The sequence below is a fragment of the Terriglobus albidus genome, assembly GCF_008000815.1.
Classification (GTDB): domain Bacteria; phylum Acidobacteriota; class Terriglobia; order Terriglobales; family Acidobacteriaceae; genus Terriglobus; species Terriglobus albidus_A.
Genome location: NZ_CP042806.1, coordinates 5642489 through 5700159 on the forward strand (window position 1 = coordinate 5642489; position 57671 = coordinate 5700159).

Consider the following 57671-nt stretch of genomic DNA (forward strand, 5'->3'; position numbering starts at 1 on the left):
TCCCGAAGTTGCCGGACGTCGAATTCGAGAAGGACAGCCACAACATCCCCACCGGTGTGGTCCACGGCTACACCTGGTTGTTTCTTGCCCTCGAGACCATGGTGCCTCAGCCCACCTTCGACGAACAAGTGAGTTCGGTCATCGATAGCGTCCACGGACTGAACCGGTTCGGCGTGACCTCAATCATCGATAACGGCGGCAGGTGGGCATACCCTAAGGGCCAAGCGGTGGTCGACGTGCTTGCACGAGACAACCGTCTCAACGTGCGCATGCCCTTCGTGGATTTACAGCTTGGCAACGGCGGGCAAGTGAACATGGTGGATCTGGAACTCGAGGCGATCACAAAGACAGCACCACTAAGTCCGGGACAAAACCTGTACCCCGCCCTGTTACATGGCCTCGAATATCGAGGGGCTGGCGAGGTCCTGAACGGTGATGTGCACGATCATGAGAACTTCGACCGCCCGGCGGTCATCATCGCCCCGGAGAAGATGCGGCGATTCGTCGAAGAGGATGTGAGGAAGCTGATCCAGCGGCGCATCCCATTCCGCATGCACATCAGCTATAACGAGAACATCTCCCCCTTTCTCGACGCTCTGGAGAAGGTGAACGAAACGGTTCCGCTCGATGGCTTGCGATGGGGTCTCGAACACGCTGAGACCATCACTCCGGAGAACATCGCTCGGGTGAAGAAGCTTGGCGGCGGTATCGCCTTGGACGGCAAGATGGCACTGCACGCCGATGGTTTCATCAAGACATATGGTCGCGAGAAGGCATTGGAGACACCGCGCCTGCGCATGCTGGTGGATAGCGGCATTCCCTTGGCCTTGACCACTGACGCCTTCCGAGCAGCGACGTACAATCCGTGGGTCGCCATAAGTTGGACGGTATCTGGAAGGTCCGTGTCCGGATCCGAGGTGCTCGCCAAGGACAACCGGCTTACCCGAGCCGAGGCGCTGAAACTGTTCACCAAGGGCGCGGCGTGGTTCACAAATGCGGAATCCGAAATGGGCGCTATCGCCCCAGGGAACCTGGCGGATTTCGCAGTGCTCGACAGGGACTATTTCACCGTACCTGAGGATCAGATCAAGTCCATTTCATCTGTGCTGACGATCATGGACGGCAAGGTAGTGTTCGGTTCGCAGGACTACAGCGATCTTTCGCCGAAGTTGCCCGCGCCCCTTCCTGTCTGGTCGCCCGTTCAATACTTCGGCACCTACTACGGAGAGAAGTGACCGAGCGTCGGCAGCTAATCACGGATTAGCTGCCGACCGGTTCGCGTCTCACAACGGTCGCTTTCAGGATCGCCCGCTGGTCAGTTGAATGAATTAGGGACCAAAGCGAGACGACATCGCATCCGACCGACGATCATTTCTACCTCGAAGTCCTGGCGGCGGCGAGCCCACACCGCGCGACCTGCGACTTGCACCGAGAACCAGCCACCCTCTTCCTCTCCCTTGCAGAAGAGGAAGAAGGACGTTCTTTGGTTCTGAAAGCAGGCGTTCCCATGAGAAAGGTCAGTTCGAAATGCTTCGTGTCGTTTATGTCGTACTGCCCTTACTGTTGTCTTCGGCTGTCAGCTTCGCTCAGATCGTGTGCCCCACCACCCCTCCGCCTTACTCCCTCCTTCGAGAAGACGACGACAATCGCTATCTCGAAAATCGAACATGTCGCAGAGACTTCTGGGACAAGCTGGAGTACGTACCGCTCGGATTAAGCAGATATCGATATCTCTCGTTCGGCGGGGAGGCGCGCGAATGGTACGAAGGCATGCGCAATCCCAATTGGGGCCGCGGAGCGCAGGACGGAAACGGCTATCTCCTGCAGCGATTGACCGTTCACGCCGACGTACATGCAACGCGTCGCGTTCGTTTTTTTGTGCAACTCACTAGCGATTTTGTGTTCGGAAGGAACGGTGGCCCCAGGCCAATTGATGAATCCAGGCTTTTCTTCGAGAACGGCTTTGCGGACATCGCAATGTCAAAACGGCGAGAACAATCCACAGTCCTAAGACTCGGCAGGCAGGAATTCAGGTTCGGTTCCGGACGCTTGGTCGATGTCCGCGAGGGACCGAATGTCCGTCAAGCCTTCGATGGTGTGTCACTGAAATGGACCAGCCCTTCATGGACTGTCACTGGATTTACTGTAAAGCCGGTCCTGAACCGCATCGGCGTTATGGACGCTCCACCCGATCATGCCACTACGTTCTGGGGGACGTACGCCGTTCATCCCTTGCGGAAGATCAGGGACGGCAATACCGACCTCTACTATTTTGGGTTGGCCAGGAAGAATGCCGCATTCGAAAAGGGTACGCAGAGCGAATTGCGACATACCGTCGGCGCAAGGTTGTGGGGCGCAAAGGGCGGCTTCACCTACAACAGTGAAGCGAACTTCCAATGGGGAACCTTCGGCACCAATGACCTTCTCGCATGGTCAACCGGTCATGACTTCAACTACACCTTTCGATCGGCCCCCCTTCAACCGCAGTTCGGCGTTGACGGAGGGATTGCGAGTGGCAACCACGGAGATTCCAGGTCAGCACTCGGAACGTTCAACCCTCTCTTCCCAACAGGCTTCTACTGGGGGCAGGGTGCGCTTGGGCTCAACGGCCCGGCGAATGTCATTGCTATTGGCCCGCACGTCGGCTTGCACTTCACCAAATCGCTCTCGCTGGTGATGGACAATCACTCGTTCTGGCGAGAGAGCCTCGAGGATGGAGTCTATGGCCTCGGTGTGAATTTGATCGTCCCGGGCGGTGGTAATTCGCAGCGGTTCCTCGGCAACAAGCCAACGGTCGGCCTCTACTGGCACCCCGAGCGCCACCTTGAAGTGTCCGCTGCATACGCCTACTTCATCGCAGGCCCGTTCCTGACGCAAGCATCCCCGACTGGAAAAAATGCCGGCTATGCGGGGGTCTGGACAACATACAAGTTCTGAAACAGTTGCATTCCGAAGGAGAAATTATGGAAGTTGGCATCGACAGTTTCGCGGCAAGCCTTCCTGACCCGAAGACCGGCAAACCTCCATCCGGTGTGGATCGCATGGCCGATCTCCTGGAAGAGATTGCGTTAGCCGATGAGGTTGGGCTTGACGTATTCGGTGTGGGCGAACATCATCGCGCAGAATTTTTGGACTCTGCACCCGCAGTCATTCTCGCGGCTGCTGCCGCTCGAACGAAGACAATCCGCCTGACGAGCGCGGTCACGGTATTGAGCGCGGCCGACCCTGTGCGTGTATTTCAGGAGTTTGCGACTCTGGATCTCATATCGAAGGGCCGCGCCGAGATCGTTGTTGGCAGAGGGTCTTTCGGTGAAGCTTTTCCTCTCTTCGGACTGGAGGCGCGTGACTATGACGCTCTCTTTGCCGAAAAGTTGGATCTCCTTCTAAGGCTTCGCGAGACGAGCCATCTGAGTTGGCGGGGAAAGTTCCGTCCTTCTTTGACGGGGCAGGGAGTGTTCCCACGGCCGTTGCAAGAACATCTTCCGATCTGGCTGGGAGTGGGTGGCACGCCGGAGTCTTTCTTCCGGGCTGGTGCGCTCGGACTGCCGTTGATGGTCGCTATCATCGGGGGCGACTTTCATCGGTTCCGACCTCTGATCGATCTCTATCGCAGGGGTGGACAGGAGGCTGGTTATACGTCGGATCAGCTAAAAGTTGGCATCCACGCAATGGGCTTCGTTGCTGAGACCTCACAAGAGGCGAGAGATGCCTTCTATCCTGGCTGGTCGCACATGGTCGCCACGATTGGACGTGAGAGGGGATGGTCCTCACTTTCGCGACAACAGTTCGACGCAACCGCCGGTCCGGGGGGAGCTTACCTGATCGGGGATCCAGCGTACGTCGCCAACAAGATGCTCGAGGTAAGTGATGTGCTTGGCGGAGTCAGCCGCATCACGTTTCAGATGAGTTCGGCATCGTTGGAAACCGCTGCGATGAAGCAGTCGATCGAATTGCTGGGAACCGAAGTTGCACCTAGAGTGCGAGCCTCCGTGAATGGTTGACCGGCGTCGGTATCAGTTCAACAAGGGAAGTTCAGGATCACTCGTAGATACGAATTTCTGGAAAGGTGGAAATATGTCTCACTCAGAAGATGCATCCGTGAATCCGTTGCTCAGCGAGGACGCGATCGCAAAGCTTCGAACTTTGGGGCAAGCCCGCGAAGCGTCCGCGGGAGAGACAGTCATCTCTCAAGGGGAGCCAATGGCGAGCCTGATTGTTGTCGAATCGGGGAATATGACTGTGGAGATTCGCAACCACGCGGGTACATCTCGTCTTGGGGATCATGGTCCCAATCACTTTTTTGGAGATGTCGATCTCCTGTCAGGACGACCAAGTGTGATCAGCGCACGCATGACTGAGCCTGGCACGCTGCTTTTCGTGCCGCGGACGGAGTTGAAGCAACTGATGGCGTCTGACACGCAGCTTGGAGAACTACTGTTGCGAACCTTCATTCTGCGACGTGTCGAGCTGCTTGCCAAAGGTCACGCGAACGGGGTTTTAGTCGGTTCCCGTAACTCCGTAGGAACACTGCGTATTCGCGAGTTTCTTACTCGAAACGGCTACCCCTATTCCTTCCTCGATCTAGATCGCGATAAGGAAGTTCAGTCCGCCATGGACGCGTTCGATCTGACTCTAGAGGACATTCCGGTACTGATCCTGCATGGCAAGGAAGTTCTCCGAAATCCGAACGACGCCGAGATTGCTACATGTCTTGGCTTGAACGCCAGCGTAAACCCAGACGAAATCCGAGATGTGGCCATCGTTGGCGCCGGGCCGGCAGGGCTCTCGGCTGCGGTCTACGCCGCGTCGGAAGGCCTCAGCGCGATCTTGTTAGAGACCAAGGCTCCTGGCGGCCAAGCGGGCTCAAGCTCCAAGATCGAGAACTATCTGGGTTTCCCGACGGGCATTTCCGGCCTGGAACTCGCAGCCCGTGCCTACACGCAGTCGCAAAAGTTTGGCGCTGAGTTGCTCATTGCACGATCAGCCGTGCAGCTTTCCTGCGCCGGACAGCCCTACGAGCTGAGGACCAGTGATGATACGTCGATCAGGTGCGCAGCCGTTGTAATCGCAACGGGCGCGCAGTATCGGAAGCTCCCGCTTCCGAACCTTGAAGCGTATGAGGGGGTTGGGATCTACTATGGCGCGACCAGCATAGAAGCCCAGTCCTGCGGTGGTGAGGAGGTCATTGTGGTTGGAGGAGGCAACTCGGCTGGGCAAGCCGCGGTGTTCCTTTCACAAACCGCTCGCCACGTTCACATTCTGATACGACGCAGTGATCTGTCTGACACCATGTCTCGCTATCTGATTCAGAGGATAGAACAGAGCCCCAAGATAACGCTCCACTCCTACACCGAGATCGTTGAGCTTCACGGAGATGGACATCTGGAGAGTGTCGTCCTAAGAGACACGCGCAGGGGCAGCAGAGAGCTCCGCAATATTCGCCACGTCTATCTCATGACCGGAGCGACGCCAAACACCGAGTGGTTACGCGGATGTGTCGTTCTGGATGATAGGGGGTTCGTAAAGACGGGCACAGATCTGACCTGGGATGAACTGAACGGAGCTAACTGGCCACTGCAGCGCCGGCCGCACCTGTTAGAAACAAGCCTTCCAGGTGTCTTCGCAGTAGGGGATGTTCGATCTGGCAGCGTGAAACGAGTAGCTTCTGGAGTTGGCGAGGGGGCACTCTCCGTGCACTTCCTCCACCTGGCATTGGCAGAGCGATAGTATCGCGGACCGCAGATCCGCGCGCACTAGATGGCTACTTCAGCCAAACAACAATAGAAAGGACAAGCAAATGATTGATCTGAAGGGAAAGCGTGCATTGGTAACAGGAGGATCACGGGGTATCGGTGCCGCAATTGCGCTGGCTTTGGCAGAGAACGGAGCCGACGTTGCAATTACTTATCAGTATTCTGCCGAGAAGGCTTTGGCGGTGGCTAAATCGGTAGAGAAGACGGGGCGCCGCGCAGTTGCCATCCAAGCTGATAGTGCCGACCCCGAGGCCATCACCCGCGCGGTAAGCGAAGCCGTCTCAGCACTTGGTGGCCTTGATGTTCTTGTCAACAGTGCAGCTATCGGCCACGTGGGAACGATCGCGGACCTCGATGTGAAGCAATATCAGGCGGTGATGGACATCAACGTGCGAGGGCCGGTGCTGTTTGCGAAGGCAGTTATTCCGCATCTAGCCGAAGGCGGCCGCATCATCACTGTCGGCTCTGCGCTGGGAGAGCGAGTTCCGTTCCCAGGCATTACGACCTATGCGATGTCCAAAGCGGCGCTTACATCTTTCACCCGAGGTCTTTCGCGGGAACTCGGCCCGAGAGGCATCACCGTGAATCTCGTGCAGCCAGGGGCCACTGATACAGATTCGAATCCGGCGAATAGCGCAGGTTCCGACTTCCAGCGAAGTCTGACTTCCTTGGGACGCTACGGCGAACCGCGCGAAGTCGCGAACGCTGTGGTGTTTCTCGCAAGTCCTGCCTCGAGCGTTATAACAGGCGCTATCCTAACCGCTGACGCGGGCGCTATCGCATGACCAGAATTGATCTCTGACAGTAGACCCGAGGTAAGTCGAAAGAGCAGTTCATTGAAAGTCCGGTTACCGGCAACTACGATTCTCAGTTGGCGAAATCCCGTTACCAATTCCGATCTGAATGAGTGACTCGGCGATTTGTCACTCGTTGACGGTGCCTCTTTGCTAGGCAGTAACTTCCGGATGGCCCACTCACCGCTCGCACGCCGAATCATCCGGAGAATTCTACGTGGCAACAGGGATTTGATAGACTCTGGTCAAGACGCAAACCGAAGACAGTCGAACATGAAATGATCGCTTTTGAAGTGACCGCTGCGAATGCCCTGGGGCTCGCCAGCCTTCCTGAGGAGCCTTTGGATGAGTTCAGCGACGAAGAGATCTCCTGTTTCAACGAAGCCCGCAGCTTCCGCCAAAGTCAATCGGGAAGAGACTCCTTTCGAGGCGCTGGCCAGCATCTGCTCAGTTCTGGTTGTGGGCCTGTTCATTATGACCTTCTTGGCTCAGAACTACGTCATTCCGTCAGGCTCGATGGAGAACACGCTGCTTGTGGGCGATCACCTGGTCGTCGACCAGATCACGCTAAAGCCGCCTGCTTCGTGGATGCCACTCATCAGGTATCGCGAGCCGAGGCGCGGCGATATCGTGGTCTTCCACAAGCCCGTCAATCAGCCTGGTATTGATGCCACTGACGCCGACGGAACACCACAATACACTCCCCTCGTGAAGAGGTTGATTGGCGTACCGGGAGATCATATTCATCTACGCAACGGCATTGTGATTGTTAATGGTGTTGCACAGCCGGTGGGATTTGCGCAGCCGACGACGACGGATAACTTCAACGAGTTCCTCGATGATTTTCCCGCAATACCCCCGGCAGCAGCATCTGGGGCGACAGAGTCGTGGGCCGTGAACTTCTCAAGCTATATCCAGGATGGCGACCTGGTGGTTCCACCCGGCATGTACTTCATGATGGGCGATAACCGGCACAACAGCCTGGACTCGCGCTACTGGGGCTTCGTGCCACGCGCCAACATAATTGGCCGGCCTCTCTTCAACTATTGGTCGTTCAAGGCCGCAGATGGACAACTTGAACAAACAGGATTCGGTCACAAGCTCGCGTGGATCGGCCACGTTCTGGTGCATTTCTTCCCAGACACGCGCTGGAAACGCACTTTCCACGTTGTTCATTGAACCGAAATTGTAAGATCCTGGTTTGATCTCGGTGCGCTCCGGTCACATGACCGCCTATCCTTCAATTCTTGCTTGGTCAACATCCCCGGCGGGTCGGTTGCTTCGGCGGAAACCGAGCGCCAAGAGGGTCACGCGCCAGGAGCTCATCATCGCGCGTTCCTCGGTTGACGCATTCAGGGCAATGTACTCATCAACATATCCGCGAGTGCTTTGGCGATTTGGCAACAAGTGTTTGTGCAAGCACCCTCCAGGGTCACGCCGGTAGCCACTTAGCCGAGACGCATCAGTCGTCTAATGTCATTTTCGCGGGTTTGTTCATACCGATTAACTGATCACGAGTCCGTTCGAGAATCTCTCGTGAAAGGCTTGGGTCTGACACGGCCCGAGAGAGGTTGATCGCTCCTAGCATTGCACTAATCGTGAGAATCGCACGACCACGCCGATCAGAGGTTCCATTTGACGGAATAAGGCCCGTTGAGTGTGCGAAGCTGCGTTTGAGTCGTGCGGTATACACGGCTTTCGCCGACCGACTCGCCCGAGACATGTCACCCAGCAATGCGCCCAGCGCGCAACCTGTTCCTGGAGCATCCCGGTGCTCTTCCGACAAATAGCTCTCTAAGAGTTTCGTCAGCGTGTCAGTATGCTCCTCCCAACGGTCGAGGTCCTGGAATGCGGTAGCCAGCGCCTCGACCACCAGTTCATCGCGCGAATCGAAATGTTTGTAGAAACCGCCGACAGTAACGCCGGCCTCCTTCATCACATCGGCAACGCCGATGCCTTCGAGACCGAGTTCGCGAAATCTCTTGGCCGCAACCCTCACGATCCGAGTGTGCGTTTCCGCTTTATCACTCTTCGAATAACCCATCTTCCATCACCATCCCTTCCTGAGCCTGCATGGATCGCTCCAGACAAAAGGAACTTCTAGAGTATCAGCGTGCTCTACATCATGTTGATGCGAACCGTCTCGTCTGGGTCCAGAAAACCTCTTGCATCAATGATAAATATCGATTTCTTTTCTAACAAACCATGCACGGTGGAGTCTTCCAAAAGTTTTCATAAAATACCTTGCAACTTCTGGATTACGATCATACTCTATTTTAGTAAAGCGACCAAGCCCTCACAAGGATAGGAGAAGCAATGAGCAACTCGTCCCCAGAACGGAATAAGGCAATCGTGCTCGAAGCATTCGAGACACTGTTCAACAAGCGTGACTACGCGGCGGCGGAACGCTTCTGGTCACCAAACTACATCCAGCACAGCGCACACATAGCACCAGGTCGCGATGGGCTGTTCAATCTCGTCCGTTCAGCGCCGGAAACGATGCGCTATGAGAATCAGCTCATCGTCGCAGAAGGTGACTATGTCATAGCGCATGGCCGCTTTACCGGGATGGGAAGGCCCGCCGCCTGGATCGCCGCCGACGTTGTCCGGTTCGAAGACGGCCTTCTGAAAGAGCATTGGGACGTTTTGCAGGAAGAGGCGACCAAGGCCGAATCTGTCAGCGGCCTTCCCATGTTCGGCGAGACATTCCCCAGGTGACAAACCCAAAACACGCGATAGTCCTGAAGGCGTACGACACCTTTTTTACCCGACCAAGGAGGTACTAGCTATGACTTTACCCGTTGTTGCGGATGCAACGTATGTGATCTTAGGGGCGAGTGGGAACACCGGCTCGATCGTCGCCAATTTCCTGCTCTCAAAGGGCGAGAAGGTGCGCGTCGTAGGGCGCGACGCGGGTCGGCTACAGCGCTTTGTGGACAAAGGCGCGGAAGCGTTCACGGCTGATTTGAGCGATGCGGCTGCGCTCAGCAAAGCCTTCAGCGGTGCGCGCGCCGCATACCTGCTATTGCCACCGGTGAAAACCCGGGAGGCCCAGGAGCGAGAGAGCGACGCGATTGCGAAAGCGGTCAACCAGTCCGGCCTGCGCTACGCGGTGAACCTGAGCAGCTACGGTGCGCAGGTCCCGGAAGGCACCGGGCCAGTCGCGGGGCTGCATTCTGCGGAAGAAAAACTGAACGCGATTGGCGGGTTGAACGTTCTGCACCTGCGCGCCGCGTATTTCATGGAGAACAATCTGGCGGCGATCGGCATGATCCATGGGATGGGAATTTTCGGAAATGCGCTGCTACCTGACGTGAAGCTGCCCATGATCGCGACCCGCGACGTTGGCGACTACGCTGCGCAACGCCTCCTGCACCTGGATTTTTCCGGCGAACAAACCCGCGAGCTGCTCGGCGAGCGCGACCTGTCGATGACGGAAGCTACCGCGGTGATTGGGCGCGGCATTGGCAAACCCGATCTGGAGTACAAACAGTTTTCCTATGACCAAGTGGAGCAAGCGTTGACGCAAATGGGTGTCCCGCCGAAGGGGGCCGCTTTGTACATCGAGATGTACAAAGCCATCAACGCAGGAGTCCTCGCTCCGTTAGAGCCGCGTTCGTCGGAGAACACCACACCTACGTCCTTCGAAAGATTTGTACAGGATGTCTTTGCGGTTGCGTATCCAGGGAAGGTTCCCAACGCTTAGGCTCAGCCCCCACGGTGGTAGCGGGTGCGCCTGTTTGCAGGCGAGAGTTCCGGGGACCCACTAAACCATGCGGACCAACTGATGGTCAGGAACAGGAGAATATCCATGAAAAGCGCCAAAGAACTCATGCTTGAATACACTGCCTTCTCGTTGAGAGATCCGAAGAAGGCGGCGGAGATGTTTGCTGAAGATGGCGCCTTTGAGGTGCCGTATCTTGCGACGCTCGGATTTCCTCCGCAGTACAGAGGTCGAGACGAGATCGCCGGCTTTTTCCAATCCGTGCTCGAGATCTATCCCGATTTCCAATTCGAGAATACCAAGGTGCTGATCGATACTCCCGACCAAGCCTTTGCGGAATTCGAGGCCGATGCGGTGTCCAGCAAAACGGGACGATCCGTTCACCAACTCTTCTTTGCGCGGCTGGTTGCCGAGAATGGAAAGATCAAGCTGTTTAGAGAAGCTCTGAATATTTTCGAGGTGGCCCGGGCTAATTTGCAGGATAGCGCGGGTTTGTTTTGAAAGAGGGTTCCTCTCGTAGCGATTCAAGTTCGCCGCAACATCAGCGGATGAAAGCTCGGAAAGGAAACCGACGAAGGTCGTGATCCTAAACGACACAAACGACACACAAAATGTGGTTGTGAGAAATGGAGAAAGTCCATGAATTCATCAGTCGTTAGGAGATCAAACATGCGCAAGAGAAATTCGATGCGTTTCGCCGCCGGTCTGCTGGCGGTGTTAGCCAGCTTTGTCGCCATTCCGAACGCAGCACTGGCTGCCTCCCCCCAGCATCATGATCAAGTGCCGGGCTTCTACCGCCTAAAAGTCGGCGATCTCGAAGTGACGGCCCTACTCGATGGGTCGGCCGTAGCCGATCCCCATTGGTTGCAAGGAGAGAAGACCGCAGATGGTGTCCTAAAAGCATTACAAAACGATCCGCACATGATAGATGGCAACGATACAGGCTATCTGGTCAACACCGGCAAGCAGCTGATCCTCGTCGATGCGGGCTCCGGCACCTGGTATGGTGGCGCGGCATTCGGGCACTTGGTGGCCAACCTCCGCAATACAGGCTACACGCCGGAGGAAGTCGACATCGTCTTGATCACGCACCTCCACGTCGATCACATTGGCGGCCTGACTACTCAGGACGGACGGATCGTCTTTCCAAATGCCGAGGTCTACGTTGCCAAGCCGGACAACGACTTCTGGCTGTCGCCGGAAATCGCTGCGAAGGCACCGAAAGATGTGCAGCCGTTTTTTCAGGCTGCGCAAGGCGTCGCAGCGCCATATATTAAGGCCGGCAAGTGGCACACGTTTAGTGACTCTGAACACATCGTCGACGGCATGCGAATCGTCCCGCTGCATGGTCACACCCCCGGACATACCGGCTATGAATTTTCGGCCCAAGGGAAAAATATCTTGTTTTGGGGCGACATCATCCATGCACAGCGCGTCCAGTTGCAGCATCCCGAAGTCACGGTGGTTCTCGATGCAGACCAGGCTGCGGCTGCGGTGACACGGAATCAATTGCTGCCCAAGCTCGCGAGCGAGGGAATCTTGATCGCAGGGCCACATATGTTGTTTCCGGGCCTGGGACGGCTGCACAAGGAGGGGACTGGCTATAGCTGGGCGCCAGTGGCATTTACCGATAAGTGGGAAGACAAATAGCGATACGGCGGAGCAACCCAACAGCGCTCGGGCCAGCTTGCCCCCAATGTGGAGAGTCATCGAGTGTGAACCATTGGAGCTTGCAAGTTCCAATTCAACAATAACGGAGACAGACCATGGCCAAAAAGCTCGAAGGCAAGACCGCCGTCATCACCGGAGGGACAGAAGGGATTGGATTGGCTACTGCAAAGCTTTTCGTCGAGGAGGGTGCCTACGTCTTCATAACGGGCCGCCGCCAGAAAGAACTCGACGAGGCCGTGAAGGCAATCGGCATCGACGTCTATGGCGTTCAGGGAGACGTTGCCCAATTGGCTGACCTTGATCGTCTTTACGAGACCGTCTCTAAGACGAAGGGACGAATCGATATTGTTTTCGCCAATGCCGGCGTTGGCGAATTTGTTCCCTTGGGGGCCGTCACCGAAGAGCATTTCGACAAACTATTCAACATCAATGTGAGGGGAGCGCTGTTCACAGTGCAAAAGGCCCTACCGCTACTCAATGATGGTGGTTCCATCATTCTCAACGGCTCTGTTGCAAGCGTTAAGGGCACCGCCGCCTTCGGCGTCTACGCCGCAAGTAAGGCTGCCATTCGTTCTTTCGTGCGAACCTGGACGACAGATCTGAAGGACCGTCATATTCGATCAAACGTTGTTAGTCCGGGTCCGATTGATACGCCGCTGGCGAGTCGCCAATCTGCCGATGTGATTGCGCGGATTGTGTCCACTATCCCCATGGGACGCATGGGTAAGCCCGAGGAAGTTGCCAAGGTGGCATTGTTTCTAGCGTCGGATGATTCAAGTTTCGTTACGGGTATCGAACTGTTTGTTGACGGCGGCAGAGCCCAAGTCTAACCAAAAGGGAGAGAGACCTTTTGACGATCATCGCGAGCCCACTGTCTTGATTGAGAGTGGCGAGAGCGGAGGGATACTGACTATTACGCTAGGACATGACTTCGATTGCATCGACCCGCGTGGGATAAAACGCGAGGTACTCCTTAACGTCGGCGACTGCTTCATACGGTTTTTCATACGTCCAAACGGCATATTCCGATTTCGCTCCGCCGATGGGAATGCTGTAGTACGTGCAATCGCCCTTGTACGGACAATAGGTGTAGTGCGCTGTCCGAACGAGCAGCGACATATCCGCATCGGTGCGCGGCAAGTAGTAAACCGGCGGGTATCCTTTTTCCTCCAACCGAAGTGCTCGCATCGATTCAGCAACAATCTTCCCGGCAACCGTTACACGGATTTTGCCCTCCGAGGGGGAAATCGTAATGGGATGGTCAGGTCCAGGAATTTTAATCTCCTTGGCTTCGCTCGACTTTATTTGCATTTTGCGCTCCTTATGTTGCCGGGTTAGAGCTTAGAACCGCCGTCGACGGGAATAGTGGCTCCTGTGATCCAGCGCGACCGGTCGGAAGCCATGAAGGCGACTACGTCGGCCACATCCTCGGGCCTACCGAGTCTCTTCAGGGCTTGCATTCCCAGCGCGACCTCGCGCCCCGCCTCTGTCTTCGTGAAGTTTGACATATCCGTATCGATGACACCCGGAGCGACAGCGTTTACACGTATGCCGCTGGGACCGAGAATAGCTGCCCAGTTCTTGACCAGAGTCTCAAGTGCACCTTTGGTAGAGGCGTAAGCAAGAATCGAGGGATTTTCCAAACCGGGCTTGCCCACCACCGTATGGGCTACAGCAGAGGAGATAGCAACAATGCTTGAGCCCTCACTTAGAATGGGCAGGAGCTGCTGTACCAGGAAGAATGGGCCTCGGACGTTTGTCGCAAAGAGGCTGTCAAAATCCTCTACGGTGTAGTCCGCCATACGTGCCGACTTGCTGATTCCAGCGTTGAGCACAAGCACATCCAACTGGCTGCCGACGACGGTGCGCACCCGTTCAGCAAGCAGCAACGCGCCGGCCGGAGTGCCCAGGTCTGCCGAGATAGCGTTTGCGCGTCCACCCTTCGCTTGGATCTCGGCGACCAGAGATTCGGCTTCCTGAACCGAGCGGCCGTAGTGAACCAGAACATGTGCTCCGGCTTCAGCAAGTGCCGCTGCGGTTGCGCGGCCAATTCCTTTTGATGCACCCGTCACCAGCGCTATTTTGTTTTGAAGTGTAGCCATTGTCTCCTTTTGCGATTCGTACTTGACGAGTGTGCCCCAGGTTGAAGATGGGCAACCAGATATGCAGAGAGACATATCTGGTTGCGCCTATGGCCTGAACGCGCGTGACGCCTCAGGCGTTCATTCCGCCATCAACGGTCAGATTTGCTCCGGTGATGTATGAAGACTCAGGACCGGCGATGAACGCCACCATTGCGGCGATCTCCTCAACGCGTCCATAGCGGTCGAGCGCTGTGGCGGCCTTTTGCGGTACCGCCCAATCACCCGAGGCAGGATTCAAATCCGTGTCGATCGGACCCGGCTGCACGTTGTTGACCGTAATGCCCCGGCCTCCAACCTCTCTGGAGAGAGCCTGGGTAAACATCTTTACGGCACCCTTCGTGGCCGCATAGGGCACAAGCCCCGGCGCAGCAGCGCGCTCGCCTACGCACGAACCAATATTGATGATTCGGCCACCATCACCCAGGTGCTTCAGCGCAGCCTGTGTGGTAGCAAGTACGCCGCGAACATTGATGTCGATTACGCGATCTATCTCCTCCTGCGTAGCCTCTTCGAACGATTTCGGAATGGCTGTGCCGGCATTGTTCACAAGCACGTCTAGCCGGCCGAAGGTAGCGACGGTCTTTTCGACCGCAGCTTTGACTGCCCCGACGTTGGCAGCGTCTGCCTGGATTGCAATGGCTTTTCCGCCGCCGAGTTCAATCGCCTTGACTACAGCTGAGGCCGCACTGGCGTCCTTGGCATACGTGAAGGCTACGTTTGCTCCATCGGCGGCCAGACGCTTCACAGTCGCTGCGCCAATACCCCTCGAACCGCCGGTAACAAGTGCCACTTTGTTCGCTAACTTAGACATGGATCTCCTTGGTTTTTCAAAATGATCGATCGATTCGCTGATCAACTGACCGCCAGCGCATTCCTGCCTGCCAGACGTTTATCTGATGTGTGAGTTTTGCAATCAGATTTGGCAGCCTTAGGAATATCGTCCATTCCTAAATGGAATGCGTAAGGAGTGCGCACAATTTATATCGCTGCCCTTTAGACCATAATGACGTTCAGCCGCAACACGAACGACATGCTCAGAACGCAGAAGCGTCCAGAACATGTCACTTTAAGGCTCTTTTGCGAGGCTAGTTGGGCACCAATTCGTTGACGAAGGGGTAGTCGTTATAACCCAACGAATCGAAAGTGTAGAAAGTATTCCGGTCATACGGTGTGGGCGCAAAGCCTTCCCGGATGCGCAGCGGCAAATCGGGATTTGCCACGAAGTGGCGTCCAAACGCCACGGCATCGGCGATGCCGCTCTCGATGGTGTCCTCTGCGGTTTCAGGTTCGAAGCCACCGGCTGCGAGGATCTTCCCCTTGAAAACCTTGCGAAGTTGCTCGGCAGCGATCGGACCCTCTTCCGGTTTGATCTGATGTGGCATGCCTGCGATGCGATGTGGCAGTTCGAGGAATACAAGCCATTCCCAACGGGAATGTTCCTGCAAACGAGTGAATCGTTCTCGGTCAAAATACAATCCATTCCATAGAGGAATAGGGAGGCTATATGGACAGATTGGATGCGATGCAGACGTTCGTCCGAGTCATTGAGAAAGGGAGCTTCTCCGCTGTTGCGAAAGAACGTGGAATTGGTCAGCCCGCTGTCAGCAAACAGATCTCCGCCCTTGAAGAGGAACTCGGCACCGAGTTGATTCACCGCGCCTCTCGTTCCATTGCTCTGACGGAGGCAGGCCGCGACTTTTACGAGTCAGCTTTGCGCATTCTCGACGACTTTGAAAACGCGGCTTCGCGGATCGGTCGTGGCCAGACCGCCCCGAAAGGCCTCATCCGCGTGACCGTTCCTCCCACATTTGCTCGTCTCCACATGGTGTCAAAACTGCCTGCTTTTTTTGCTGCCTACCCTGATATCGCAGTCGAGATGTCCACATCGGAAAGTCCTGTAACGATTATCGAAGACGGTTTCGACTTGGCGATCCACTCCGGCGATCTCCCGGACTCCCCTCTGGTTGCGCGAAAATTAGGGCAGACGATGATCGTTCTCGTCGCCACTCCTCAATACCTCGCACGCCACGGCGTACCGGAATCACTGGAGGATCTCGGCCGCTTTCGCTCGATCGTTTTTGTTGAACGAAGTTCTGGACAACCATGGAGCTTCGGGGCGGGACAAGACGTGAAACGGGTTATCCCCACAGGGGTGTTTCGAACGAGTGATCTTGAGCAGCTACGAATGGGTGTCCTGGAACATATAGGGATTGCCCAGGCGCCGGCATGGCTCTTCGCGTCAGAACTCAGGGAAGGTACAGTTGTCCGCTTACTCATGCCTCTTGAACGAACAGTGCCAATCCTTGCCGTGCGGCCCGCGAGTCGCAGGATGTCCGCCAAAGTGCGCATTTTCATCGAGCACTTGGAGAAGACTTTCGCGCTTTGTTTCCAATTCAATCCACGATCTAGCTAACACTATGATTCCCACGAATGGGTGTAATGATGTCAGCCAGCGCAACGCATGAGATGGCCATGACCCGTTTGTATCGGAAAGTCGGCATGTGCTTACCAATGCGCCTGATCCAGATTGCGGCTGATTCTCATCTGCCGAGAACAGGGCAATGCGCTCATTGAACCCAATGTCAATGAGTGAATTGGCGATTTATCAACAGTTGATCCGTGTTAGACACTGACGCCCTACGCTGAACAGCACTTCCACGGCAGCGGGCACGCTTGTCTTCACATGTTCCCTTCGAGTCGCAGTGGTTGATCTTATGTCCCATTCAACCAACCGCCGGTAAAGCCTGCTCGCTTCAAACCGCGCACCAGGTTGGGCACTTTGCGGGTGGCGTTCCAGATGATCCCCGTTTTGTAATTCGCGATCATGCCTAGAATCGGCCCCTGATTGTCGCTGAGATAATCATTGTCAACCCAGCCTAAGCGCCCATCAACGCTGCCTGACCTAAGGCTCACATGGGTATCACGGAAGCTCGGGTTGAACGCATCGAAAAAACCGTACGTGCCGTAAAGCCGCCCGCCTTGGAAATTGCGTAAGGCCCAGGCTGCAGGGATGCAGATCTCGGGTGCAAATGGAATCGAGGCTACCGCGGCGATGGGGGCAAGGGTGCCATGGTCTTCCTCATCGGGCATGCCCTTCGGCCCATAGGCCGCATAGCCATAAAACTGCGTCGGCTTGCCTTTGAAGTCTATGACGAGATCGCCTGGTCCATCGCAAGCGCTGAGGCCCCAGATGTCCTTGGAATAACCATCCCAACCCATGGGGTTGGCCATGGCATAGTTGCGCTGCGCATAGGTGGCGCGACGTGAATTCTCGAAATAATCAAACCCGGCCGCGCGCGTGGTCGCATCATAGATGCCGCGATAGTCAACCCACACGGCCCCATATTGATGCGCAAAGTGCGGCGCAAAGGAGAGGTAGCGGTTCGCACCTTCTCCGCGCCAATATTTGGGGAAGGGCGCAGTCCATGCCTCGTAGGCACCCTCCTTAGCCGGGTGAGACCGTGAGCCGAGCGCGAGGAAATAGAGCGCCATGCCCTCGTTATAGCCATCCCAATTTCGCTCAATAAAACCCCTCTCCGGGTGCCAGCCCATCGAGATGGCTTTGCCGCCCGTGCTATTGGCCTGCATCCAATCCCATTCGGTGCGATCCAGCAGACGCTGCGCGAGTGCGCGGATCTCCTTTTCCTTCTCATCCTCCCGGTCGAACCAGCCTTGCGCAAACGCCATGCCCATTTGCAGCCAGCAGGTATCAATTGTTGAAAGCTCCCAATCTGGCAACCGCAGTCCGGTCTCCATATCGATAAAGTGGTAATAGAAGCCACGATAGCCCGCGGTGCCAGACCGTTGTTCGCCCTGCGGTAATTGCTCAAAGAACCGCAGCGTCCGCAACGTGATGTCTCGTGCCTGATTGCGTGTGATCCAACCGCGCTCAACTCCAATTGGCCAGGCAGTTAGAGCGAAGCCTGTCCCCGTGATGCTGCAAGCGGACGGCGTCGACCAACGATCTGCCATCAGGCCGTTGCTATGGTTCACACGCTCCCAGTAAAAGTTAAAAGTGCGATGCTCAATATCGCTGAGCAACTGGGAATCCGAAACGCGCGCCGTAACAGCCTTCGTCCATATCGGACTAGAGACAATTCCGGCGGCAGCAGCGCTGAGGAAACTGCGGCGAGTCAGTGTCAGAGGCTCCCTGGTCATCGTCCAGTCAGTGTAACGGAGGAAGAGACCAGAGCCGGAGCCATGGTTGGCGCTATCAGGGCAATGCACTTATCGAACCGGCCCAGAGTCAGGATTAGTCCTTATAAAGGCCGTTGTCGCCAATGGAGAGGTCAGTACCGAGAAGCCGACTTTCCGTTACCAATTTTGATCTGAATAAGTGACTCGGCGATTTGGCATCAATCCGGGTCGATCGGTGACAAGATGCGCGTTTCACAGGGCAAAAAAGTTCATCTGGACGCGCTTAGGCGCTTCGATGTGCTCCAACTCACTTCGATTTAGAGCCGAGCAGGATCGGATCAGTCTCAATGAGTATGAGCGACTTCACCATCGTTTGCGTCTCGGACTTGTACTTTAGGAAATGGGCTGTCTGTAGATGCGACGCGTATGCAGACTGGCTGCTATAGCTTTCAAAGAGTCGAATCTGATTCGGGTGAGCTTTGACCGACACGGCGTAGAGAGCCAGCACTCCGGGTTCCACCCGGATCGAGGTCTCAATCTCCTCTTTGAGTGCTGCCTTATAGGCCGTCAGTTGATTGGGATCGATCTCCAGCTCTGCGATTCTCACGATGCGTTGCTCAGTCACTTGTGAATACCCGCGTTGAATTTGTATAGAAGCAACGAAGAATGCCAACGGCACGATGACATAGATGGTTCGCTTTGCAAACATGATCTCTCCCGTGCTTCACAGGCGATGTTGGGCGGTAAGGTTTGTCTCGACAATTCGATATCGAACACGAGACTCGTCAACCTCTTGCTTCGGTTACGAGACTATTGGACTTGAGCGCACGGATATCTCGTATCGGTGGAAGACCGAAACAGCGACTGTACTCTCGGCTGAACTGGCTGATGCTCTCGTAGCCGACTTCATAGGCGGCGGTTGTCGCGTCCAAACCATCCATCAACATGCGCTCCCGCGCGGTTTGAAGCCTCAGCATCTTCTGATACTGTAATGGGCTCATCGAGGTCAACGCTCGGAACTGGTGGTGCAGCGTTGAAACTCCCATGCGGGCAGTCTTGGCCAGGTCTTCCACACTCAGTGGTTTTGTGAAGTTCGCACGCAGCCAGGAGATCGCTCTTGCCGTTCGCTGAACGAGATCTCCACTCGTGGCAATCGCGCGGAGACGGCTAGCCTGTGGTGTCTTGAGCAAGCGGTAGATGATCTCGCGTTGGATCAACGGGCTGAGGAACGGGATGTCTTCCGGCGTATCAACAAGATTGAGCAAACGCTGACAGGCATCTAGTAGCCCCAAAGTGGTTTCGCCTACGGCTAGACCTTGCCGGTGCGGATGGGCTTCTGCCTCAGGAAGGTCATCTTGAGTAAGAACTTCGCGAACCATCGGCATATCGAAGCGTAGAAACATGACCAGAAGCGGCGTCTTCTCCGATGCTTCTACGATCTGACTCTGCGCGGGCACGTCGATCGAGGACAAAAGAAATGACGACGAATCGCAGACATATTGGGTTTGACCGAGGATGACATGCTTGCGCCCCTGCACGAAGATGCTCAAGCTGGGCTCGTAGGAAGCTCGGTAGCACGGTGTCGGCTCGTCCCGGTGATAAAGAACTACTCCGGGAACAGCCGTGACATGCTCCCCCGCAGCGCCCGTGATCGACGCGATGCGGCGGGCAAGTTCATGCCTCGCCTCCAATACGGCTGGGTCATCATGGACAATATTTTTCGTCTTGGCAGGCATCCTAAGGCTCTCATTTTAAGCCTAGACCCTTTTGCCGGAAATTTCTGCCCCAAACAGGATCAGGCAAACAATCGGCAGGATTAGGTAAGTAATGTCCTTCTCCTCTCTCTAGTGTTGAAAGTGCCCTCGAAGACGGCGATTCGGGCCGAGATCAGAGAAACGGCCACGAGAGGAAGAAGATGAACATTTCATTTGAAGGTAAGGTGGCACTCGTTACAGGCGCGGCGTCTGGGCTCGGATTTGCAACAGCCAAGGCTTTTGCGGAATCGGAAGCAGCCGTTGTTCTGGCGGACGTGAACGAAACGGAAGTCGAGGCGGCGGCCAACGAACTGGCCTACAAGGGCTTCAAGACCCTGGCGATTCGCTGCGATGTTTCGAAAGACCACGAAGTCGAAGCGATGGTTAAGCAGACCGTTGCGAAGTTCGGTCGCCTGGACGCTGCCTACAACAACGCAGGTATCCAGAACGTCCTTGCCGAAACTGCGGATTCGCCTCGCGACGACTATGACCGCGTCATGGCGGTGAACCTGCGTGGCGTATGGAGCTGCATGAAGTTTGAGCTGCAGGTGATGCGCGAACAAGGCAGCGGCGCCATCGTGAATTGCTCTTCGTTGGGCGGCCTCGTCGGCGGAAATCAACGTGGGACGTACCACGCGGCGAAGCATGGCGTGATTGGTCTCACGAAGAGCGCAGCTCTGGAGTATGCGACTCGCGGCATCCGCGTAAACGATGTCTGTCCCGGTCTGATCCGTACTCCGATGGCCGACAAGATGGAAGCTGGTGGGCAGGGTGAAGCGCTCAAGATGATGCGCGAGACGTTTGTCCCCATGCAGCGCGAAGGTCGTCCAGAGGAAATCGCCAACACCGTTCTATTCCTGTGCAGCGACTTGGCAAGCTATATAACCGGCCAGTCGATCTCGGTCGATGGTGGCTACGTGATGCGCTAGGAGGTACGCAGGATGGGTCGAATCACCGTGAGCGATATGGTGGTAAAGACCGAAGCTGTGGATGGAGCGCCGGCTGACCACGGACGGCGCTCCATCATCAAGGCCGGGCTGGCGGCGAGCATTCTGGCGCTGTGGCAGGCCGAGCCTTCCTGGGCTCTGGAGAATCGAATGTCCAACGAAATGAAACACGGTGCACTTCCCAGCGTTCTGTCAATGAGTGACGTCCACGCTGTTTCACCTGCATTGGCTCACTACACCGAAGAACCGCTTCTCAACGGATTGTGGAAGCGCTCTGAGCTTTCGCCACGTGATCGCAGCGTGGTCACGGTGGCTGCGCTGATTGCCCGCATCCAGTCCATCGAGATGCCGTATCACTTCGTGCTAGCGCTCGACAACGGTGTGAAGCCCGCGGAGCTCTCCGAGATCATCACGCACCTCGCCTTCTACGCAGGGTGGGCCAATGCGATGTCGGCGGTCGCGGTGGCAAAGGACATCTTTCATGCGCGCGGAATCAGTGCTGATCAACTTCCTCCAGTGCATGATAAGTTGCTGCCGCTCAACGAGGAAGCCGAGGGACAGCGTGCGACCCAGGTTGGCAACAACTTCGGAGCCGTCTCTCCTGGTCTTGTGCAGAACACGACGGACCTTCTCTTCCGCGACTTGTGGCTCCGCCCCGCGCTTAAGCCGCGCGACCGCAGTCTTGTGACCGTGAGCGCCTTGATTGCCAATGGGCAGACAGCGCAGATCACCTATCACCTCGGTCGCGCGATGGACAACGGTCTGACGCAAGAACAAGCCTCTGAAGTGCTGACATATCGCGTTTTACGCAGGATGGCCATGTGCATTTTCTGCCCTGCCTGTTGTGAAGGACGTTTTCGAGAAGCGCCAGAAGTAACGCGTAGAAGCCGGACTTCAGCAAAGGAAACCATGAGAATCTTCGCTCTCCCTCTACTTTCACAGCTCGTAATGGTTGGAGCATTTGCGCAAGCTCCTACAGCAGCTCCAGCACCAGACTCTACCAAAGGACTCACGATCAGTCATGCTGGCGTAAGACCCGTCGTTGATGGCTCACCGAAGTTCTTCACAGGCTCCGCCAAGGTCGAGCAGTTGTTCCCGGCAAATGCTCCATCACGCGTCTCAGGCGGCATCGTAACTTTTGCGCCTGGGGCGCGGAGCGCGTGGCATACGCATCCGCTCGGCCAGGTCCTCATCATCACGGCAGGTACAGGCCGCGTCCAAAAGGAAGGCGGTCCGATTCAGGTCGTCCATGCGGGGGATGTGGTTATCATTCCGGCCCATGTGAAGCATTGGCACGGAGCCGCTCCGGACTCCTCGATGTCGCACATCGCAATTCAGGACAATCTGGACGGCGATACAGTTGACTGGTTGGAGCCTGTGACCGATCAGCAGTACAACGGCGGCAAATAGACCACTGTAGATTTCGACCAGGAGGCACTGTGATGAGTGCATGGACAAAAGAAAGACTCCAACAGCTCGCGTCAACGGACGACCTGCATATCGCTCCCTTTCGCGACGATGGCGTGACGCTTGGGACCCCGACGTGGATTTGGTCCGTCGTCGTTGACGGCGAGCTGTATGTGCGGGCATACAACGGAACGGCGTCACGCTGGTATCTGGCGGCATCGAAACAGAAGGCGGGACAGATTACGGCTGCTGGCAAGACGACCGATGTCACCTTCGAGGAGGTCGCAGGCGAGGTGAACGACCGTATCGACGCTGCCTACCGCACTAAGTACGCTTCCAGTCCGTATCTGAAGCCGATGATCGATGATCGCGCTCGCGCGGCAACGGTGCGGATTTCACCCCAGGCCTGACCTGCGGCTGCGCTAAGAAGGAGAGACATGGAAAAGCGTCAACTAGGAAAGAGTGGTCTCGAAGTATCGGCGATCGGCCTTGGATGTATGCGCTCCAGTCCGGGGCATGGTGCTGTCGGCGGAACTAAACAGGAGATGATCGCGGTGCTGAGAAGCGCTGTTGACCGTGGTATCACGCTGTTTGACACCGCGCAGGTCTATGGCCCTTTTGTGAACGAGGAGCTTGTTGGCGAAGCCCTCGCTCCGGTGCGCGGTCAGGTTGTCATCGCGACGAAGTTTGGCTTCCAGTTCGACACCTCGGGCGATCCGCATCCAAATGGTTTGAACAGCCGCCCAGAACACATCAAGGAAACGGTGGAAGCTTCACTGAAGCGGCTTCGCACCGAAAGGATTGACCTTCTTTATCAGCACCGGGTCGATCCGGACGTGTCGATCGAAGAGGTGGCGGGTGCCGTGAAGGATCTGATTGCACAGGGGAAGGTCAGCCACTTCGGCATGTCCGAAGCTGCTGCGCATACCATCCGTCGCGCGCACGCTGTTCAACCAGTCACCGCACTACAGAGCGAATACTCCCTTTGGTGGAAGCGTCCCGAAGAAGAGATTATGCCTATGCTCGAAGAGCTAGGCATCGGCTTTGTGCCCTTCAGCCCGCTTGGGAAGGGTTACCTTACCGGCTCCCTCACCGAAGACACAACGTTCGACAAGGAAGACAACCGCAGCAGCTTTCCCCGGTTCACGGCAGAGGCTCGAAAGGCAAATCGCGTTCTGGTTGACGCAATTGCTAACTTTGCAGCGCGCAAGGACGCGACCTCGGCTCAAGTAGCTCTGGCATGGCTTCTGGCAAAGAAGCCATGGATTGTTCCTATCCCCGGCACGACCCAGCTCCAACGAGTCGAGGAGAACATCGCAGCAACAACATTGGAGCTTACCGCCAGCGAGATACGCGAACTCGACGATCTCACCTCGGCATTCGTTGTCATAGGCGATAGGTACCCCGCCGAAGTTGAGAAGATGACGAACCGGTAGCACCCGACACAGGTAGCTCAAGCCAAGTCCTAGTGTTCTGTTTACCTATCCCCGCTCCGTTGGAGACATCAGTGCACTGCACTTGTCGAACCGGCCCCAGAGTCAGGATTAGTCCTTATAAACGCTCTTCTCGCCAATGGAGAGGTCAGTACCTATAAGCCAACTTCTCGGTACGAATCATGCTTCGATGGGCGCGCATTCTCAGATGCGAATCGCTGAAGCGAAGCACGTTCGGAATGTCTATCTGCAGGGGTAAATAGTTCGATGAACTGTGGCTCTGAAGTCCGCCAATAGCGAATCCAAGCGGCTGAACCTGTGCCAACTTGCCGACTACTCAGACAGGCAAACAGGCGTGAAGCCAACTGCGCCACAGCAAAAGGTTAATTGGGAGATTGAGTGAACTTGGTTGGAAAGAAGAGGAAATAATTCCTCTTCCCATTCTTAACGTATCAGAAGGGTGGGGGCTTGCCGCAAGCGCCTGTTTTTCCTCACGATCATGCGAGTCCATATCTGTTCGCAGGAGGAAACACCAGACCTATGTCAACCAACGAAAGCATGTTTCGCAAGCAGTACTTCCACGGTACCCGGGCCAATCTCTCACATGGCGATCTGATTGTGCCTGGGTATGCTTCCAACTTCGGCGAAGGAAAGCCACTATCGTGGGTGTACTGTACGGGCACGCTCGATGCGGCCATGTGGGGTGCTGAACTAGCCGTCGGCGATGGGCCGGAGAGAATTTACCTGGTCGAGCCGACGGGACCAATCGAAAACGACCCTAACTTGACCAACAAGAGGTTTCCCGGCAATCCAACTCTCTCCTATCGCTCGCGCGAGGCTCTGCGCGTTGTGGCGGAGGTAACGAACTGGCAGGGCCACTCGCCCGAGCAATTGCAACACATGAAGGATGGCCTCGCACGCCTCAAGGCGGAAGGAGGCGAGATCATCGATTGACCGTACCGCACAATCCAGCACAAACGACACCCTTAGGTCTAGTGCAGGGCCGATGCATCTCTGGGCGTTTTCCGCAATGAAAACGCCGCTGCACGCTCGTTCCGGGATACCCGGCGCGGGAGCAATGCTCTGACCAGCCTCTGACCAGCTTTCAATTCGCGTTCAGCGGCGTGACGGCGTCGATCACCGGCAGAGAGACGGTTGCCCGCGATGGTTTCAACGTAATTCCAAGTTGGTCGCGTAACGCTTCCAGCATAGAAGGCCCGGCCGGATCATCCGGTTTACGCATCTGCTGTGGAGGCGGCATCTCCATCGTGAAGTCCCATTGTCCTGTCAGCCCAGTTTGATCCACAACTCTGCGATCAATCTCACCTCGCATCTGCCCAGTCATTCCAACGAAGTTTGCGAACATCTCCATGGTTGTTCCGCGCGACGCATTCAACCACACCCCACCTTCCGCCGGTCTGGCCATATATCCATAGCACAAGGGCGGATATGTGCCCTGCGGCTCGTTTCCGCATGGAACGCCACGCTCATGCGGCACCAGACGAGGCCCGGGCCTTCCTGGCTTTGCCAAACTCATCGCCAGTACCGGCACTTCTTTTTGCTCAAAGTGAATCTTCAGTCCGAACCGTTCCGCTAGCAGTGATTGCATCATCAACCGATACTGATCCTTTGTGAGATGTAGCGGAGCATTGGCTTGTATCTCGTATCGCTGTCCGCTCTTCACCCGGTCCGGAAGCCTGGCCAGCATGACGCGCTCTTCTTCCGGTGTAAGCCACAATTTATATGCAAACCGGATATACGTCGCCAATCCAAAATCCGCATGAAACCGGCCATTCGGGTCGGAAAACCAGTCATCGGCACTCAATGCAAAAGACGGCGGCTTAAACGGCCCATCATCGGGTTTTATCGACGCCACCTCAAAGTTCATGCTTCCACCGGCAGCCTTCTGCCACTCCGGCATAGTAGTTGCCTGTTGCGCGCACATTTGTCCGCATAACCCGCATAGCAGGACACATCTCTTCCAGTTCATTCTTGGACGCCTCCCAGGTTCCAACAGCTAGCGCACACTGAATCCCCTCCACCCCTATGTAGCATTCTGTATTGAGATGGTCAAGGGTAATCGCCCTTCTCGGGCCGGGAGATTCTTCCAGGACATGTCGACAAATTCGATTTGAGCTTTTGTTTTGCTTAAGGGCACGGCTTTTAGCCGTGCCGTATGGCCCTCAACTAAGGCGCGGCTTTTAGCCGCTGAGGGCATAATCCCGGCACCTCAGCGGCTAAAGCCACAGGTATTTCAGTGCGGGAACGGGACGGCTAAAGCCGTCCCCTTAAGCAAGACATTCGCACCTGCGGTGCGAAGAGCGCTCGCTGAAACACTAGAGCTCTCATGATTTATTCTTCGAACTTTAGACTCACTACCCTAGTGAAGCGCGTAGACATCGATTTCGCCCATGGGGTTGGTGGCGGTAGTAAGGTCGTGGCCGGTGGAGATGTAAACCTTACCGTTGCCGACGACAGGTGAGGTGAACTTGATGCCGTAGCCGGGAACGTCGGCGGCGTTCATTGAGCTGCTATAGAGCGTGTTCGCGAGATTGTTGGCGTCGAAGGCGAAGAGGGTAGCGTTGGTGGGCGTCGCACGCGCGCTGTTCTGCAAAGGCAGGCCTTGATCGAGCATCCAGACAATACCATTCTGGCTTCCGTCAGCGGAGACGAAAGTGGTGGCGCCGTTGCTGTGCATCGAGACATTCGGCGTGGTGATGGAGCCCGGCGTAAGTGTACCCGCGTAGTTGAACTGCCGGATGCCGGCAGGAATACCGGAAACTGTGGGTGTAACGCCGACGTAGGCGGAGTTATTGAAGTAGGCTGCGGTGCCGAAGTTCTCGTAAGAGATGATGCTGGTTGAGTGGGTGCCTGTGCTATCGGTGCAGCTATCGGTGTAGGACGACACCAGGCCGCTGCTGAAGAAGAAGGTCTGGGTTGCGCCTGCGTCACTGGCCTGCTGCCGGCCTAGGTTGCCGGAGTCGAGCAGATAGAGCTTTCCGGTCTTTCCGCCGATAAGGAGGTGGCCGGTGCCTGGGATAAGCAGAAGTCCACCAGAGGCAAGGTCGGCATCGCGACAGTTCATGTACCGGTAGCCGGCAGGTGTGAAGTAGTCTTCGAGCCTGAGCTGGCTGCTGAACTTCAGTACGGAGTCACCATAGGCGGTCTGGCCATCCCATGGGCCATTCCCGGTGGCGATGTAGATGTTGCCGGAGCTGTCGGCCACGGGGCCTCCGCCGCCCATCCAGACACCGCCTGCTGCAGAATACGTGCCTTCGCCGTCGAGGTTCGGACTGGAGTTGAATACGCCCACCTGCGCGAGGGTTGTGGCGTCGTAGGCAAGCAGCCAGCCGCTCTTGCAGCCGCCCAGGCCGATGTAGATGTTGCCGTTGGCCAGCAGAAGCGCGGCGCGCTGCACGCACGTCGTGTTGAGGTTAACAACTCCGTTGACGGCTTCCTTACTGGTTCCGGCTACCGAGGCCTGGATAGTGACTGGGCCGCCTAACTTCTGGGCGCCCGTAGTGATGTCAAGCGCGTTCAGGCGGAAGGTCCCGCCGATATCTGAAACCTGCGTTGAGACCACATAGAGCGTGTTAGTGGAAGGGTCAATCACCGGCGTTGAGGTGACGCCAAGATTGGGTGCGATGGCTCCACCGGTCAACGGAAGCTCACCAGGCTTGAGGAGCGAAACCTTCCAGAGCGGCGCCATATTGGTGTCGGCATCAAGCGCGTAGACGGAGTCATTCTCGGTCGCGGCAAAGAGGACGTTGTGTTTGGCGCCTTGTATGGTGAGGTCAGAGATGAGCAGCGGCTCGCCATAGACATAGCCGTCGAGCAGGTAGGAGAAGACCTTGCCAAAGGTTTGCGGGTTCACGTTGGCAGGCGTGAGCGAGGCTTCGTGCTCGTTCAGGCCGCTGCGATTCGCATCCATATGCCACGTGGGAATGTTGACGCCGGTGCCGGGTGCAACGGAGACGCTGAGGGGAACGATACCTGCAGATCCGTTATAGCTGGCGGTAAGTGTGGTAGAGCCGGCAGCAACCGCCGTGGCAAGACCGGAGGAAGAGATGGACGCAACCGCAGTGTTCCCGGCAGTCCAGGTGGCCTGCGAGGTGATGTCCTGCGTTGTGCCGTTAGGCAGGGTCTGAATGGCGGTGAACTGTTGCGTCGATCCCATGGCCAGTGTGGCGGGACTGGGCGTGATGGCAATGTTGCTTACCTTGAGCGCAAGCGTTGCTGTAGAAGCGCCACCGCAGTAGTCCCATGCCTCGACGACGGCATTGTAGGAACCGACGGCGAGCGTGAGCGATGTATTAAGCGAGCTCCCGTTGGTCTGGTACACAAGGGAGTTATTGATGTAGATCCCCATGGACGCGATGCCTTCTGCGCAGGTGGTGCTGCCGGCCGTGGCGACAAACTTCACAGGAGAAGTGACGGTGCCTCCGGCAACCGGCGAAGTAACAGCGACGCCGTTCAGGGTCGATCCGCTGGAGACGGTGATGTTAATGGGTGTGGTCGCTGCCCCGCCACAGTAGTCCCACTCCTGTACGACGGTGTTGTTGATGCCGGGCTTGAGAGCGATGGAGGTATTGAGAGAGCTGCCGTTCACCTGATAGACGAGGGCGTTGTTCGCATAGACCCCCATGGCCGCGACACCCTGGGAGCAGCTACCAGCGGCCGTGGCTGTAGCAACATACTGGACCGGAGAGGCGACGGTGCTTCCATTGGCGGGCGAAGTAACAGTGACGCTGCCGTTCGAGGCTGTGACGTTGACGTTTACAACGCTCGTATAGGCTCCGCCGCAATAGTCCCATGCTTGAACCACAGTGTTGTTGAAGCCGGGTTGGAGTGTGAGCCTCGTATTCAAGGAGCTGCCGGAGACTTCGTAGGCGAGGGAGTTATTAACATAGATGCCCATTGCGGCAATGCCCGCGGCGCAGCTGGTGGAACCAGCGGTGGCGACATACGTGACGGGCGATGCCACGGTGCTTCCGTTGGTGGGCGAGGAGACGGAGACGCCGTTCAGGTTCGATCCGCTGGTAACGGTGATGTTGATCGGCGCGGTGGATGCTCCCCCACAGTAGTCCCACTCTTCGACGACGGTATAGTGCGTGCCGGGCTGTAAGCTGATGGCCTGGTTGAGGGTGTTGCCCGCGGCCTGATAGACGAGAGCATTGTCTACATACACACCCATGGCGGAGACGCCCGCCGAGCAGGTTGAAGACGAGCCGCTGGCGACGTACTGAACGGTCGTGCTGGCGGTCGTGGTGTTATTCGCAGGGCTGCTCACAGTCACTGTGGCAAAGGCTTGTGCGGCAATGGCCAGGAAGAAAAGACACAGCGCGTCTATAAGACGGCGGATGCTCGAGGAGGTTTTCATTACGACGCTCTTTTGTGTGTCAGCGTACGTGGTTCTGGTCGTTCAAAAGGGAGAAGCCGAACGCCCCCTATGATGAGTGCCTCTCCTCCAGGAGTTGCCTATAGAAATGTTTGTTTTATGAGGGGCCTTAGAGCACTTTTAATGTTGCTGGGTATCCCGGAAGTGGCGTGCAACGGCGTTTTCATTTCGGAAAACACCTATCGATGCGCACGCCCTGCACTACATCCACAGGAAGAACGCTCTGGCGCTTCAGCTTCGTGCCCATATCTGGAGGCCCAGTGAGCAGGAGCGTTCCCTCCCCTGCCCACTCGCTCAGTGCTATTTAGAGATTTGGGTGCATATCCCGCAAGGGACTTGCCTGCTCCAAAAGGGACGCTACATGAAGAATCGTGGACTCGGCTTGCCAGTTACCCACGATCTGCACGCCGATCGGCATCTCGTCATGGCTCGTACCGAACCGCATGGAAATACCCGGCAGGCCCGTCACGTTTAACGGCGATGTCGCGGACATGATGCCCAGGATGTTCACAGCCTGGCCGTTGATCAGCAACTCCCCCTGGCCATGGCTGAACGACGGAGTAGGCAGGACCGGAGTGAGCAATACATCGTACCTCTGGAAGTACTCAGCATAGCCATCCCTCAACCGCTCCGCGGCCTGTACGGCTTCGATGTACTCCACTGCAGGCGTATCGGGCAACGAGAGCATAAACCTGGCCATATAAGAAACTTCATCCTCGCTGCGGCCGGCCGTCGTCTCCACGAATCCAGGTTTCATCTCAAGGACATGCAGACGGCTGAACACATCAAGCGCAAAATCTCGCTCCAGTGCAGGGATGCGCACGGATTCAACGGTGTGCCCGTAGTCCTTGAGAGCTTCCGCAGCAGCTTTCACCGTTGCCGCGACCTCGCGGTCGATCGGCCCGAAACCAGGCTCCACCAACCAGCCCACACGGAGCGGACGCTTGTTGGAACTACCGATGCCGTTATCAAACGGGATAGCGCTGCTGGAGTAGCCGTCTTGTCCGTCCGGTCCGGCGAGTTGTGCAAAGGCCAACGATAGATCGCGAATACTCCGTGCCATCGGGCCTACATGCCATAAACGGCGCGGCTCACGCGGCCAGATGCCGGTCATGGGAACTCGTCCGTGAGTCCCCTTGAGCGAGACAATGCCTGTGTGGGCTGCCGGACCACGTACGGAGATCGCAAGATCGGTCCCCAGACCAAGCGGAGACATACCCGCTGCGATCGCCGCGGATTCGCCGCCGCTTGAACCACCCGGCGTAAGACTCAAATTCCAGGGATTATTCGTCCGGCCCGTAAGAAGATTGTCGCTTTCAATCCCATAGGAAAATTCCGGAAGGTTAGTCTTCGCGAGCAGAATGCCCCCTGCTTTCTTCAGTCGCGCAACACTGGTCGCATCGGTGTCGGGCGTTCGCCCCCTGAAGATCGGTGTTCCGCGTTGGGTCCGCACCATTGCGGTGTCGATCGAATCCTTTGCCGTGAACGGGACACCATGCAGAGGTCCCAGCTCGTCTCCTCGCTGTACGGACGCCTCTGCCTTCTCGGCAGACTTCAATGCATCATCGGCGATCGTGACGATCGCATTCACCTTCGGGTTAACTGCCTCAATGCGATCGAGGTGTGCCTTCATAACTTCGACCGGTGAGACCTCACGCGTGCGGATGAGTTCGGCCAGTTTCGTCGCGTCGGAATAGATCAGTTCAGTGTCCATTGCTTTCTCCCTACCTGCCACTTGGCAGGTTATGGTGTTTGAGATTCTACCTGCCACATGGTAGATTCAGAAATCGAGAAAGTTTTTGTCACAGAAGCGCGGAGGTGCGTGATGAGTGCAAATGCCCGGGAAGACATTCTGGCCGCCGCGAAGCTTGTTGCCCAGGCTCACGGTTATGCGGGGTTGAACTTTCGTGATCTAGCCGAGCAGGTCGGCATCAAAGCCGCGAGTATCTACTACCACTTCCCCAGCAAAGCCGACCTGGCTGCGGCAGTGGCAAAGCGCTACTGGGAGGATGCCGCAGCTTATCTTGAGTCTTTGCTGCAGAACTCAGCAAAGCCGCTGGAAGCACTGCGTCGCTATCCGGAGACCTTCCGCTGGGCGCTGGAGAACGGCAATCGCATCTGCCTTTGCAGCTTTATGTCGGCGCAGTTCGACGACCTGCCTGACGAAGTGAAGACGGAAGTGCAGATTTTCGCCGATGTCAACATTGCGTGGCTGAAAAAGACGTTGGTTGCTGCTAAGGTCGCAAGCCCCAGGGATGCCGAGAAGCGAGCACGTGCTATCTATTCTGGAATCGTGGGTGCTCAACTGATGGCAAGAAGCCGGGCAGATATCACTCTCTACGACAACCTGATCGAAAGTTACCGCACAACAGGATTGCTTCCTGCCTGACGGCAGGACGGCGTGATCCAGCAGTCCGCTGATGAAAACAACTTCCCCTACAGGTCGTCGGCCCTTTGAAGGTCGGATAGCTCGGCGAGGCAATTTGCCGCTCAGTTGGGTGGGAGCAGCGGGCTTCAGCCCGCTGATAAAGGCGTAAAAGCAAATGGGCTTTAGCCCTGGGCTTTCTTTCTCAGTTAGGAAAAAGCCCGGGGCTAAAGCCCATTTCTATATTGAGCCGATAGACCACGGGCTGAAGCCCGCGGCTCCCACCCGGTTCGAGCTTCGCTCAAATCGTCCATCCACAAAATTCCAAGTATGGGTATCCGAACTTGTCTCTTCAATTTGACGTTCTCCTATTACTGTTTTACTCTAGGCATGTTTCGACAAGGCCTTATGGAAAACAGCAAAAACGAATCCCGCGATCTCTTTCCTGGCGCATTGGAGATGATGATCCTGGAATCCCTCCGCCGCCAACCCGCGCACGGATACGCTCTGGTGCAGCACATCCAGCAGCGTTCGAACAACCTGCTTCAGGTAGAAGAGGGCTCGCTGTATCCCGCCCTGCAGCGCCTGCTCAAAGGTAAGCTCGTCAAGGCCGAGTGGACCGTATCGCCTTCCACCAACCGTCGCGTGCGTGTCTACCAGATCACGAAAAACGGTTTGCTCCACCTGGAGCGCGAGATCTCCAGCTTCGACCGCATGCTGGAAGGTATCCAGATGGTCCTCGGCCCCCAGAAGCGCAACGCCACTTCCTAGGAGACTGCGATGAGCTGGTTCGAGCGAATCTTCCGCCGTCGGCGACTCTACGATGAACTCTCCGAAGAGATCCGCGAGCACATCGAAGAGAAGATCGAGCAGATCATGCGTCTCGAAAATCTCTCGCGGCCCGAAGCGCGGCGAGCGGCTCTCCGTGCCTTCGGAAATGTGACTCTTCTCGAAGAACGCAGTCGCGGGGTCTGGCAATGGTCCACGCTCGAATCCATCCTCGCCGATCTCAAGCTCACCTTGCGGCGTTTGAGAAGAGCTCCCGGCTTTGCGGCGACCGTTCTTCTGACGCTCGCCATCGGCATCGGCGCCAACACCGCGGTCTTCAGTGTCATCAATAGCGTGCTGCTCAAGCCGCTTCCCTACCCGGACTCCAACCGGCTGATCGCGTTGCGCCTTGATGCACCGGGCGCAGGCGGGCTCGCCAGCTTCACCAGCGGACTGGCGGTCTCTCCATCGATGTACCTGACCTTCGCCGAGCACAACCGCACCTTTCAGTCGATCGGGTTATGGTCTCCCAGCACCGCCAATATCACCGGCGTTGAACAACCCGAATGGGTGCAGGCGGACCGTGTCAGCGACGGCGTGCTTCAGACGCTCGAGGTCCCACCTCTGCTGGGCCGCTGGTTCTCAGCTGAGGATCAGGACCCCCACGGCTCCAAGACCGCTATGTTGAGCTACGGATACTGGCAACGTCGTTTTGGCGGAGACCGCAGCGTCATCGGTCGCGCCATCCAGGTTGATGCCCAGACCAGGACTATCGTCGGAGTCATGCCGCGCGGCTTCCGCATGGTCGATCAGGACTTCGATCTCCTGGTCCCACTCGCGCTCGATCGCAGCCAGCTCAAACTTGCCCCCTTCTGCTGCAACGGCATCGGCCGGTTGAAACCGGGAGTCCCTCTAGACCAGGCCAATGCCGATATCGCCCGCCTTCTTCCCTTATGGATGGACTCGTGGTCCAACGGCCCCGGCACCAATCCTCACTGGTACGAGAAGTGGAAGATTGCGCCGAACTTCACTCCGCTCAAGCGCCAGGTCATCGGCGACGTGAGCAATGTGCTCTGGGTCGTCATGGCCACCATCGCGGTCGTCATGCTGATCGTCTGCATGAACGTCGCCAATCTGCTGCTGGTACGCGCCGAGTCTCGTCATCAGGAGATTTCGATACGGGCCGCACTTGGCGCCGGACGTGCCCGCATTGCACGCGAGCTGCTGCTGGAAAGCGTCGTGCTCGGCCTGATCGGCGGTGTGCTCGGCGTTGGCGTTGCCGCTGCGGCTCTGCGTCTTCTCGTCTCCATCGGCCCGGCCAATCTGCCGCGCCTCAGCGAGATATCTCTCGACGCACGTTCCGTCGCATTTACCTTTGCGATCTCACTGTTCTCCGGACTCCTCTTCGGCTCGCTGCCCACATGGAAGTACGCCTTCCGCCGGAGATCAACGCTGCTCGACGGCTCCGTGCGCACCACCAGCATCAGTCGCGAGCGCCATCGCGCACGCAACGTGTTGGTCGTCACCCAGGTAGCAATGGCCCTCGTGCTGCTGGTGTGCGCTCTCCTGATGGTCCGAACCTTCGCCGCGTTACACAATGTCGATCCTGGCTTCTCCGACGCGCCACACATTCAGACAGTCAGCATGTGGGTTCCCGACCAGCTCATCAGCGATTCCGCAATGGTCACTCGCACTGAGAACGACATCACCGACAAGCTTGCAGGTATCCCCGGCGTCACCTCTGTCGGCTTTGCCGGCGCTGTGCCCATGGACGGCAACCAGCCCAACTGGGACGGCCTCTACTTGAAAGGAAAGGACTACGGAGCCACCGAGCCTCCAATCCGCTTCTTCAACTACATCTCACCAGGCTTCTTCCACGCCATGGGCACGCGCCTCGTGGCCGGACGCGACTTCACCTGGAACGAGATCTACAGTCTGCGACCCACCGTGATCGTCTCCGAAAATCTCGCCCGCGAATCATGGGGCTCCGCTCAAGCAGCGATCGGCAAACAAGTACGCGAGCTTCCCAGCATGCCGTGGCAGGAGGTGATCGGCGTCGCCGAAGATGTGCATACCCTGGGTTTAGACGAAAAGGCCCCCGCAACCGTCTACTGGCCGGCAATGATCGGGAACCCATACAATCCGCAGCCGGCAATCATGCCCTCGCGCTTCATCACCTTCGCCATCCACACTGATCGTGCCGGAACCGCCAGCCTGCAGAGTGAAATGCAGCAAGCCGTGTCGTCAGTGAATGCAAGCCTGCCCCTGGCATCGGTGCAGACCATGCAGGAGATCTACGGCAAGTCCCTGGCCCGCACCTCGTTCACGCTTGTCATGCTGGGAATCGCCGCAGCCATGGCGCTCGCGCTCGGCATCATCGGCATCTACGGCGTCATCTCCTACGCCGTCTCACAGCGCACCCGCGAGATCGGGATTCGTCTTGCGCTCGGCGCCCGAAAGAACGAGCTCCGTTGGATGTTCGTCCGTCCCGCCTTAGTGCTCACCGGGGTCGGAGTCATCATCGGCCTCGGAGCCGCGGCGGCGGTCGCACGCCTAATGAGAACACTCTTGTTTGGCATCAGCCCTCTTGACCCACTGAGCTTCGTGGCCGTGCCGCTCATCCTCGTTCTGGCAGCAGCACTGGCAAGTTTTCTGCCGGCGTCACGCGTGGCCACCGTCAACCCCGTCGATGCGCTAAGAGTCGAGTAAGCCAAAGGGCAGCTCCACTCGAATGGAGCGTCCGGCCATTCCGCATTGGCCGAGCTGTTCCCTTCCTATAAGCCGACTTTACGTTACTTTATGTCGGAATCTAAAACGTTCTGAAGGAGCTTTACTCCAAGCGCGATCTCTCGATGGCTCAGAGCCGCATAACCCATCACGAGTCCCGCGTCACGGTTCGTCTTACGGTGATCATGCGATGAATAGAAGGGTGTAATCCCATATAAGCCAAGCCCCGCCTGACCAGCGCGTGCGACGACTTCGCCCTCCTGAGCCGCATCAACTTCCCTGAGCCACAGAGCAACGTGCAACCCTGCTGCATCGCCCACGACCTCTACCATGTCGCCGAATGCATGATCCAGAGCCGCGAGAAGTCGGGCTCTTCGCTGTGCGTTACTTCTCCTCGCCCTTCGGATGTGGCGTTCCAGACCGCCACCTTCGATGAACAGTTGCAACGCTCGCTGCTGCAGAAGTGCTGAATGACGATCCGTGAGGCGCTTGGCGACAGCGAAGACTGGCGTCAGCTCATGCGGAACGACTAGGTAGCCAAGCCGCAGCTCCGGCGAAAGCGTCTTCGACATCGTGCCTAAATAGATGACTCGCCCGGCAGTGTCCAGACTGTGCAGCGTTTCCGTTGGCTTGGTATCGTAGCGGAACTCACCATCGTAGTCGTCTTCGACAACATACGCCCCTGTCTGTGTCGCCCAGTTCAAGAGTTCCTGGCGCCTGCCAATAGGGAGAATCCCACCAAGCGGGTACTGATGCGAAGGCGTAATGTACGCGAGCTTTGCCTGGATTCCTTTGAGCAAGGACGTCTGCATCCCATCCTGATCGACCGGCAGCGGAAGAATCGTCGCCCCGATTGCTTCGAATCCATTTCGGGCAAGGATATAGCCGGGGTCTTCGACAACAACCGACTCTCCAGTGTTGAGAAACACGCGTGCGCAAAGATCGATGCCTTGTTGCGATCCGTTCACCACAACGATCTGCTGCTCGTCGCAACGGATGCCGCGTGAGCGCCACATATATGCCCGGAGTGCCTTTCGCAGTTCCAGTGATCCGAGCGGATCGTCATATTTCAAGGCTCTGGGAGTGATCTGCAAAGCGCGTGTCATCACCTTGCGCCATGTGGCCGCCGGGAAATCAACGCCCGAAATGTCGCCGGCGCGGAAGTCGGCTTTAAGCCCCTTTAGGCGTTCGGGCGGCGCGAGCGCTTGCAGGCGTTTGGCAAAATCGGAGAGCTCAGGTGCGATCTTCGACTGTGGCTTTCTGGCTGGTGGCGACGTTTGAAGGCCATGCCTCACCCAGGGCCGCTTGCCCTGCGATGTCTCAATGTATCCCTCGGCGGCAAGTTGTTCGAACGCTACGGTTACCGTGGACCGCGAGACCCCGAGCTCTTCCGCAAGTGCCCGCGAAGCAGGCAAATTGGCACCGGGCAGGTAGATTCCCGATGCTATCTGGCTCTTGATCGAGTCGCAGATCCTGCTGCTCATGGTGATCGAGCGCTTCGCGATCCTGGTCAACTTGACTGCTCCTTTTATTCAAAAGTGGCCCTTCCAGACAGGCAGGTCTATCGATAGCCTAAATGCAACACCATATTTCGCGAGGGGAAACCATGCGCATTCGCTGTCTCCGTCTGATCGTTCCGGCACTGTTCGCCGTCACTCTCGCCCACGCTGAAGGCGCGAAGGACGCGAAAGACATCACGCCCACAGACTGGAACCGTTTTACGGCGGCGCAGTATCTCGACGCCCGTGAGCAGTGGTGGATGGATTGGCCCAAGGCGCAGCGAGATCATGGAACAGCTTGTGTCTCCTGCCACACGGCACTCCCGTATGCGATTGGACGTGCTGCCTTGCACGCCTCGTCAGAGCCAGCGCCTCTTTCTCCGCAGGAACAGAAGATGCTTGGGTTTGTAGTCAAGCGCGTCACGCTTTGGCAAGAAGTAAAGCCGTTTTATCTCACCGAAGAACGCGGGCCTCGTAAGAGCGAGGAGTCACGGGGCAGCGAAGCTGTGCTGAACGCCCTGATCCTGACACGATATGACGAGCCGACTGGACAACTTCGTCAGATCACGAAGGACGCGCTGAAGAACATGTCGGCGCTCCAGATTAAGACCGGTGACGAGGCTGGATCGTGGGAGTGGATCAACTTCAAGGGCGCGCCATGGGAATCCGACGAATCCCACTATTGGGGGGCGACACTAGGTGCGGTGACGTATAGTTCGGCTCCGGCGAGCTATCGGAATCAGCCGGATGTGAAGGCGAATATCGCGCTCCTTCGCGAGTATCTGGCGAAGGAATATGACAAGCAGCCGTTGATGAACCGGGTGAGTGCTCTGTGGGCCTCAGCAAAGATCCCCGGACTGCTGACGACGCGACAACGCGAAGCCTTGATGAAGGACATTGCATCGCATCAGCAGGCCGATGGAGGCTGGGGCACCGCAACCCTGGGGTCCTGGAAGAGAAAAGATGGTACTGAGCTCGACATGGCAAGTGACGGATATGCGACGGCGCTGGTGGTGTATTCCATGTACGAGGCGGGAGTTCCCGCGGGCAATAAGCTGATCCAGGCGGGCCGTAAGTGGCTTGTGGCAAACCAGGCTGCAGATGGCCACTGGAACGCCACCTCCGTAAATAAACAGCGAGAGGCAACCGCTGATCCTGCGAAGTTTATGAGCGATGCGGCTACGGCTTACGCCACGCTGGCTTTGACTGCGATTCCAGCCCGGTAATCCTCTTACGATTCAATCCACCCGAGGCAGTTACGCCTCAGAAAGCGAGATGAAGATGCAAGTAGCGATCCTTACCTTTGATGGTTTCAACGAATTGGACTCCTTCATTGCCGCCGGCATTCTCAACCGCATAAAGCCGAAGGGCTGGAACGCTTACATTACCTGTCCCTCGGAGACAGTGACATCCATGAACGGTGTCACAATTCACGCGGAAAAGCCGCTTGAGTTCGCAGCGCAGGCGGATGCAGTTATTGTGGGTAGCGGAATCAAGACGCGGGAGATTGCGAAAGACGCTGACTTGCTGGGTCGCCTCAACCTCGATCCAAGCCGTCAGTTGATTGGTGCTCAGTGTTCCGGCACGTTATTGCTGTCGAAGATGGGGCTACTGGGTGATTGTCCGGCTTGCACGGACCTTACGACGAAGCCTTGGGTGATTGAAGCTCGCAGTATCTGGCAGCCTGGATCCTTCTCCGTGGCGCTTCGCGCGAGGATGCCGAAGCCGCCCTGCACTACGTCGCGCCAGTCGGGCAGAAATCCGAATACATTGAGCGCGCATTGCAGAGCGTAGTGCCGTACTGCGAATCGGTCGAACAGATAGCTGCCGCACAACTCGCGACGATCTAGATAACAGTTACAGAGTCACTAGCAGAAAGACTCCGCAAACGGAGTCTTTCTGCGTTTGGAGCAACGAATGTACACCCCCGAAATATTTGCAGAGCACGATCGCAAACAGATTGCCTCACTCATTCGCAGCGTGGGCCTTGCAACGCTTGTCACCTACTCAGCAGACGGCCTGATGGCGACGCCGCTGCCGCTCGTCTTTGCCGAAGATGAAGCAGAGCACGGCGTCCTGCATGGGCACATTGCGCGCGCAAACCCTCAGTGGCAGCAGGATGCTGTCGGCGATGCTTTGGTGATCTTTCAGGGCCCCGACGCGTATGTCCACCCGGGGTGGTATCCAACGAAGGCAGAGCATGGGCGCGTTGTGCCCACATGGAATTACGTCGCGGTACACGCATATGGGGCAGTCGAGTTCTACGATGACCCGAATCGCCTGCTCGAAGGCCTCTCTGCGCTTACGAAACGGTTCGAAGCTGGACGACAGGATCAATGGTCAGTTCAGGATGCACCGCGCGACTACATCGAAGCACAGCTTCGGGGAATCATCGGGGTGCGCATTCCGATCCGCCGCATCGATGCTAAGCAGAAGCTTAGCCAGAACCAACCGAGCAGAAATCGGGCAGGCGTCAAGGCGGGGCTCAGCGCAAGTAGCCGTCACAAAGACCGCATTATTGCGGAGAAAATTTCACAGGAGCTTTAGATAACTCTAGGAGCGGATGGGTAACCATAAACGTACTTGTCGTCCGCTGACGGATTACTTCCGACATGCCGACTTCTCATTACCGAGTCGGACCGCTGCCTCGAGTGTCGAGCGTTACACTCCTGAGACCATGGTGCGTCTTGCTCGTTTGCTGCTGCTCACGGCGTGTCTTTTATCCGGATTTGAGCGCTGCTCGACAATGCCGATTGCTTTCCTGTTCAAACCTAAGCTATTGGTTTTCTCTCGGATTCAGTAGCTTATTCAGATACAGCAACGTTTGCGAATCGTTAGGCTTGAGCTGCAACACCTTTTTATAGAAGACGAGTGCTTCTTGGTCCTGTCCCCGCGCCTGAAACATCACACCCAAATTAAAATAGGCGGCGACATCATTGGGGTCAATTGCAATGGCTCGTTTATACATGGCGATGGCTTCATCGAGACGTCCTTCTTGGATGTAAAGCGCCTCCAAATCAACGTAAGCCTGGGCATTCTTCGGAGCCAGCACGATCACGCGCTTGTATGCTTTCTCCGCTTCCGCCTGACGACCCGCCAGGTACAGTGCCGCTCCAAAGTTCAGATTCGTCAATGCACTTTTGGGAGTAGCCTCAAGCGAATGACCATAGAGTGTGAGGGCGCTCTGCCAGTCCTTCACTCTCCCCATCAATCTCCATGCTCCCCAGCCCATCCAAATGACAAGACACGTAAAAACAATCTGTCGTGCAGCGGGGCGCACGACAGCGACTGCCCCTGTGAGTCCAACTGCGAAGCCAATCGAGGCGAAATAAACATAGCGCTCCGCCATGCCTTGATAGATATAGACAAATCCGTAATACGGTAAAAGCGTAACAAGGACCACGGCCACCCCTGCGGTGAGCGCGGGAATCCGCTGCCGCAAAAGGACCACGCCGGTAATCAGAAAGATCAGAGCCGCCCATGCGAGAATAGCTCCGCTCGTCAATGCTGTTCCAGGAACACTCGTGGAGCGTTCGACACTCATGTGTACGGGCAATACGATTAATTGGAGATACCGCCAAAATACTTCAGCAACATTCCAAAAGTGATGCGGCCCTTTACCGGCACGGGTACCCACTGCCCAACGACAGGCAAAATAGGATGTAGCCGCCAACAGCCCAGCCCCTGCAAGCGAACCCCAGCGATGCCAAGGCCGTTTCTCGTCCAGCAGAACATATCCCAAAGCAACGAGCACCACTAGCAGAAGGCCCTCTTCATGAGAGAAATCCGCCAGTAAAGCTGCAATCGTAAAAGCCACCAGCCATCCCCATCCGCCGGATCGCACAAACCTTAGCCCCAGCACAAGAGCGGAGAGAAGAAACACCATGCACAGCGGATACGACTGCCCGCTCACCCACGCCACCGCTTCACTGTTGATGGGCATTCCAAGCCAAATCAAACTCGCCATCGCAGCAAACATTGAGCGCATTCTCAGTCGGCGCAGCAACTCAAAAAGCAGCACACCATTTATCCAATGAAGCAGTAGCCCAATAAAGTGGAATCCGCCCGGCTGGTCTCCGAACAGGTGTCTTTCCATGGTCAGCAGGATCATGAACATTGGACGATACGTTGCTTCTCCCTTGATCGACAGTCCCACACCAAGCGGCAACGGGCTCAGCAGATACTTCACCCAAACCTCATGCCATGACTGAAGAATGGAACTGTTCGCGATCAAGCTTAAGTCGTCATCCAGGAACGGTGCATCAATAACCCCCGAGTAAAGAAGGCCCACCCACGCCATCGCGACAAAACAAAAGCTAAACAGTGGATGCTTGGTTACCCATTTGCGCATGACTTCTTTTCCCTTTTATCTTCTATGAGGTCGAGTTGCGTAATCCCCTGCTTCACTTTTGACGAATGCCGAAGCGACTCGCTCATACAAAGATGAATCGAAGTCTTTTCCCCATCTGCCCTTGACCGAGCGTTTTTACTCGCATCGAAAAAGAAGGGCACCTCAGGCGTTTATGAGGTCACAGTTGTGCGAGTTCGCGGCCAGTCAGCGTGGGAAAGTCTATCCGCATAAATCCTCAGAAACGCGCTTGTCGGAAAATCAATCCAATCACTGGAGAAAGGCTGCCTCATCGTCATTGTTTCCCGATCCAGGCTAGATAGAGCGTTTTCCCTGCCGCCGGCTATCCCGAAGGGGTTGCAACGGCGTTTTCATTGCAGAAAACGCTCATAGATGTGGAATCCCTACACTACACCTACAAGGCACGTGAGCCCATGGCGGTATAGTGCTGTGCATTCAATCAGCACTGACGGCGCTGAAGTGGCTTAGAAGTTCTGGCAGCAGCGCTCGCAAGTTTTATGCCGGCCTCTCGCGTGGCCACCGCCAACCCTGTGGATGCGTTGAGAGTCCAGTAAGCCAAAGAGCCATCTTTTCACTCTGCTTGAGCGTCCGGCCGTTCCCATAAGCTGACATTATCAGGATTATCGAAACCCTTGCGAAGCAGTTAGGCCTTATCGAGAAATTCGGTTTGGGTTTTTGATAGGAATTTAGGGGTATTCCGAACCCACCCTAGCGTTGCGAGGGTGGGGCACCCGAGGTCGGGAAACTCCCTTAGGAGCGGGTCCTTCGCTACGCTCAGGATGACAAAGTGGTGATGGATCTAAGCGCTGAAGGCGCGCTCTATACCAGCCTGGGGCAACGCCCCAGGTTTCAGTGCCCACAAGATGTTAAAGGGCTGAAGGCCCGCTCTATAACTCCGCAGTGAAGGCGAATTTGTCGATAGGCCCTAGCGCCCTGAGTCTGACCTTCTTGTCGTAAATGTTGTCATCCCTGAACGTAGTAAAGACCTGCTTTTTCAACGCTTCGGATGGCAAAGCTCTTCATGATTTATGTCGCGAACCTTAGACTCGCCACACACAAGGCCGCGCTCTGCTCAAACGACCAGCGTCGAGACACAGGTGCATTTCCAGAAGGAAAAATATCTTGCATGCGGTCGGTATCATCGGCATCTACGGCGTCAAGCCGACGGAGTCCGCTCGCGTTGCATGGTGCAGTGTAATTGCACTACACTAATCCTGACGAATGAAGCCGCCGCCTTACGAGCTCTGCTACTGTCACGCTGCAAAGGGGAGTGCCCGTCTGCTCTCTCGGATCTATGACCGCCATCTCTCGTCCGTGGGCATCAACATTCAACAATTGACGATCCTCTCGATGATCCTTCACAACCCAGGGATGCTGATGGCAAATCTGGCCGACCAGATGATCATGGAACGCACAACCTTAGTGCGCGCACTCAAGCCTCTGCAGGAGGCGGGATTCATCGCGAGCGAACTCGCCGGCACGGGACGCACCTTGTCCTTCGGCATAACCCGAACGGGCAAAGAAAAGGTACTGGCGGCACGTCCGCATTGGCAGGCGGCGCAACACGAGATCGAGACCAAAGTAGGAGTGAAACAGGCAGAGGCGTTACGCGATGCGATGCATAATGCTGCATCGTCCGCCTGAGCTAAGGGTGGACCTGAAATTTCTTTGAGCCGTATAGTGCAGTTACACATCTACTAATTGAAAAGCGGGGACAGCCCTGCCAGGTAAGGGAGACATATGGGTTTGACGTCTAGTCGAAAGATCGCGACAGATGCGATCAGGTGGAATCCGTCTAAGTTTGCTCCGTTTGTGTTGATGGTGCTGAGTACCTGTGGCGTGTTGTCTCAAGCGAAGGCGCAGACGAGCCAAGCGGTCACCGCCAACTCAAATTCGACTGTATCGATGAACGAGCGTCAAGAGGATGCGCACTACGTCAATTACAAATTTCGTGATGGGCAGTCGCTGTCTGACCTGCGGTTTCATTATCTCGTGCTGGGACACCCGCATAAGGATTCTTCTGGGAACATCGATAACGCTGTTCTCTTTCTTCACTGGACGAATGCCAGCAGCGAGGCATTGAGCAACGCCGAGTTTAGAAGCGCACTTTTCAGCGCCGGAGGTCCACTCGACGAAGCCCGTTACTTCGTCATCATCCCAGATGAAGTCGGGCATGGAAGATCGAGCAAACCGAGCGATGGCCTTAAGATGGCGTTCCCCCACTACGGCTATAGCGACATGGTCGATCTACAACATAAACTGGTCGTCGAAACCTTAGGGATCCAACATCTCCATGCGGTGATCGGCATGTCTATGGGCTGCATGAATGCATGGCAATGGGCCGAATCCTATCCCGACGCGATGGACGGCATCATGCCTATTGCGTGTTTTCCCGCTCCCATCAGTGGCCGCAATCTGCTATGGCGCAGAATGCTGGTCAACGACATTCGGTCCGATCCAGGCTGGGAGGACGGCAACTACCAGCATCAACCGCCCTCCGCAGCACGCGGACTCTTGCTTGCACGCTTGATGATCGATGGCGTTCCCGCTCTGCAGCAAGAAGTGCGTAGTGCGCAGAGCGCGGATGGGTTCATTCAGGGAGTCAAACGCCAGGCAGCGACCGTAGATGCCAACGATCTGCTTTACTCCTTCGAGTCGTCGTCAGACTTTGATGCCGAACCTGGCTTGCGACAGATCACGACCAAAGTGTTCGCCCTTAACTTCGCCGATGACGAGTTCTATCGCGACACTCTGCAAGTTCTGCAACACGACATGGACCAGGTGCATAGTGGAAAGATCGTCATCCGCCCCGTGTCGGCCGGCTCAACAGGACATTTCACAATGTCTCATCCGAGTCTCTGGAGAGATCAGGTCGCTGCATTTATGCAGTCGCTGAATGTTGTTTCAGAATAGGCGTAAATCTCTTCCGTACTGGTGGGACGGAGGGTAAGGGATCGCGAACGGGCCACGCCAGGCTTGCGTGCGTTCGCTTGACGGCAGCTCTTGAGATCGGGAGGGATTCGCTCCACCTTCGCATCAGGTTCACGCGCTACTCTCAAGGCGTCCTCGTTGCGATACGGTGACAGATACGATGCCATTCTGTCATAGGTCAAACGAACATTATCGTTACTAATCTGGGTCGGTGAGTGCACTCGATCATGCACTCACCGAGGTCCACTGATATCAGATAGCCGAGAAGCCGCCGTCGACGTTCAACTCCACCCCATTCACGAAGCTCGAATCGTCTGAAGCAAGAAACAGCGCGACCGTCGCAATCTCCTCAGGTTGCCCCATCTTTCCCCGCGGGATCAGGGACTCGAACATCTCCTTCGCCTCCTTGGTGAGAACTTCTTCCTGCATCGGAGTGGCGATTGGTCCAGGGCCCAGCACGTTCACCCGGATATTCCTGCCCTTCAGTTCGTTCAGCCACGTGCGTGCGAAGGAGCGCAATGCAGCCTTGCTCGCCGCATACACGCCGAAACCAGGAAAACCCTTTATCGAAGCAACTGATCCGGTCATGATGATCGATCCGCCATCGTTGAACAGCGGCAACGCCTTCTGAACCGTAAACAGTGTTCCGCGCGCATTCAGGCCGAAGGCCGCATCGAAGTGCTGCTCGGTGATCTCGCCCAGTGGCGCGGCCTCGCCCCTGCCGGCGCTCGCGAACAGGACGTCGATCTTGCCCTTTTCTCGCTTGACCGTATCGAACAGACGGTCGAGGTCGTCGAGATTTGCCGCGTCCCCGCGCACACCGGTCACGTTCCGGCCAATCAGCTTGACGGCCTCATCGAGCTGCTCCTGCCTTCTACCCATGATGAAAACGTAGGCACCCTCTTCAACGAAGCGCTTGGCGCTCGCCAGCGCCATGCCGCTCGATCCACCCGTGATGACTGCAACCTTACCCTTTAGCTTTCCCATAACTGCTCCCTTCGGTAGATGTGTAGCATTCACTACAGGAGAGTAGATTTCTCCGACGGTGGACGAGAACTGCTCGCAAGTCCTAATGTTTTGTCTATTCGTCCAGAATGGGAGGTTATATTGGACCCGATAACGGACATCTTCAGAACAATGCACGTTACCGCATTCGGTCAGCACAGGCTGGAAGCCACAGCCCCGTGGGGCTTGATACAGAAGAAACAGACCGAAGAAAAAGTCCCGCCTTCCGGCAAAAAGATTTCGCCCACAGATCTGGCGCATTTCGCCATGCTCTCGCGCGGTAACTGCTGGCTGAGTGTGGAAGGGACTCCAGAGCCGATTCCCCTCACCGGTGGTGATTGCTTTTTTCTGGCTCGGGGAACTTCGTTTATTTTGCGCGACAGCCTGCGAACACATCCGAAGAAGAGTTTCGGCGAGGTTGCGGCCACTGATGGCAGCAATGTCGCTCATTACGGTGGGGGTGGCGCGCCGACGACAGTCATCTGTGGGTCCCTGAGTTTCGATCGCGCCAGTCTGAAGCCGATCACTCAGCTGTTGCCGAGCTTCATTCTCATCAAGGCTGATGAGCCCCACACGCTTGCTCTTCACAACACCATGCAGGCGCTGGCGTCAGAAATGGCAGAACAGGCGCCGGGATCGGAAGTCGTCGCGACCCGGCTGGCCGAGGTCCTATTTATCCAGGCGCTCCGGGCGCATATCGCGTCGGAACCGCAACGCAAGCAGGGATGGCTTCGTGCGATCTTCGATCCTCAAATAGGCACGGCCCTGAGTGCCGTTCACGACAGTGTGAATACACCCTGGACAGTCGAATCCCTGGCCGCAACGGCGGGCATGTCTCGCTCCGCATTCGCAGCGCGTTTTAAGGAGCTACTCGGACAGACACCGCTGGAATACGTGACCGAGTGGCGGATGCAGAAGGCGATGCAGTTACTCGGTCAGCGTGACAAAAAGCTCATCGACGTTGCCCGGTCGGTTGGATACGAGTCCGACGCTGCGTTCAGTAAGGCCTTCAAGCGGGTTGTAGGGGCTAACCCTGGTGAATATCTCAAACGTGGATTTAGAGACCCATAACGACTGGATTGCACTAGTGCAGTTTTCCTGTTGCCGGGCATTTTCGGAAGGGGCGTGCAACGGCGTTTTCATTGCGGAAAACGCCCATAGATGTGGAAACCCTCCACTGCACCAATGCACGAACGACGGCTTGCCGCCGATATCCAGGACGTCCGTACCTGCCCACTGACCAGCAGTTTGGAGAGGGTTACCGAAGTAAAATGCAAGCCGACTTCACATTACCTACCCGCAGCAGTAGACTTGCTCTGCCTCCTGTAAATGCCCTTCAAAGGAGTTGTTCATGCAACGGCGCAGGCTGCTTCTCCTGACCTCTTTGGTTCCTACAGGGTTCTTTCTTTCCCGTTACTTGAAAGCTCTGGCTCTCCAACCTCAACCGCCGATTGACTATCGAGGACAAGCTCTAAAACTGAACCAGCTTGCCGCAGGCATTCACACTCCTGCCGATGCGCGCACGCTTGTAGATTTCATAGCGGACATCTTTTCCGATGAGCTGCCGCCCAGGTCGGCCAGCCGCGGCATCCGAGAGAAAATTGCTGCAGCAGAGTTTGCAACCGTAATCGATCCGCAACAACTCATCGCGGAACAGCGAGTAGCGCAGGCATGGAATAAATATGTCCAGACCATAGCGGCTCCTTTGGACCGCCAGGTAACCGCCGCCGAGATTCACAATCTGCGCGATAGCTTTCTCTCCATAGCCAACCTTAGCTGGGCTCAAGGCGGCCGCACGATCTGGACTGTTCCGGCAATCTATGCGACGCAGGATAATGGAGCGATTGCTGAAGGCTGCCGCGCAATCGAGTCAGTTCGCATCTTCTGGGATCTTGCAAACATGCCGCAGAATCTTGCTTCTGCCCGGATTCGTGTTAGCCAGGGTGTACTCGCTTCCGATCTGTTGCAGCAGGCCCGGAAGCGTCCTTCGACGGTGACCCACGGTAGCTACGTGTCCGTCGGTGTGGGAGCCGGCAATTCGGTGGAAATCGCAGCCCGGGCGTACATCGCGAAGAACGGGATCAAGGCCTTCGGTAAAGCTGTGAATGGGATGCTCGATGAAGTGCTGATCTAAATATGCGGATTTTAAGACTGGATTGCACTAACGATGTCCCGCCGCCGATATGCAGGACTCTCCTTCCACCCGTGTCCATATGGCAGGTCGTGACACTTGATTTGTCCCGGCTGGCCAATTACCCACGAGGGACTTCCCGTCACGAGAAATAACTGCGGAGAATGGGTGCGAACAACACATCAGAGTGTATGCCCTGAGTTCAACCTCGATGCGATCCGGTTCAGATAACTTCACCTTCGCAATCTCCCCGTAGTGCAGCATCGCTCGTTCGGGAGGCCGAAGGCCGTTCGCATAGCGTGTCTGTCCAGGAATTCGGATGTCATCGCCCCATCCGGTAAATGTCCCATCCTGCGCCTGGGCAACGTGCAGACAATTGTTCATCACGCCGGTGCGTTCGAACCATGTACCGACGAACGGACTCGTCTGAGCCCGCGCCGGACGTTTCAGCGTGATTTCCTGATTCCGAAAGGCCGCACGTTCAAAACTTCCGGTCCAACTCCGAGTCGTACCGTCCCATGCAAGATCGACATGCACCTCGGGAAGCCCCGCTTTTTGCGGAGAATCGATACGCAGATGTCGGCCATCCCAGCTCGCTCTACCCGCTGCAGAAGTGGCGAAAAAGTTAAAACCCAGCGGCTTCACGTCCGAGCCGGAGCGCTGATAGAGACCGATCTCGAAGTCCTCTAATGCCTGTGGAACACCGGTCAGGTCTGTAGCGGAGCTGGGAACTGTTGTCGAGATCAGGATGTTCATACCGATCTGCCCGCCTTGACCGTCCGAAGCCTCCCATCGACCAGCAAGATCTTCTGGGTGAAACAGCTCCTGCGCATTTAAAGCACAGGAGCAGCTAATGTCCAAAAGGACGACACACAGCGCTGTACATAGACGCACGAAGCCTCCGGGAACCCGATGGGAGCTGCATTCTTAGACTCCAGCTCTCGACAGATTGTTCCTCGAATTTCTCGTGCCGGGCGTTCCATCAGCCCTGGCGACGCTGAGACAGCTTAGAAGTTCCGAGCGTACGTGTCGCGTGGAAGCCCAACCTGCCGGGCGCGGTTGCGGAGGTCCATCGCGGTTGTCTCATTGGACGGGTTACCCAGAGCCACGAAATAGGGTGCGTGTCCCGTCGGAGTGAAAACCTGAGGATGGAGACTCACGTATTTGCGCTGCAGCTTCATGACCTGTGCCTGGGCCTGCTGCTCGTACTTGTAGGTGTAGGCGATGACGTGCCAACCAGCCCGCTCGCCTGAAGCAAGCAGCGAGTTCTGGGTTGTGTTGACTTCGGAATGGGCTGCGGGCTTAGGAGACGGCTGCTGTACAGATGCAGGCTGAGCGGCGGCCTGCGAGGTTGCCGGTTTACCTTCGATGATCGTTGCGTGCTGTTCCTGAACCTTGTCCTCGTGTTTGCTGCCTCCGGCAGCCCAGATCACGACTCCCAGCAAGGCCGCGGCAGCACCCGATGCGATATAGGCTTTGCGACTGATGGGCCTTGGCCTCATCGGCCTGAGCCGTCGCATCAGACCAGCGCCGATGGAATCCGTGCCGAGGTGCTGGCGCGATTGCTCAAGCAAACCGTCAAGACCCATCTGGAGCCGGCTTCCGATCCAGCCGCTGCCGGGCGCAGGTGACCCGGTCGCGTCCGAGTCCGGAACTGCCTCCGCAACCGGGAGTCTGCTGTGAGCGAGCATTGGCTCATCCTGGGTAGACGAATCCTGGATAGACGAAGCCCGGGTAGCCGAAGCCTGGATAGAAGACGAAGCCTGGATAGAGGGCGAAGCAACGCTGTGAGAGATTGTGGGCGCCGCATCCTTTGGCGTCGAAGCCACAGTCGCCGGCGCCGTTGCGGCTGCAGGAACCTGCCGCACCGAGGGGACAATGGGAGTTTGCATCGGCGGTTTAAGGATGCCGACGATATCTTCCGGCCTCAGCGTTCCATTGAGCGCGCCCGGAATGATGCGATCGAATGGCTTGGGAAACCGGGTGGATGTATGCACCTGCCCATCCAGGCCAAGGCAGCGAAGCAGCAGCAGGCCGAGGTCGTGAACGTCGCGCTGGCGTAGAGCTTCGCGCGCCTCAGGGGTATCCGCTTCGAAATCACCGACGCAATCGCGGCAGCAGTCGCTGCGCAGCTTGATGACCTCTCCTGACGCAAAGACGTTGGTTGCGTCCAAGTGCTCATGAATCAGACCGGCGGCATGGAGAGCAGCGAGCGCGCCACTCACCGCTTCCGCGACTTCCTTCGTGTCATCGAGAGAGAGCACCTGCTCGCGGAGTGCGTCGGAAAGGCTGCTATCCGTGGGCTCCAGAAGGCAGCATGCCAGCGACAGCCCATCGAACGTAGTCTGGCCGGCACGCTTGATGGCCTGCAGATTCGGGTGAGAGACAGCCGCGATCCTGCGCCAGCGGCCGATGAGTTCCGACTCATCGAAGTGCGCCTCCGTAAGGCGTAGCAGGGCTCGTTGGCCATCGGAGGTCGCAGTAGTAAAAAAGGCGTTGCGCCCCTCTGATCGGTTCAGCCGGCCAATCGGATATCCGGCAAGTGTATTGCCTTCGTATTCAGTCCACAGATGCATGGGTTTAAATCCTGCAATGAAATCACTGGATCGTGATGCACGTTTCATTCCAAAGTGCAGACTCAGGCACAGTGCGGCAGATCTACCGGTTTTTCTTTGGTTTCATGGATGAAACGTCGTGCAGACTGGGAATTTTCTCCCTTGTCGCTGCCAGCGAGACGGAAGTTATTCGGCATCTAGCGAGGTACCTGCTGCCTGCTTTTTTAGCCAGCGAGAAACCGCGCCTCGTTCGTGAGCGGCTGGTGGTAAAGGTCTTTTCTCCACCAGCCGCTCGAACAAGCGCTTACGAGGGAACAGCTATCGCCGCTCTTCTGGCCTTTTCAACCTGCACCTTGGCCATGATGTCGCTCATATACACCCGGGCGTCGCCTTTTGTCTTAAGTCCCCTAAACCTGGCCGCCGCAGCTGCTTTTTCTTCGGGGGTTTCGGCTAAGTGGACGTCCTCTTTGAAGAGTATGCCGAGGAAACCCATCAGATTGCTCCGGTCAGGTATAGGTTCCAGGTCGAGCGCGGCCTCTTCCTCTGCCGTGAGAAGGGGACGCTTTTCAGGCCGGGGAGCAGGAGGGTTCAGCTTCATTGGACAATCCGTTCGTAGCACGTTTGCCGTTTGCACGCCCTGAATCACATTGGCTGCGGCATCTCGGTCAGTAAGAGAAGACAAGCCAAATAACCACTCCAGAGTCTTCAGAACCGAGGAGTGATCGTAAACGGTGTGATCGACATTAGCCGCCAGCAACGGCGAAACAATGACCGCCGGCACGCGAACTCCGTAATTGCCAAAGGTGAAGCCACTCTCGTTGTATTTGCTCGATTGCTCATCCTGGCTCGGAGGTACTGCCTGGCCGGGGGCACAGTGATCGTAGAAGCCTCCATGCTCGTCGTATGTAATGATCAGCATGCTCGAATTCCAAAGCGGAGAACTGCGGAGGGTCTCATAGACCTTCAGAATCAAGGCTTCTCCATTGGCAACGCTATCCATCGGGTGCTGCGAGGATCCGTTCTCGTAAGTACTTAGAGCGTGACCGTAGTTCGGTTCAATGAACGTGTATTGGTATGGATAATCGCTCGACGTTATATCTGATTCGAAGGTCGCAAGATCGTTGACATCCGACACGTAGATACCTTTGATACCGGCTACCAGTGGGACCTTTCCCGCCTCGGGTCCGTTTGTGTCGTGGTATAAGCGCCAGGTAATGCCGTTCGCCGTCATCGCGTCGAAGATCGAACCATTCGGAAACTCGAAACCTTCGCTGAACTCCTTAAACACCCACTCATATATTTCCCCGCCGCTGGGGGTATGGTCGAGGCCATTGGATGACGCTGCATGCAGGAAAAAACGATTTGGCCAGGTTGGACCAGGTAAAGAGGAGAACCACTGATCGCAAACCACATACTCGGTAGCCAACTGATACAGCACCGGCAATTGGTCCTTCGTATCGAAGCACTTCATAATGTCACCAATGTCACCGGCTGGAGCAACTGGTCCTTCCGATGTCGTGGTTGCGTAATTGGCTGCGAATCCCGAATTGTTGATTGTCGGATAGGCTCCTCCGGAGCTATACGTGGAGCCTGGGCCGGCGAGCTGCTCGAGCACATCATCAAACTCGTGCCCGGGATCGCTCGGCATGCTCTCCGGCGCACTGCCCTGAACGTAATACGTGGCGCCGTTGTAGGAATTCGAATTGCTGGTTGTGGCTGCGTAAATGCCTGGAATACCCGACAGAGCCAGCATATTGTCGAACGAATGATTTTCCAGCATCAAAACAAAAACGTTCTGGATTGCAGAAACGGGCCGAGTGTCTTTGAATTGGAGATCGAAACTTTCATGGTCGCCTGACAGTTCATACGTGTAGACCAGGTTGTTGATGGAGTACTCCAGCCGTGGCGTGTCCAGACTGAAGATCGGGCTACCGCCAATCCACCAGTTGTTCCTCGCCGCAGCGTGCCCTTGTCCGAGATAAACAGTTACCGCTGCGCCAATGGAAAATTCAATGACCACGGCAAACATAAAGTTCAGCTCTTCGGGCGTATCACCGCCCCCGAAGGGGGCATACTCCTTCGCGCTATCGTTGCCGCAATTGGAATTAAATGAGTCTGCAACCGACGTGGATTTTTCGCGGCCGGCCTCCAGCGTGATGGTAAACGTACCATCCGAGGAGCTAATGGTCGGTGGAGTTTGAGAGGGCTGCCCGTCAGTGATGACCAGCGACCCGGATACATAACTGACGTTGCTGATTGCATTCGATAGATCGTTAATGGTGACGATATTGGAGCGCGTCTTGGCGAGAGACGAGTCTGTGGTGTTATCAGGAGTAGACACGGTATTTATCCTTTCTGGTACGAGGGCATAGGGGAACCCTCCTGCAGCGTCCTACCGCCGCAAGGCAGAAAACTCAGGTCTTCAATCAGGCGTGGATAACCGTGTTTCCAGAGTCTGCGCCGTTATCTATCCTGATCAACGGACTATGGCGCGCTTCATCCGCGACAAAGATGGAGCGGCCACAGGGTTACGATCACATCTGTGCATATCTGGGAAAGGAAAGGCAGAAAAGGGGATTCTTCACCGGGCTGGTCGTCAAGTAATCCAGCAGTAACCTTTGCTCCGGCATAGAAATATTGACTGCGACTGCTCTGGATGTCAAGAAGAGAGCTGAGAAGAAGACAGTTCTCAACTGGCGACTCTTTGCCGGCAGCGATGCTCTCGTGCTCGCGTAGTAGAGGTGAAGTCAGACTGCGTAGAGTATTGCGATACCCTATCGAAGGCACACATCATGAAGCTTCTGCTCACATCTTCTGGCATCAATAACCCGAGCATTCATGGTGCGCTGGTCGATCTCCTGGGAAAACCAATCGCCGAGTCCAACGCACTCTTCATCCCCACAGCGATCTATCCCTTTCCCTCCAGTGCTGGTATGGCATACCGGGCTATCTGCGGAAACGCCGAACCTCCCTTGTGCGAACTGGGCTGGAAGTCATTGGGTGTGCTGGAGCTCACCGCATTGCCCAGCATCGAGAAAACCCATTGGGTCTCGGCTATCGAGGAGACGGACGCACTGCTCGTCTGGGGCGGCGATCCGCTTTACCTGAGCTATTGGATGAGCCAGTCCGGAGTGAGTGAGCTCTTACCATCCTTACAGCGGGCGCCGGTCTATGTCGGAGTAAGCGCCGGCAGCATGGCCGTGGCTCCCATCTTCGGCGAAACCTACCGTAAGCCGTATCGCGGCACCGGCAACCCACTCACGGTGGAAGAGATGGTGTTCGCCACACCGCAGGGTGAAATCGGCAAGAACTTCATCACAGCAAAAGGAGCGGGATTCACGGACTTTGCCTTGATTCCGCACGCGAACCACAAGGACCGCCCGGATGCTTCTTTCGCCAGCGCAGAAAAGTGGGCCGCGAAGCTCCCCGTTCCGGTGTACGCGATCGACGATCACACCGCCATTAAGGTGAAGGATGACACCGTCGAAGTCGTATCCGAGGGGCATTGGCGGCTGTTTACCCCGTGATCTCCGCTCTTGGCATCTGATCTCCGCTATGGCTATGGGTTGTACCTGGGTTATACGAAATCCAGCACATCGGCCACGGGACGGCGCGGCTTCTGCGTCCAATTTCCCGGAAGCTCAGTCCCAATGGACAACAGCAGGACCGGCACTTCATTCTCGGCCAGTGCGAACTCCCGGGCCACCGCTTCGGCATCGAAACCGATCATCGGCGTTGAACCCAGGCCAAGCGAGCGGGCCGCATAGATGATCGCCGTCGCGCCGATGGCCGCGGTGCGTACTGCCTCGTCACGCTGGCGCTGCGGGTAGTTCATATACAGATCACGTGCAGGGATTTCCCACTCCGGCACCATTGTTTCCGGCATGATGCCCGCTTCCACCACCGGCGCCAGGCGCTCCGGGATTACGCTGGAATCCGCCAGCTGGCCGCAGACGATGAAGGTAACGGCTGCATCCTTGATCGGGGGCTGATTCCAAGCGATCGGACTGAGCCGAGCCTTGGCTTCAGGTGTGCGAACCGCGATGAACCGCCAGTTCTGCATGTGGAACGATGTCGGCGCGCTCGTGCCGATTCGCACCAGTTCGCGGATCTGGTCGTCGCTCAAGGTGCAGGCAGGGTCGTAGTACTTGGTGGCCCTGCGACTCAAAATACATTCGATGACGGTGTTGGTCATGGCTGACTCCATTGGTTGAAGAGATTGGTTGAGGTACAAGAGTGCTTTCGCACGTCGATGTTTGTGCGCAACCAGCCATCGCGCACACGCCGGACGATCTCACTTAGTTGGGAGCGATCGGACTCGACAACAAAATTCAACCGCCAGTCCGACACAGAGCCGTGCCCCGGTGATGCTGGTGAGGGTCACCAGCGCTCCTCAGAGCGCGAATCACGTCCATAGACGGCTTCGCGATTTGCGGGCTATCAAACGCTGGACATGGCTGGAATATCGATCTCGACGTCAGCCATATTGTTCAAAAAGTTGGTCAGAGTGTATCGGGCCGTCAGTGCGGTGAGTTCAACAATCTGCGCATCGGAATACCCGGCCACCCGAACGGCCGCGAGATCAGCATCGCTCACCTTTCCATGTGTGTCGATAATTCGTTTGGCGAATGCGGCAGCAGCCGCTCTCTTTGGATCGCTGGACTTTCCTTCGAGATTGAGCGAGATCTCGTCACCCGCTGTCTGAGAATTGGCATGTGTGATGAAGCAGTGGTTGGCAACGCAGTACTTGCAACCGTTGGCCATCGAAACAGCCAGCGCGACCGCTTCTCGCGTCTTCGCGTCGAGGACATGCGACATCGTGGTCTGGAGGTCAACATATGCCTGCAAAACACGCGGACTCAAGGAGAGCAACCGAAGTCCGTTTGATAGAAATCCCAAACGCTGTTCCATTTCGTCGAGAATTCTCTGGGTTTCGGCGGGAGCTTGATCCCGTATGGGAAGTTCGATTCGTGCCATGGCTCGGAATTTTCCTGTGAGATCAATGGTTGGGTTAAGAGCTCGCGGTATGTATACGCGAGCCGAAAAGATCTTGGGTTCAGGCAGGCTCGGGTCCTTACGGTCGAGGGCGGATGATCGTCTTCCCCTTGCTTCGCTCAGTCCGATTGAAGGCGGCGACGGCATCGTCGAGGGAAGCCTCGCTGCCGATGTTCGTTCGCAGCCGGCCATCGCCCAAACGCCGGACGATCTTACTCAGTTGGGAGCGGTCGGCTTCGACAACAAAATCCACCGCCAGGCCGGCAGCGGGCCGCGCCTCCATAGAGCCGGTGATGGTCACAAACGTCCCTCCGGCGCGAACCAGCCCCACCGACCGCTTCGCGATTTCGCCGCCGATGACATCGAGCACCAGATCGACTTCGCCGACATCTTCCAGAGCGTCCTTGTCGAGGTCGACAAACTCCTGCGCTCCAAAATCGAGAGCCGTCTGACGGCCGGCAGCGCGCCCGGTGCCGATGACGTATGCACCCGCATCACGCGCGAGCTGCGACGCCATCGAACCGACTACGCCGGCAGCACCGTGTACGAGGATGCGCTGGCCCGCCTGAAGACGGCCGTGATCGAACAACCCCTGCCACGCGGTCAGGCCCGGCATCACCAGGGCTGCGCCCACCGTGAAGTCAACGTCGCCCGGAAGCGGCGCGAGGTTGCGTGCCTCGACCGCCACATACTCCGCCAGCGTGCCATCGCGATACCAGTCCGTGAGGCCGAACACCCGCTGTCCAATCGACAGCCCCGTCGTGCCATAGCCGATAGCGGTGACCACTCCGGCCAGTTCGTGTCCCGGAATGGAAGGCGTCCGGTCACGGCCGGTGCGATCGGTCCAGGTCGAGGGCCACGACAGCTCATCGCCGGTGAATCCCGATGCACAAACCTGAACAACAACGTCGTTGATCGCCGCCTGCGGCTCGGGCCGCTCTACGAGCTTTACCCCAGCCATTCCCGCTGCCTGATCCGTAGCTACAATCGCCTTCATCGGTCACCTCCCCATGTTGAGTTCTTGCCTGTCTGGTAGTCGTGCCATGTTTGTTTCATAAGAACTGTCCCGTTGGTAAATCGAAGTTGGAGCTTTTTCCTGTAGGTGTAGTCCAGGGCTTTTGCCTTCCACGGTCAGGCTATATTGGGATGGAATAGCCGGAAGGACCATAATCAGCGGGGATGACTAGTCCATAGTCAAGGTGCCTGAACAATGCCGAAGAGAGAAACATTTCAAGACCTGGTCCTGGAACCAAGGAAGGATGGCCAGGAGATGTGGCGCTGGCTCTACACCGAGCTGCGTTCCGCAATTATCGATGGCAGATTGAAATCTGGAGCACGATTGCCATCCACGAGAAACCTGGCGGCACAATACGGCTTTGCCCGAGGTACAGTCGTGGCAGCATTCCAGCAACTTCAGGCTGAGGGATTCGTCTCGTCGGAAGTGAGTGCTGGCACCTTTGTCTTACCGGCGCCAGGGTGGGAGCTGCCTTCTCCGGCGAAACAAAGATCGTCCCGGCAGGCAATCTCCAGAGCGACCATCGCAAAGCGCACGCAGAGTCTTCTTAAGACCACATTTCTCCAGCCTGCTTCGCATTCCGTCGGTAAGGCGTTTCGGGGCTACGAGCCGGCTATCGACCTGTTTCCAGTCGAACAATGGGCGCGGATTGCGGCGCGCGTTTATCGCAAGGCGCCGCGTTCCCTGTATGGGCAAGGTGATGCAGGTGGTTATCCACCGCTGCGAAGAGCCATCGCCGAATATGTGGGCCGGTCCCGCGGCGTACGTTGTTCTGCCGAACAGATCATCGTGACATCCGGCGCGCAGCAGGCGTTGGACCTTTTGGCCCGGGTGCTTCTCGATCCCGGTGACCAGGTGTGGATGGAAGATCCCGGGTACCCTGGAGCCTCTCAAGCCTTTCAGAGCGCCGGCGCGAGTGTGATTCCCATCCCGGTCGATGGGGACGGTATGGATGTTGCAAGAGCGATAAAGTCATCTCCCGCCGCCCGTGTGGTGTATGTGACACCCGCTAATCAATTTCCCCTCGGGGTCGTCCTGTCAGCAGAGAGACGAGTCGAACTTCTCTCCTGGGCAGCGCGTGCGGGGGCATGGATTATCGAAGACGAATACGACGCGGAATATCGTTATTCCGGCAAGCCGATTGCGTCACTGCACAGTCTCGATCGATCTGGATCGGTCATTTATGTTGGAACCTTTACCAAGATGCTCTTCAACGCTCTTCGCATTGGGTTCATCGTTGTTCCGGAACGGTTCGTTGAAGCGTTTAGAATCGCACGAAGCTTCATGGATCGCCACGCTCCGACGTTAGATCAGGCCGTGCTGACGGAATTCATCAACGAAGGTCACTTCGGCCGCCACGTCAGAAAGATGAGACAGGTCTACTCGGATCGTTCGCAGCTACTTGCAGAAGAAGCGAATCGGCGTCTTGCCGGTGTGCTTGATGTGGAGCACGCGCAATCTGGCATGTGCACCGTGGCCTGGATCAAAACACGTGTCACCGAAATGGTGTTGAAACGACGGGCAGAACAACTGGGATTGGAAGTAAGTCCAATCTCCTCATTTGTCATCAAGTACGAGCAGAAACCCGCGTTGTTCCTGGGCTTTGCAGGGTGTAATGAAAATGAGATAAAGAGGGGCGTTTCGGTTTTGGAAGCTATCCTCTCTCGCTGAGAGTCAGCGATCGACTCTCTTTATGGAGACGCCGGACTCGGAGCCTAGTGGCTCCCGGAACGGTTCTACCGGGATGCGTTCATACCGCACTTCCAACACTGTCAGCTGTTCGGTGCCGCGCGGCGCATGGAGAACAATTTCATCACCCGCCGCAGTTTTCATGAGTGCCCGCCCCAGGGGCGAAACCCAACTGATATGGTTGCGTTCGAGGTCGACTTCGTCGGTGCCGACGATGCTCACGACTCGCTCTTCTCCCGTGGCATTGACGTAGTGAACGGTCGCGCCAAAGAATGCCTTACTCATCCGCAGACCCGTTCTCGGGGCTTCGGGATCTACTACCTCCGCGGCTTCGATTCGTTTCGTAAGGAAGCGAATCCGCCCATCGATCTGTCGCAGTCGTCGCTTTCCGTACTGATAGTCGGCATTCTCACTGCGATCGCCATTGCCGGCAGCCCACGCCACCACCGCCACCACGGCA

General features: G+C 56.7%; 50 protein-coding genes (2 of these 50 running past the window's edge). 29 read left to right on the forward strand and 21 right to left on the reverse strand.

The window, feature by feature from the left end; translation table 11 throughout:
- The 6 genes from FTW19_RS22575 to lepB form a co-directional block, all read left to right on the forward strand.
- A protein-coding gene (locus FTW19_RS22575; RefSeq protein ID WP_147649838.1) for an amidohydrolase crosses the window boundary here: on the forward strand, positions 1-1235 show its 3' portion. It extends 571 nt beyond the left edge of the window; the window shows 1235 of its 1806 coding nt (coding positions 572-1806); its start codon lies beyond the left edge, outside the window; the stop codon is at positions 1233-1235.
- A gap of 292 nt (positions 1236-1527) precedes the next feature.
- Positions 1528-2937, forward strand: a complete 1410-nt coding sequence (locus FTW19_RS22580) for an alginate export family protein (protein WP_147649839.1) — start codon at positions 1528-1530, stop codon at positions 2935-2937.
- A gap of 26 nt (positions 2938-2963) precedes the next feature.
- Positions 2964-4001: an LLM class flavin-dependent oxidoreductase gene (locus FTW19_RS22585; protein WP_147649840.1), complete on the forward strand. Its 1038-nt coding sequence runs from the start codon at positions 2964-2966 to the stop codon at positions 3999-4001.
- Positions 4002-4074: 73 nt separating this feature from the next.
- Positions 4075-5727 (forward strand): FAD-dependent oxidoreductase, encoded by a 1653-nt coding sequence (locus tag FTW19_RS22590; protein WP_147649841.1) that lies wholly within the window; start codon positions 4075-4077, stop codon positions 5725-5727.
- Positions 5728-5797: 70 nt separating this feature from the next.
- Entirely contained in the window at positions 5798-6538 is a 741-nt protein-coding gene (locus FTW19_RS22595) for an SDR family NAD(P)-dependent oxidoreductase (protein ID WP_147649842.1), read from the forward strand.
- A gap of 354 nt (positions 6539-6892) precedes the next feature.
- A complete protein-coding gene (lepB, locus tag FTW19_RS22600) occupies positions 6893-7726 on the forward strand; it encodes a signal peptidase I (protein ID WP_147649843.1) in 834 nt (277 codons plus the stop codon).
- Between the two features lie 283 nt (positions 7727-8009).
- Here lepB and FTW19_RS22605 read toward each other — a convergent pair whose 3' ends face one another.
- Positions 8010-8591 (reverse strand): TetR/AcrR family transcriptional regulator, encoded by a 582-nt coding sequence (locus FTW19_RS22605; RefSeq protein WP_147649844.1) that lies wholly within the window; start codon positions 8589-8591, stop codon positions 8010-8012.
- Positions 8592-8863: 272 nt separating this feature from the next.
- Between FTW19_RS22605 and FTW19_RS22610 the strand changes: the two genes are divergently transcribed.
- The 5 genes from FTW19_RS22610 to FTW19_RS22630 all read left to right on the forward strand — a co-directional run bounded on the left by FTW19_RS22610 (position 8864) and on the right by FTW19_RS22630 (position 12772).
- Positions 8864-9265, forward strand: coding sequence for a nuclear transport factor 2 family protein (locus FTW19_RS22610; protein WP_147649845.1), 402 nt, complete (start codon positions 8864-8866; stop codon positions 9263-9265).
- Between the two features lie 70 nt (positions 9266-9335).
- Positions 9336-10253: an NmrA family NAD(P)-binding protein gene (locus FTW19_RS22615; protein WP_147649846.1), complete on the forward strand. Its 918-nt coding sequence runs from the start codon at positions 9336-9338 to the stop codon at positions 10251-10253.
- Between the two features lie 105 nt (positions 10254-10358).
- A complete protein-coding gene (locus tag FTW19_RS22620) occupies positions 10359-10772 on the forward strand; it encodes a nuclear transport factor 2 family protein (RefSeq protein ID WP_147649847.1) in 414 nt (137 codons plus the stop codon).
- Positions 10773-10940: 168 nt separating this feature from the next.
- The gene (locus FTW19_RS22625) at positions 10941-11921 is read left to right on the forward strand and encodes an MBL fold metallo-hydrolase (RefSeq protein ID WP_222705495.1); all 981 of its coding nucleotides are present in this window, start codon (positions 10941-10943) and stop codon (positions 11919-11921) included.
- A gap of 116 nt (positions 11922-12037) precedes the next feature.
- Complete coding sequence (locus FTW19_RS22630; RefSeq protein ID WP_147649848.1) at positions 12038-12772, forward strand: SDR family oxidoreductase; 735 nt, start codon at positions 12038-12040, stop codon at positions 12770-12772.
- Between the two features lie 88 nt (positions 12773-12860).
- Here the strand turns inward: FTW19_RS22630 and FTW19_RS22635 are convergent, their stop codons facing one another.
- From FTW19_RS22635 to FTW19_RS22650, 4 genes are all read right to left on the reverse strand, one after another.
- The gene (locus tag FTW19_RS22635; protein ID WP_147649849.1) at positions 12861-13253 is read right to left on the reverse strand and encodes a DUF427 domain-containing protein; all 393 of its coding nucleotides are present in this window, start codon (positions 13251-13253) and stop codon (positions 12861-12863) included.
- A 23-nt stretch (positions 13254-13276) separates the two neighbouring features.
- Entirely contained in the window at positions 13277-14044 is a 768-nt protein-coding gene (locus FTW19_RS22640) for an SDR family NAD(P)-dependent oxidoreductase (RefSeq protein WP_147649850.1), read from the reverse strand.
- A gap of 112 nt (positions 14045-14156) precedes the next feature.
- Complete coding sequence (locus tag FTW19_RS22645; RefSeq protein ID WP_147649851.1) at positions 14157-14897, reverse strand: SDR family NAD(P)-dependent oxidoreductase; 741 nt, start codon at positions 14895-14897, stop codon at positions 14157-14159.
- A 274-nt stretch (positions 14898-15171) separates the two neighbouring features.
- The gene (locus FTW19_RS22650; RefSeq protein WP_246153454.1) at positions 15172-15531 is read right to left on the reverse strand and encodes a hypothetical protein; all 360 of its coding nucleotides are present in this window, start codon (positions 15529-15531) and stop codon (positions 15172-15174) included.
- Positions 15532-15590: 59 nt separating this feature from the next.
- Here FTW19_RS22650 and FTW19_RS22655 point away from each other — a divergent pair, with 59 nt between their 5' ends.
- Positions 15591-16499: a LysR family transcriptional regulator gene (locus tag FTW19_RS22655; RefSeq protein WP_147649853.1), complete on the forward strand. Its 909-nt coding sequence runs from the start codon at positions 15591-15593 to the stop codon at positions 16497-16499.
- 299 nt (positions 16500-16798) lie between these two features.
- On the opposite strand, the gene FTW19_RS22660 is transcribed toward FTW19_RS22655, so the two are convergent.
- The 3 genes from FTW19_RS22660 to FTW19_RS22670 form a co-directional block, all read right to left on the reverse strand.
- A complete protein-coding gene (locus FTW19_RS22660; protein ID WP_222705496.1) occupies positions 16799-18127 on the reverse strand; it encodes a glucoamylase family protein in 1329 nt (442 codons plus the stop codon).
- Between the two features lie 403 nt (positions 18128-18530).
- Positions 18531-18932, reverse strand: a complete 402-nt coding sequence (locus FTW19_RS22665) for a putative quinol monooxygenase (protein ID WP_147649855.1) — start codon at positions 18930-18932, stop codon at positions 18531-18533.
- A 76-nt stretch (positions 18933-19008) separates the two neighbouring features.
- Positions 19009-19959 carry an AraC family transcriptional regulator gene (locus FTW19_RS22670; protein ID WP_147649856.1) on the reverse strand — a complete coding sequence of 317 codons (951 nt, stop codon included), beginning with the start codon at positions 19957-19959 and terminating at the stop codon, positions 19009-19011.
- A gap of 179 nt (positions 19960-20138) precedes the next feature.
- Between FTW19_RS22670 and FTW19_RS22675 the strand changes: the two genes are divergently transcribed.
- The 5 genes from FTW19_RS22675 to arr all read left to right on the forward strand — a co-directional run bounded on the left by FTW19_RS22675 (position 20139) and on the right by arr (position 24718).
- Positions 20139-20906 (forward strand): SDR family NAD(P)-dependent oxidoreductase, encoded by a 768-nt coding sequence (locus tag FTW19_RS22675; protein ID WP_147649857.1) that lies wholly within the window; start codon positions 20139-20141, stop codon positions 20904-20906.
- Positions 20907-20918: 12 nt separating this feature from the next.
- Entirely contained in the window at positions 20919-22334 is a 1416-nt protein-coding gene (locus tag FTW19_RS26375) for a (R)-mandelonitrile lyase (protein WP_222705497.1), read from the forward strand.
- Positions 22335-22366: 32 nt separating this feature from the next.
- Entirely contained in the window at positions 22367-22741 is a 375-nt protein-coding gene (locus tag FTW19_RS22690; protein WP_147649859.1) for a DUF2255 family protein, read from the forward strand.
- Positions 22742-22768: 27 nt separating this feature from the next.
- On the forward strand, positions 22769-23767 hold the full coding sequence (locus FTW19_RS22695; protein ID WP_147649860.1) for an aldo/keto reductase: 999 nt from the start codon (positions 22769-22771) through the stop codon (positions 23765-23767).
- Positions 23768-24304: 537 nt separating this feature from the next.
- Positions 24305-24718, forward strand: coding sequence for an NAD(+)--rifampin ADP-ribosyltransferase (arr, locus tag FTW19_RS22700; RefSeq protein WP_147649861.1), 414 nt, complete (start codon positions 24305-24307; stop codon positions 24716-24718).
- 151 nt (positions 24719-24869) lie between these two features.
- Here arr and FTW19_RS22705 read toward each other — a convergent pair whose 3' ends face one another.
- The 3 genes from FTW19_RS22705 to FTW19_RS22715 form a co-directional block, all read right to left on the reverse strand.
- A complete protein-coding gene (locus FTW19_RS22705; RefSeq protein ID WP_147649862.1) occupies positions 24870-25754 on the reverse strand; it encodes a TIGR03435 family protein in 885 nt (294 codons plus the stop codon).
- A gap of 390 nt (positions 25755-26144) precedes the next feature.
- Positions 26145-29144, reverse strand: a complete 3000-nt coding sequence (locus FTW19_RS22710; RefSeq protein WP_147649863.1) for an Ig-like domain-containing protein — start codon at positions 29142-29144, stop codon at positions 26145-26147.
- A 322-nt stretch (positions 29145-29466) separates the two neighbouring features.
- Positions 29467-30876, reverse strand: coding sequence for an amidase (locus FTW19_RS22715; protein WP_147649864.1), 1410 nt, complete (start codon positions 30874-30876; stop codon positions 29467-29469).
- A 111-nt stretch (positions 30877-30987) separates the two neighbouring features.
- Between FTW19_RS22715 and FTW19_RS22720 the strand changes: the two genes are divergently transcribed.
- From FTW19_RS22720 to FTW19_RS22730, 3 genes are all read left to right on the forward strand, one after another.
- Positions 30988-31551, forward strand: coding sequence for a TetR/AcrR family transcriptional regulator (locus FTW19_RS22720; RefSeq protein ID WP_147649865.1), 564 nt, complete (start codon positions 30988-30990; stop codon positions 31549-31551).
- 384 nt (positions 31552-31935) lie between these two features.
- Positions 31936-32298: a PadR family transcriptional regulator gene (locus FTW19_RS22725; protein ID WP_147649866.1), complete on the forward strand. Its 363-nt coding sequence runs from the start codon at positions 31936-31938 to the stop codon at positions 32296-32298.
- A gap of 9 nt (positions 32299-32307) precedes the next feature.
- A complete protein-coding gene (locus FTW19_RS22730) occupies positions 32308-35004 on the forward strand; it encodes an ABC transporter permease (RefSeq protein ID WP_147649867.1) in 2697 nt (898 codons plus the stop codon).
- 83 nt (positions 35005-35087) lie between these two features.
- On the opposite strand, the gene FTW19_RS22735 is transcribed toward FTW19_RS22730, so the two are convergent.
- Positions 35088-36536 (reverse strand): PLP-dependent aminotransferase family protein, encoded by a 1449-nt coding sequence (locus FTW19_RS22735; protein WP_222705498.1) that lies wholly within the window; start codon positions 36534-36536, stop codon positions 35088-35090.
- A gap of 92 nt (positions 36537-36628) precedes the next feature.
- Here FTW19_RS22735 and FTW19_RS22740 point away from each other — a divergent pair, with 92 nt between their 5' ends.
- The 3 genes from FTW19_RS22740 (at position 36629) to FTW19_RS22750 (ending at position 39068) form a co-directional block, all read left to right on the forward strand.
- Positions 36629-37747 (forward strand): hypothetical protein, encoded by a 1119-nt coding sequence (locus FTW19_RS22740; protein WP_147649868.1) that lies wholly within the window; start codon positions 36629-36631, stop codon positions 37745-37747.
- Positions 37748-37796: 49 nt separating this feature from the next.
- The gene (locus FTW19_RS22745) at positions 37797-38315 is read left to right on the forward strand and encodes a DJ-1/PfpI family protein (protein WP_222705499.1); all 519 of its coding nucleotides are present in this window, start codon (positions 37797-37799) and stop codon (positions 38313-38315) included.
- Positions 38316-38438: 123 nt separating this feature from the next.
- Entirely contained in the window at positions 38439-39068 is a 630-nt protein-coding gene (locus FTW19_RS22750) for an FMN-binding negative transcriptional regulator (protein ID WP_147649869.1), read from the forward strand.
- 229 nt (positions 39069-39297) lie between these two features.
- Here the strand turns inward: FTW19_RS22750 and FTW19_RS22755 are convergent, their stop codons facing one another.
- Entirely contained in the window at positions 39298-40872 is a 1575-nt protein-coding gene (locus FTW19_RS22755; RefSeq protein ID WP_147649870.1) for a tetratricopeptide repeat protein, read from the reverse strand.
- 1239 nt (positions 40873-42111) lie between these two features.
- Between FTW19_RS22755 and FTW19_RS22760 the strand changes: the two genes are divergently transcribed.
- Both FTW19_RS22760 and FTW19_RS22765 read left to right on the forward strand, forming a co-directional pair.
- On the forward strand, positions 42112-42534 hold the full coding sequence (locus FTW19_RS22760; protein WP_147649871.1) for a MarR family winged helix-turn-helix transcriptional regulator: 423 nt from the start codon (positions 42112-42114) through the stop codon (positions 42532-42534).
- A 96-nt stretch (positions 42535-42630) separates the two neighbouring features.
- Positions 42631-43803: an alpha/beta fold hydrolase gene (locus FTW19_RS22765; protein WP_147649872.1), complete on the forward strand. Its 1173-nt coding sequence runs from the start codon at positions 42631-42633 to the stop codon at positions 43801-43803.
- A 270-nt stretch (positions 43804-44073) separates the two neighbouring features.
- Here FTW19_RS22765 and FTW19_RS22770 read toward each other — a convergent pair whose 3' ends face one another.
- Positions 44074-44808: an SDR family NAD(P)-dependent oxidoreductase gene (locus tag FTW19_RS22770; protein WP_147649873.1), complete on the reverse strand. Its 735-nt coding sequence runs from the start codon at positions 44806-44808 to the stop codon at positions 44074-44076.
- 120 nt (positions 44809-44928) lie between these two features.
- Between FTW19_RS22770 and FTW19_RS22775 the strand changes: the two genes are divergently transcribed.
- Positions 44929-45897 carry an AraC family transcriptional regulator gene (locus FTW19_RS22775; RefSeq protein ID WP_222705500.1) on the forward strand — a complete coding sequence of 323 codons (969 nt, stop codon included), beginning with the start codon at positions 44929-44931 and terminating at the stop codon, positions 45895-45897.
- 280 nt (positions 45898-46177) lie between these two features.
- Positions 46178-46960, forward strand: coding sequence for a hypothetical protein (locus FTW19_RS22780; protein ID WP_147649875.1), 783 nt, complete (start codon positions 46178-46180; stop codon positions 46958-46960).
- Positions 46961-46987: 27 nt separating this feature from the next.
- On the opposite strand, the gene FTW19_RS22785 is transcribed toward FTW19_RS22780, so the two are convergent.
- From FTW19_RS22785 to FTW19_RS22795, 3 genes are all read right to left on the reverse strand, one after another.
- Positions 46988-47713, reverse strand: a complete 726-nt coding sequence (locus tag FTW19_RS22785; RefSeq protein ID WP_147649876.1) for a hypothetical protein — start codon at positions 47711-47713, stop codon at positions 46988-46990.
- Between the two features lie 251 nt (positions 47714-47964).
- A complete protein-coding gene (locus tag FTW19_RS22790; protein ID WP_147649877.1) occupies positions 47965-49533 on the reverse strand; it encodes a hypothetical protein in 1569 nt (522 codons plus the stop codon).
- A 283-nt stretch (positions 49534-49816) separates the two neighbouring features.
- Positions 49817-51853: an alkaline phosphatase family protein gene (locus tag FTW19_RS22795; protein ID WP_222705501.1), complete on the reverse strand. Its 2037-nt coding sequence runs from the start codon at positions 51851-51853 to the stop codon at positions 49817-49819.
- Positions 51854-52304: 451 nt separating this feature from the next.
- Here FTW19_RS22795 and FTW19_RS22800 point away from each other — a divergent pair, with 451 nt between their 5' ends.
- A complete protein-coding gene (locus FTW19_RS22800; RefSeq protein WP_147649878.1) occupies positions 52305-53039 on the forward strand; it encodes a Type 1 glutamine amidotransferase-like domain-containing protein in 735 nt (244 codons plus the stop codon).
- Between the two features lie 50 nt (positions 53040-53089).
- On the opposite strand, the gene FTW19_RS22805 is transcribed toward FTW19_RS22800, so the two are convergent.
- The 3 genes from FTW19_RS22805 to FTW19_RS22820 all read right to left on the reverse strand — a co-directional run bounded on the left by FTW19_RS22805 (position 53090) and on the right by FTW19_RS22820 (position 55504).
- Positions 53090-53707 (reverse strand): nitroreductase family protein, encoded by a 618-nt coding sequence (locus tag FTW19_RS22805; RefSeq protein ID WP_147649879.1) that lies wholly within the window; start codon positions 53705-53707, stop codon positions 53090-53092.
- Positions 53708-53952: 245 nt separating this feature from the next.
- Positions 53953-54489 (reverse strand): carboxymuconolactone decarboxylase family protein, encoded by a 537-nt coding sequence (locus tag FTW19_RS22815; protein ID WP_147649880.1) that lies wholly within the window; start codon positions 54487-54489, stop codon positions 53953-53955.
- Positions 54490-54586: 97 nt separating this feature from the next.
- A complete protein-coding gene (locus FTW19_RS22820; protein WP_147649881.1) occupies positions 54587-55504 on the reverse strand; it encodes an NADP-dependent oxidoreductase in 918 nt (305 codons plus the stop codon).
- A 213-nt stretch (positions 55505-55717) separates the two neighbouring features.
- On the opposite strand from FTW19_RS22820, the gene FTW19_RS22825 reads away from it, so the two are divergent.
- The gene (locus tag FTW19_RS22825; protein ID WP_147649882.1) at positions 55718-57193 is read left to right on the forward strand and encodes a PLP-dependent aminotransferase family protein; all 1476 of its coding nucleotides are present in this window, start codon (positions 55718-55720) and stop codon (positions 57191-57193) included.
- Positions 57194-57196: 3 nt separating this feature from the next.
- On the opposite strand, the gene greB is transcribed toward FTW19_RS22825, so the two are convergent.
- Positions 57197-57671, reverse strand: the 3' portion of a protein-coding gene (gene greB / locus FTW19_RS22830) for a transcription elongation factor GreB (RefSeq protein ID WP_147649883.1). It continues 128 nt past the right edge of the window; the window shows 475 of its 603 coding nt (coding positions 129-603); its start codon lies beyond the right edge, outside the window; the stop codon is at positions 57197-57199.

What these genes read in the sequence shown, in the direction of transcription:
- FTW19_RS22710 (WP_147649863.1), bottom strand. Translation starts at nt 29,144, where the DNA reads ATGAAAACCTCCTCGAGCATCCGCCGTCTTATAGACGCGCTGTGTCTT.
- FTW19_RS22690 (WP_147649859.1), top strand. Translation starts at nt 22,367, where the DNA reads ATGAGTGCATGGACAAAAGAAAGACTCCAACAGCTCGCGTCAACGGAC.
- FTW19_RS22640 (WP_147649850.1), bottom strand. Translation starts at nt 14,044, where the DNA reads ATGGCTACACTTCAAAACAAAATAGCGCTGGTGACGGGTGCATCAAAA.
- FTW19_RS22665 (WP_147649855.1), bottom strand. Translation starts at nt 18,932, where the DNA reads ATGTTTGCAAAGCGAACCATCTATGTCATCGTGCCGTTGGCATTCTTC.
- lepB (WP_147649843.1), top strand. Translation starts at nt 6,893, where the DNA reads ATGAGTTCAGCGACGAAGAGATCTCCTGTTTCAACGAAGCCCGCAGCT.
- FTW19_RS22625 (WP_222705495.1), top strand. Translation starts at nt 10,941, where the DNA reads ATGCGCAAGAGAAATTCGATGCGTTTCGCCGCCGGTCTGCTGGCGGTG.
- FTW19_RS22790 (WP_147649877.1), bottom strand. Translation starts at nt 49,533, where the DNA reads ATGCATCTGTGGACTGAATACGAAGGCAATACACTTGCCGGATATCCG.
- FTW19_RS22760 (WP_147649871.1), top strand. Translation starts at nt 42,112, where the DNA reads ATGAAGCCGCCGCCTTACGAGCTCTGCTACTGTCACGCTGCAAAGGGG.
- FTW19_RS22695 (WP_147649860.1), top strand. Translation starts at nt 22,769, where the DNA reads ATGGAAAAGCGTCAACTAGGAAAGAGTGGTCTCGAAGTATCGGCGATC.
- FTW19_RS22745 (WP_222705499.1), top strand. Translation starts at nt 37,797, where the DNA reads ATGAAGATGCAAGTAGCGATCCTTACCTTTGATGGTTTCAACGAATTG.
- FTW19_RS22645 (WP_147649851.1), bottom strand. Translation starts at nt 14,897, where the DNA reads ATGTCTAAGTTAGCGAACAAAGTGGCACTTGTTACCGGCGGTTCGAGG.
- FTW19_RS22590 (WP_147649841.1), top strand. Translation starts at nt 4,075, where the DNA reads ATGTCTCACTCAGAAGATGCATCCGTGAATCCGTTGCTCAGCGAGGAC.
- FTW19_RS22755 (WP_147649870.1), bottom strand. Translation starts at nt 40,872, where the DNA reads ATGCGCAAATGGGTAACCAAGCATCCACTGTTTAGCTTTTGTTTTGTC.
- FTW19_RS22800 (WP_147649878.1), top strand. Translation starts at nt 52,305, where the DNA reads ATGAAGCTTCTGCTCACATCTTCTGGCATCAATAACCCGAGCATTCAT.
- FTW19_RS22615 (WP_147649846.1), top strand. Translation starts at nt 9,336, where the DNA reads ATGACTTTACCCGTTGTTGCGGATGCAACGTATGTGATCTTAGGGGCG.
- FTW19_RS22720 (WP_147649865.1), top strand. Translation starts at nt 30,988, where the DNA reads ATGAGTGCAAATGCCCGGGAAGACATTCTGGCCGCCGCGAAGCTTGTT.
- FTW19_RS22820 (WP_147649881.1), bottom strand. Translation starts at nt 55,504, where the DNA reads ATGAAGGCGATTGTAGCTACGGATCAGGCAGCGGGAATGGCTGGGGTA.
- FTW19_RS22630 (WP_147649848.1), top strand. Translation starts at nt 12,038, where the DNA reads ATGGCCAAAAAGCTCGAAGGCAAGACCGCCGTCATCACCGGAGGGACA.
- FTW19_RS22610 (WP_147649845.1), top strand. Translation starts at nt 8,864, where the DNA reads ATGAGCAACTCGTCCCCAGAACGGAATAAGGCAATCGTGCTCGAAGCA.
- FTW19_RS22705 (WP_147649862.1), bottom strand. Translation starts at nt 25,754, where the DNA reads ATGAACTGGAAGAGATGTGTCCTGCTATGCGGGTTATGCGGACAAATG.
- FTW19_RS22715 (WP_147649864.1), bottom strand. Translation starts at nt 30,876, where the DNA reads ATGGACACTGAACTGATCTATTCCGACGCGACGAAACTGGCCGAACTC.
- FTW19_RS22730 (WP_147649867.1), top strand. Translation starts at nt 32,308, where the DNA reads ATGAGCTGGTTCGAGCGAATCTTCCGCCGTCGGCGACTCTACGATGAA.
- FTW19_RS22740 (WP_147649868.1), top strand. Translation starts at nt 36,629, where the DNA reads ATGCGCATTCGCTGTCTCCGTCTGATCGTTCCGGCACTGTTCGCCGTC.
- FTW19_RS22670 (WP_147649856.1), bottom strand. Translation starts at nt 19,959, where the DNA reads ATGCCTGCCAAGACGAAAAATATTGTCCATGATGACCCAGCCGTATTG.
- FTW19_RS22815 (WP_147649880.1), bottom strand. Translation starts at nt 54,489, where the DNA reads ATGGCACGAATCGAACTTCCCATACGGGATCAAGCTCCCGCCGAAACC.
- FTW19_RS26375 (WP_222705497.1), top strand. Translation starts at nt 20,919, where the DNA reads ATGGGTCGAATCACCGTGAGCGATATGGTGGTAAAGACCGAAGCTGTG.
- FTW19_RS22580 (WP_147649839.1), top strand. Translation starts at nt 1,528, where the DNA reads ATGCTTCGTGTCGTTTATGTCGTACTGCCCTTACTGTTGTCTTCGGCT.
- FTW19_RS22620 (WP_147649847.1), top strand. Translation starts at nt 10,359, where the DNA reads ATGAAAAGCGCCAAAGAACTCATGCTTGAATACACTGCCTTCTCGTTG.
- FTW19_RS22780 (WP_147649875.1), top strand. Translation starts at nt 46,178, where the DNA reads ATGCAACGGCGCAGGCTGCTTCTCCTGACCTCTTTGGTTCCTACAGGG.
- FTW19_RS22805 (WP_147649879.1), bottom strand. Translation starts at nt 53,707, where the DNA reads ATGACCAACACCGTCATCGAATGTATTTTGAGTCGCAGGGCCACCAAG.
- FTW19_RS22595 (WP_147649842.1), top strand. Translation starts at nt 5,798, where the DNA reads ATGATTGATCTGAAGGGAAAGCGTGCATTGGTAACAGGAGGATCACGG.
- FTW19_RS22585 (WP_147649840.1), top strand. Translation starts at nt 2,964, where the DNA reads ATGGAAGTTGGCATCGACAGTTTCGCGGCAAGCCTTCCTGACCCGAAG.
- FTW19_RS22725 (WP_147649866.1), top strand. Translation starts at nt 31,936, where the DNA reads ATGGAAAACAGCAAAAACGAATCCCGCGATCTCTTTCCTGGCGCATTG.
- FTW19_RS22605 (WP_147649844.1), bottom strand. Translation starts at nt 8,591, where the DNA reads ATGGGTTATTCGAAGAGTGATAAAGCGGAAACGCACACTCGGATCGTG.
- FTW19_RS22765 (WP_147649872.1), top strand. Translation starts at nt 42,631, where the DNA reads ATGGGTTTGACGTCTAGTCGAAAGATCGCGACAGATGCGATCAGGTGG.
- arr (WP_147649861.1), top strand. Translation starts at nt 24,305, where the DNA reads ATGTCAACCAACGAAAGCATGTTTCGCAAGCAGTACTTCCACGGTACC.
- FTW19_RS22825 (WP_147649882.1), top strand. Translation starts at nt 55,718, where the DNA reads ATGCCGAAGAGAGAAACATTTCAAGACCTGGTCCTGGAACCAAGGAAG.
- FTW19_RS22785 (WP_147649876.1), bottom strand. Translation starts at nt 47,713, where the DNA reads ATGAACATCCTGATCTCGACAACAGTTCCCAGCTCCGCTACAGACCTG.
- FTW19_RS22770 (WP_147649873.1), bottom strand. Translation starts at nt 44,808, where the DNA reads ATGGGAAAGCTAAAGGGTAAGGTTGCAGTCATCACGGGTGGATCGAGC.
- FTW19_RS22635 (WP_147649849.1), bottom strand. Translation starts at nt 13,253, where the DNA reads ATGCAAATAAAGTCGAGCGAAGCCAAGGAGATTAAAATTCCTGGACCT.
- FTW19_RS22750 (WP_147649869.1), top strand. Translation starts at nt 38,439, where the DNA reads ATGTACACCCCCGAAATATTTGCAGAGCACGATCGCAAACAGATTGCC.
- FTW19_RS22655 (WP_147649853.1), top strand. Translation starts at nt 15,591, where the DNA reads ATGGACAGATTGGATGCGATGCAGACGTTCGTCCGAGTCATTGAGAAA.
- FTW19_RS22675 (WP_147649857.1), top strand. Translation starts at nt 20,139, where the DNA reads ATGAACATTTCATTTGAAGGTAAGGTGGCACTCGTTACAGGCGCGGCG.